Source organism: Pedobacter soli (genome assembly GCF_900101435.1).
Taxonomy (GTDB): Bacteria; Bacteroidota; Bacteroidia; order Sphingobacteriales; family Sphingobacteriaceae; genus Pedobacter; species Pedobacter soli.
This window is the reverse complement of record NZ_FMZH01000001.1, coordinates 461,372-519,042: the sequence shown is the minus strand read 5'-3', so window position 1 is coordinate 519,042 and position 57,671 is coordinate 461,372. Positions and strand designations below refer to the sequence as shown.

General features: G+C 40.7%; 51 protein-coding genes (2 of these 51 running past the window's edge). 30 read left to right on the top strand and 21 right to left on the bottom strand.

Translation table 11 applies throughout. The annotated features are described in order from the left end of the window. The 3 genes in view from BLR37_RS02110 to BLR37_RS02100 are tightly spaced (at most 31 nt apart) and all read left to right on the top strand, a layout consistent with a single transcriptional unit that may run on beyond the window. Positions 1-2,034, top strand: partial view of a glycoside hydrolase family 95 protein gene (locus BLR37_RS02110; RefSeq protein WP_090763954.1) — the 3' portion only. Its footprint begins 300 nt before the window's first position; only the last 2,034 of its 2,334 coding nucleotides appear in the window; the start codon falls outside the window, past its left edge; the stop codon is at positions 2,032-2,034. 13 nt (positions 2,035-2,047) lie between these two features. Beyond that, positions 2,048-4,081: an alpha-amylase family protein gene (locus BLR37_RS02105; protein WP_143009513.1), complete on the top strand. Its 2,034-nt coding sequence runs from the start codon at positions 2,048-2,050 to the stop codon at positions 4,079-4,081. 31 nt (positions 4,082-4,112) lie between these two features. Further along, positions 4,113-6,320: an alpha-galactosidase gene (locus BLR37_RS02100; protein ID WP_090763945.1), complete on the top strand. Its 2,208-nt coding sequence runs from the start codon at positions 4,113-4,115 to the stop codon at positions 6,318-6,320. Positions 6,321-6,466: 146 nt separating this feature from the next. Here the strand turns inward: BLR37_RS02100 and map are convergent, their stop codons facing one another. Beyond that, positions 6,467-7,267 carry a type I methionyl aminopeptidase gene (map, locus tag BLR37_RS02095; RefSeq protein WP_090764841.1) on the bottom strand — a complete coding sequence of 267 codons (801 nt, stop codon included), beginning with the start codon at positions 7,265-7,267 and terminating at the stop codon, positions 6,467-6,469. A 504-nt stretch (positions 7,268-7,771) separates the two neighbouring features. Between map and BLR37_RS02090 the strand changes: the two genes are divergently transcribed. From BLR37_RS02090 to BLR37_RS02065, 6 genes are all read left to right on the top strand, one after another. Further along, positions 7,772-9,214 carry a hypothetical protein gene (locus BLR37_RS02090; protein ID WP_143009512.1) on the top strand — a complete coding sequence of 481 codons (1,443 nt, stop codon included), beginning with the start codon at positions 7,772-7,774 and terminating at the stop codon, positions 9,212-9,214. Between the two features lie 11 nt (positions 9,215-9,225). Beyond that, entirely contained in the window at positions 9,226-10,593 is a 1,368-nt protein-coding gene (locus tag BLR37_RS02085) for a M60 family metallopeptidase (RefSeq protein ID WP_090763939.1), read from the top strand. Positions 10,594-10,648: 55 nt separating this feature from the next. After that, a complete protein-coding gene (locus BLR37_RS02080; protein ID WP_090763936.1) occupies positions 10,649-12,037 on the top strand; it encodes an alpha-L-fucosidase in 1,389 nt (462 codons plus the stop codon). Beyond that, on the top strand, positions 12,037-13,626 hold the full coding sequence (locus BLR37_RS02075) for a beta-N-acetylhexosaminidase (protein WP_090763934.1): 1,590 nt from the start codon (positions 12,037-12,039) through the stop codon (positions 13,624-13,626). Before BLR37_RS02080 ends, BLR37_RS02075 begins: the two co-directional genes overlap by 1 nt. 16 nt (positions 13,627-13,642) lie before the next feature. Further along, the gene (locus tag BLR37_RS02070) at positions 13,643-15,145 is read left to right on the top strand and encodes an alpha-L-fucosidase (RefSeq protein ID WP_090763931.1); all 1,503 of its coding nucleotides are present in this window, start codon (positions 13,643-13,645) and stop codon (positions 15,143-15,145) included. A 1,104-nt stretch (positions 15,146-16,249) separates the two neighbouring features. Next, positions 16,250-16,522 (top strand): hypothetical protein, encoded by a 273-nt coding sequence (locus BLR37_RS02065; RefSeq protein WP_143009511.1) that lies wholly within the window; start codon positions 16,250-16,252, stop codon positions 16,520-16,522. 318 nt (positions 16,523-16,840) lie between these two features. Here BLR37_RS02065 and BLR37_RS02060 read toward each other — a convergent pair whose 3' ends face one another. Next, positions 16,841-17,623, bottom strand: coding sequence for an HAD-IIA family hydrolase (locus BLR37_RS02060; RefSeq protein WP_090763924.1), 783 nt, complete (start codon positions 17,621-17,623; stop codon positions 16,841-16,843). Positions 17,624-17,827: 204 nt separating this feature from the next. Between BLR37_RS02060 and BLR37_RS02055 the strand changes: the two genes are divergently transcribed. Continuing rightward, positions 17,828-18,355, top strand: coding sequence for a hypothetical protein (locus BLR37_RS02055; RefSeq protein ID WP_090763921.1), 528 nt, complete (start codon positions 17,828-17,830; stop codon positions 18,353-18,355). A 12-nt stretch (positions 18,356-18,367) separates the two neighbouring features. Here the strand turns inward: BLR37_RS02055 and BLR37_RS02050 are convergent, their stop codons facing one another. The 3 genes from BLR37_RS02050 to BLR37_RS25200 form a co-directional block, all read right to left on the bottom strand. Continuing rightward, positions 18,368-19,096 (bottom strand): esterase family protein, encoded by a 729-nt coding sequence (locus BLR37_RS02050; protein ID WP_167356531.1) that lies wholly within the window; start codon positions 19,094-19,096, stop codon positions 18,368-18,370. A gap of 65 nt (positions 19,097-19,161) precedes the next feature. Continuing rightward, on the bottom strand, positions 19,162-19,749 hold the full coding sequence (locus tag BLR37_RS02045; RefSeq protein WP_090763918.1) for an SGNH/GDSL hydrolase family protein: 588 nt from the start codon (positions 19,747-19,749) through the stop codon (positions 19,162-19,164). Positions 19,750-20,288: 539 nt separating this feature from the next. Then, positions 20,289-20,456, bottom strand: a complete 168-nt coding sequence (locus BLR37_RS25200; RefSeq protein WP_156131359.1) for a hypothetical protein — start codon at positions 20,454-20,456, stop codon at positions 20,289-20,291. Between the two features lie 474 nt (positions 20,457-20,930). Between BLR37_RS25200 and BLR37_RS02040 the strand changes: the two genes are divergently transcribed. The 4 genes from BLR37_RS02040 to cysM all read left to right on the top strand — a co-directional run bounded on the left by BLR37_RS02040 (position 20,931) and on the right by cysM (position 27,338). Further along, on the top strand, positions 20,931-23,540 hold the full coding sequence (locus BLR37_RS02040) for a DUF7133 domain-containing protein (RefSeq protein ID WP_090763915.1): 2,610 nt from the start codon (positions 20,931-20,933) through the stop codon (positions 23,538-23,540). Positions 23,541-23,549: 9 nt separating this feature from the next. Then, a complete protein-coding gene (locus BLR37_RS02035; RefSeq protein ID WP_090763912.1) occupies positions 23,550-25,430 on the top strand; it encodes a heparinase II/III domain-containing protein in 1,881 nt (626 codons plus the stop codon). A 193-nt stretch (positions 25,431-25,623) separates the two neighbouring features. Continuing rightward, positions 25,624-26,454, top strand: coding sequence for a serine O-acetyltransferase (locus BLR37_RS02030; RefSeq protein WP_341844506.1), 831 nt, complete (start codon positions 25,624-25,626; stop codon positions 26,452-26,454). An 11-nt stretch (positions 26,455-26,465) separates the two neighbouring features. Then, a complete protein-coding gene (gene cysM / locus BLR37_RS02025; RefSeq protein ID WP_090763906.1) occupies positions 26,466-27,338 on the top strand; it encodes a cysteine synthase CysM in 873 nt (290 codons plus the stop codon). Positions 27,339-27,379: 41 nt separating this feature from the next. Here cysM and BLR37_RS02020 read toward each other — a convergent pair whose 3' ends face one another. The 3 genes from BLR37_RS02020 to BLR37_RS02010 form a co-directional block, all read right to left on the bottom strand. Then, the gene (locus tag BLR37_RS02020) at positions 27,380-27,754 is read right to left on the bottom strand and encodes a response regulator (RefSeq protein ID WP_090763904.1); all 375 of its coding nucleotides are present in this window, start codon (positions 27,752-27,754) and stop codon (positions 27,380-27,382) included. 14 nt (positions 27,755-27,768) lie between these two features. Then, positions 27,769-28,086 carry a hypothetical protein gene (locus BLR37_RS02015; RefSeq protein WP_090763902.1) on the bottom strand — a complete coding sequence of 106 codons (318 nt, stop codon included), beginning with the start codon at positions 28,084-28,086 and terminating at the stop codon, positions 27,769-27,771. A gap of 547 nt (positions 28,087-28,633) precedes the next feature. Beyond that, positions 28,634-30,220 carry a 7TM diverse intracellular signaling domain-containing protein gene (locus tag BLR37_RS02010; RefSeq protein WP_090763899.1) on the bottom strand — a complete coding sequence of 529 codons (1,587 nt, stop codon included), beginning with the start codon at positions 30,218-30,220 and terminating at the stop codon, positions 28,634-28,636. A gap of 237 nt (positions 30,221-30,457) precedes the next feature. Here BLR37_RS02010 and BLR37_RS02005 point away from each other — a divergent pair, with 237 nt between their 5' ends. Together BLR37_RS02005 and BLR37_RS02000 are read left to right on the top strand one after the other, a co-directional pair. Continuing rightward, positions 30,458-31,741 carry an ATP-binding protein gene (locus BLR37_RS02005; protein WP_090763895.1) on the top strand — a complete coding sequence of 428 codons (1,284 nt, stop codon included), beginning with the start codon at positions 30,458-30,460 and terminating at the stop codon, positions 31,739-31,741. Between the two features lie 45 nt (positions 31,742-31,786). Then, positions 31,787-32,566 carry a GDSL-type esterase/lipase family protein gene (locus BLR37_RS02000; protein WP_090763892.1) on the top strand — a complete coding sequence of 260 codons (780 nt, stop codon included), beginning with the start codon at positions 31,787-31,789 and terminating at the stop codon, positions 32,564-32,566. A 25-nt stretch (positions 32,567-32,591) separates the two neighbouring features. Here the strand turns inward: BLR37_RS02000 and BLR37_RS01995 are convergent, their stop codons facing one another. From BLR37_RS01995 to BLR37_RS01985, 3 genes are all read right to left on the bottom strand, one after another. Then, entirely contained in the window at positions 32,592-33,098 is a 507-nt protein-coding gene (locus BLR37_RS01995; protein ID WP_039470821.1) for an HAD domain-containing protein, read from the bottom strand. Then, complete coding sequence (locus BLR37_RS01990) at positions 33,082-33,489, bottom strand: hypothetical protein (protein ID WP_090763889.1); 408 nt, start codon at positions 33,487-33,489, stop codon at positions 33,082-33,084. Before BLR37_RS01990 ends, BLR37_RS01995 begins: the two co-directional genes overlap by 17 nt. Before the next feature lie 160 nt (positions 33,490-33,649). Next, entirely contained in the window at positions 33,650-33,874 is a 225-nt protein-coding gene (locus tag BLR37_RS01985; protein ID WP_039470823.1) for a helix-turn-helix domain-containing protein, read from the bottom strand. A gap of 912 nt (positions 33,875-34,786) precedes the next feature. Here BLR37_RS01985 and BLR37_RS01980 point away from each other — a divergent pair. Then, a complete protein-coding gene (locus BLR37_RS01980) occupies positions 34,787-35,005 on the top strand; it encodes a hypothetical protein (RefSeq protein WP_143009510.1) in 219 nt (72 codons plus the stop codon). Between the two features lie 208 nt (positions 35,006-35,213). Here the strand turns inward: BLR37_RS01980 and BLR37_RS01975 are convergent, their stop codons facing one another. The 4 genes from BLR37_RS01975 to BLR37_RS01960 form a co-directional block, all read right to left on the bottom strand. Then, on the bottom strand, positions 35,214-35,831 hold the full coding sequence (locus BLR37_RS01975) for a low molecular weight phosphatase family protein (RefSeq protein ID WP_090764836.1): 618 nt from the start codon (positions 35,829-35,831) through the stop codon (positions 35,214-35,216). 2 nt (positions 35,832-35,833) lie between these two features. Continuing rightward, complete coding sequence (locus BLR37_RS01970) at positions 35,834-36,298, bottom strand: DUF6428 family protein (protein ID WP_090763883.1); 465 nt, start codon at positions 36,296-36,298, stop codon at positions 35,834-35,836. A 49-nt stretch (positions 36,299-36,347) separates the two neighbouring features. Further along, positions 36,348-36,677, bottom strand: a complete 330-nt coding sequence (locus tag BLR37_RS01965) for an ArsR/SmtB family transcription factor (protein WP_090763880.1) — start codon at positions 36,675-36,677, stop codon at positions 36,348-36,350. A 216-nt stretch (positions 36,678-36,893) separates the two neighbouring features. Further along, positions 36,894-37,616 carry a hypothetical protein gene (locus tag BLR37_RS01960; RefSeq protein WP_090763874.1) on the bottom strand — a complete coding sequence of 241 codons (723 nt, stop codon included), beginning with the start codon at positions 37,614-37,616 and terminating at the stop codon, positions 36,894-36,896. Positions 37,617-37,877: 261 nt separating this feature from the next. Here BLR37_RS01960 and pxpB point away from each other — a divergent pair, with 261 nt between their 5' ends. The 5 genes from pxpB to BLR37_RS01935 are packed head-to-tail and all read left to right on the top strand — an operon-like array spanning position 37,878 to position 44,124. Continuing rightward, positions 37,878-38,615 (top strand): 5-oxoprolinase subunit PxpB, encoded by a 738-nt coding sequence (pxpB, locus tag BLR37_RS01955; RefSeq protein ID WP_090763871.1) that lies wholly within the window; start codon positions 37,878-37,880, stop codon positions 38,613-38,615. 3 nt (positions 38,616-38,618) lie between these two features. After that, positions 38,619-39,620, top strand: a complete 1,002-nt coding sequence (locus BLR37_RS01950) for a 5-oxoprolinase subunit C family protein (RefSeq protein ID WP_090763868.1) — start codon at positions 38,619-38,621, stop codon at positions 39,618-39,620. Beyond that, entirely contained in the window at positions 39,617-40,384 is a 768-nt protein-coding gene (locus BLR37_RS01945; RefSeq protein ID WP_090763866.1) for a 5-oxoprolinase subunit PxpA, read from the top strand. The genes BLR37_RS01950 and BLR37_RS01945 overlap by 4 nt, the downstream gene beginning before the upstream one ends. Continuing rightward, the gene (locus BLR37_RS01940) at positions 40,374-41,558 is read left to right on the top strand and encodes an NRAMP family divalent metal transporter (protein WP_090763864.1); all 1,185 of its coding nucleotides are present in this window, start codon (positions 40,374-40,376) and stop codon (positions 41,556-41,558) included. Before BLR37_RS01945 ends, BLR37_RS01940 begins: the two co-directional genes overlap by 11 nt. A gap of 4 nt (positions 41,559-41,562) precedes the next feature. After that, positions 41,563-44,124, top strand: a complete 2,562-nt coding sequence (locus BLR37_RS01935) for a M1 family metallopeptidase (protein WP_244154572.1) — start codon at positions 41,563-41,565, stop codon at positions 44,122-44,124. Between the two features lie 160 nt (positions 44,125-44,284). Here BLR37_RS01935 and BLR37_RS25630 read toward each other — a convergent pair whose 3' ends face one another. Continuing rightward, positions 44,285-44,419: a hypothetical protein gene (locus tag BLR37_RS25630; RefSeq protein ID WP_279615708.1), complete on the bottom strand. Its 135-nt coding sequence runs from the start codon at positions 44,417-44,419 to the stop codon at positions 44,285-44,287. Positions 44,420-44,629: 210 nt separating this feature from the next. On the opposite strand from BLR37_RS25630, the gene BLR37_RS01930 reads away from it, so the two are divergent. Genes BLR37_RS01930 through BLR37_RS01910 form a run of 5 tightly spaced genes read left to right on the top strand, consistent with a single transcriptional unit; the run spans position 44,630 to position 50,669 of the window. Beyond that, a complete protein-coding gene (locus tag BLR37_RS01930; RefSeq protein WP_090763859.1) occupies positions 44,630-46,009 on the top strand; it encodes a mercuric reductase in 1,380 nt (459 codons plus the stop codon). Positions 46,010-46,014: 5 nt separating this feature from the next. Then, positions 46,015-46,974, top strand: a complete 960-nt coding sequence (locus tag BLR37_RS01925) for an ABC transporter ATP-binding protein (RefSeq protein WP_090763856.1) — start codon at positions 46,015-46,017, stop codon at positions 46,972-46,974. Next, positions 46,967-48,538, top strand: coding sequence for an ABC transporter permease/substrate-binding protein (locus BLR37_RS01920; protein WP_090763854.1), 1,572 nt, complete (start codon positions 46,967-46,969; stop codon positions 48,536-48,538). The genes BLR37_RS01925 and BLR37_RS01920 overlap by 8 nt, the downstream gene beginning before the upstream one ends. Then, a complete protein-coding gene (gene egtB / locus BLR37_RS01915; protein WP_090763852.1) occupies positions 48,538-49,686 on the top strand; it encodes an ergothioneine biosynthesis protein EgtB in 1,149 nt (382 codons plus the stop codon). Before BLR37_RS01920 ends, egtB begins: the two co-directional genes overlap by 1 nt. Before the next feature lie 8 nt (positions 49,687-49,694). After that, positions 49,695-50,669: an L-histidine N(alpha)-methyltransferase gene (locus tag BLR37_RS01910; RefSeq protein ID WP_090763850.1), complete on the top strand. Its 975-nt coding sequence runs from the start codon at positions 49,695-49,697 to the stop codon at positions 50,667-50,669. Here BLR37_RS01910 and BLR37_RS01905 read toward each other — a convergent pair. Beyond that, on the bottom strand, positions 50,666-51,736 hold the full coding sequence (locus tag BLR37_RS01905) for an aminotransferase class V-fold PLP-dependent enzyme (protein ID WP_090763848.1): 1,071 nt from the start codon (positions 51,734-51,736) through the stop codon (positions 50,666-50,668). The two genes, BLR37_RS01910 and BLR37_RS01905, sit on opposite strands and share 4 nt — an antisense overlap. A 113-nt stretch (positions 51,737-51,849) precedes the next feature. Between BLR37_RS01905 and BLR37_RS01900 the strand changes: the two genes are divergently transcribed. Together BLR37_RS01900 and BLR37_RS01895 are read left to right on the top strand one after the other, a co-directional pair. After that, positions 51,850-52,326 carry a DinB family protein gene (locus BLR37_RS01900; protein WP_090763845.1) on the top strand — a complete coding sequence of 159 codons (477 nt, stop codon included), beginning with the start codon at positions 51,850-51,852 and terminating at the stop codon, positions 52,324-52,326. 48 nt (positions 52,327-52,374) lie between these two features. Next, entirely contained in the window at positions 52,375-52,761 is a 387-nt protein-coding gene (locus BLR37_RS01895; RefSeq protein ID WP_090763842.1) for a VOC family protein, read from the top strand. Between the two features lie 81 nt (positions 52,762-52,842). Here BLR37_RS01895 and BLR37_RS01890 read toward each other — a convergent pair whose 3' ends face one another. The 4 genes from BLR37_RS01890 to BLR37_RS01875 all read right to left on the bottom strand — a co-directional run bounded on the left by BLR37_RS01890 (position 52,843) and on the right by BLR37_RS01875 (position 56,958). Beyond that, the gene (locus tag BLR37_RS01890) at positions 52,843-54,045 is read right to left on the bottom strand and encodes an acetate/propionate family kinase (protein ID WP_090763839.1); all 1,203 of its coding nucleotides are present in this window, start codon (positions 54,043-54,045) and stop codon (positions 52,843-52,845) included. A gap of 1 nt (position 54,046) precedes the next feature. After that, a complete protein-coding gene (pta, locus tag BLR37_RS01885) occupies positions 54,047-56,134 on the bottom strand; it encodes a phosphate acetyltransferase (RefSeq protein ID WP_090763836.1) in 2,088 nt (695 codons plus the stop codon). A gap of 137 nt (positions 56,135-56,271) precedes the next feature. Continuing rightward, positions 56,272-56,649 carry a transmembrane 220 family protein gene (locus BLR37_RS01880; protein ID WP_167356530.1) on the bottom strand — a complete coding sequence of 126 codons (378 nt, stop codon included), beginning with the start codon at positions 56,647-56,649 and terminating at the stop codon, positions 56,272-56,274. A 51-nt stretch (positions 56,650-56,700) separates the two neighbouring features. Beyond that, positions 56,701-56,958 carry a DUF6965 family protein gene (locus tag BLR37_RS01875; RefSeq protein WP_244154571.1) on the bottom strand — a complete coding sequence of 86 codons (258 nt, stop codon included), beginning with the start codon at positions 56,956-56,958 and terminating at the stop codon, positions 56,701-56,703. Between the two features lie 154 nt (positions 56,959-57,112). On the opposite strand from BLR37_RS01875, the gene BLR37_RS01870 reads away from it, so the two are divergent. After that, on the top strand, positions 57,113-57,671 hold the 5' portion of the coding sequence (locus BLR37_RS01870) for a competence protein CoiA family protein (RefSeq protein WP_244154570.1). Its footprint extends 104 nt past the window's final position; 559 of the gene's 663 nt are visible here — the first part of the coding sequence; its start codon is at positions 57,113-57,115; its stop codon lies beyond the right edge, outside the window.

Sequence of the window (57,671 nt, the reverse complement as noted above, 5' to 3'; positions counted from 1 at the left end):
GCGCAGGATCTGGTAAACCGCGATTTTGTTTGCAAGGGGCCAGGTTCTGGCGGTGCTACCTGGGGGAAATATCAAACCCTCGGTAATTTACAGCTGGATTATGAGTATCCTGGAATAAAAGCCGCAAAACCCGAGGTTTACAAAAGAACTTTATCGTTGGATAGGGCTGTAGCCACAACCGAATTTACCCTCGAAGGCGTAAAATATAAAAGAGAATATTTTTGCAGTTTTAATAACGATGTGAATGTAATTCGGCTTACAGCAAGTCAGCCTGGAAAGCTGAATTGCAGGATTTCTATCAGCAGACCAGAAAAAGCAACACTGGCTACCGATGGTAAAGATCTGCTCATGTTTGGTCAGCTGGATAACGGTACCGATGGCAAAGGTATGAAATACCAGAGTCGGGTTAGCACTGCTGTTAAAGATGGCGCTGTAATTACCGAAGGCAATATCATTCAGGTAAAAAATGCTACCGAAATTTTGGTTTACGTTGCTGCAGAAACCAATTTTAAACATGTTGATTTTGAAGCTCGCATTAAAAATTCCTTGCAGCAAGCCACAAAAACAGCTTATGCGGTCGAGTTGGCTAAACATACTGCTCATTTCGGAAAACTTTTTAACCGCTTAAAAATCAATTTAGGAGAAGGTGAAGCGGCTAAATTACCTACTGACGTAAGGCTCGAACATTTCTACAAAGATTACCAAAATGATGTTTCGCTTGCCGCCCTGTTTTTTCAGTTTAGCCGTTATTTAAGCATCAGCAGTACCAGGGTAGGGCTTTTGCCTCCCAATTTGCAAGGCTTATGGGCCAATCAGATCAATACACCCTGGAATGGCGATTACCACCTGGATGTGAACGTGCAGATGAATCATTTCGGCATTGAACAGGCCAATCTTTCTGAGTTAAACCTGCCGCTGGCAGAACTGGTTCGCAGTTTAACGGTTCCGGGTGCAAAAACAGCAAAGGCCTATTACAATGCTAATGGCTGGATTGCCCATGTAATTACCAATGTATGGGGATTTACCGAACCCGGCGAGAGTGCCTCATGGGGTGCGGCAAATGCAGGTTCGGGATGGTTATGCAGTAACCTTTGGGATCACTTCGCTTTCAGTCGGGATTTAAATTACCTCAAAAGCATTTATCCAGTACTAAAAGGTTCGGCCGAATTTTATAAAAGTGCATTGGTTAAAGATCCCAAAACAGGCTGGCTGGTTACTTCGCCATCTGTTTCGCCCGAAAATACTTTTTATTTACCTAATGGAAAAACAGCCAGTATTTCGATGGGGCCTACTATTGATAACCAGATAGTACGCGAGCTTTTTAACCATGTAATTACTGCAGCCAGGTTACTTAAAACCGATGCTGCATTCATTGCTTCGTTACAGGAAAAATTAAAATCGATTCCTCCGGTTGGCATCATCAGTAAAGATGGCCGCATACAGGAATGGCTCGAAGATTATAAGGAAACCGATCAGCAGCACCGCCACATTTCGCATTTGTATGGGGTTTATCCCGCCGGATTAATTACACCGGTTACTACGCCGGCTCTGGCAGAAGCCGCAAAGAAAACTTTGGAGGTAAGGGGCGATGACGGGCCAAGCTGGTCAATTGCTTATAAACAGTTGTTCTGGGCACGCTTATTGGATGGAAACAGGGCTTTTAAACTTTTAAGGGAAATTTTAAAACCTACCATGCGTACCGATATTAACTACGGTGCCGGCGGTGGGGTTTATCCCAATATGTTATCGGCGGGGCCACCTTTCCAGATTGATGGAAATTTTGGTGCTGCGGCTGGAATTGCCGAAATGCTCATTCAAAGTCACGATGGTTTTATCGAATTACTACCCGCTATACCCGATGCCTGGAAAGCCTTTGGCGAGATTAAAGGCCTGAAAGCCCGCGGTAACTTTACGGTTGATATGAGCTGGAAAGCTGGTAAAATTATTCATTACCGTATTGCTTCGCCAAAACCACAGCAGGTAAAACTTAAAATAAACGGTATCTTGAGCACCATAACCTCAACCAAACTATAACTTAAACAGAATTATGCGTACTTTATTCAGACTCAGTACTTCTTTATTGTTATTGCTGTTGGTTGTTCTGGGGCAAGTGTCGGCTACTGTTATTCCTTATGGTAAGAACGGAAAAATAGATTATAATCTCCAAAAAGGAACATTCGATGTTTTTAACGGCAAGGTTTTATTGCTCGCTGGTGGGTTTTCGGAAGCAGCTAATCAAAACAGTAGCTTCAGTTCTAAAAACTACAGACAAATTACCTATACAAAAAATGCAATAAAAGATGCTTTTGGCCAGGGCATTAAGCATACCTTCTTATTAAAACAAAATGGCTTGCCCAACATGAGGCAAATCATTTATACCTACACCAACCGCGATTACTTTTTTATTTCGGTAAGCCTGGCGGGGAACAATCTGGAGTCCAATAAAATGGTGCCTTTAAAAGGTGTCTTGATGGATAGCCAGCTAAAAAAAGATGCCAGTAGTTTATTCGTGCCTTTTGATAACGATACCTTTATTTCGTACAATGCTGTGCCTTTAAAAGCCGGTGTGAGCAACCCAAGTGCCGAGGTTACTGCTTTATACCAGAATGCATCGCGAAAGGGCTATGTAATCGGTTCTATTGAACACAGCGACTGGAAAACCGGAATACTGACTGCGATGAATAGTCAGCAGCAAACAACTGTTGAGGCCATTTGCGGTTATACCAACGAAAGTATTACCCGCGATAAAATTGCCCACGGCTACCTGAAAGGCGATCTAATAAGCGCTGCCCGTATATTTTTTGGAAACTTTGTTGATTGGCGCTCAGGAATGGAAAGCTATGCCAAAGCCAACCGTTTGGCCGAGCCACCAATTATTTTTAAATGGAAAAACCCAACCCCGGTAGGCTGGAACAGCTGGGGAGCCATGCAGGAGAAAGTTACACTCGAAAAAGCCAATCAGGTCGTCGATTTTTTTGCCGATAGCCTCAAGGCTTTCAGGAGTGCGGGCGTGGCTTATATCGATCTCGATTCCTATTGGGATAATTTGCTCAAGGGAGGTTTAACCGGCGATTATGCCAAACTCAAAGCCTTTGCCGATCACGCCAAATCAAAAGGCTTAAAACCTGGAATATACTGGGCGCCTTTTGTTGATTGGGGTTTTGCAGGTGGGGGCAACCGTAAAGCCGAGGGTAGCGATTATACTTTTGGCGAAATGTGGACGAAAGTTGGTACTGGTTACCATGATATTGATGGCGCCAGGGCCTTAGACCCAACACATCCGGGTACCCGGCAAAGAATAGCCGCAGTAATTAACCAGTTTAAAGCATGCGGTTTCGAAATGATTAAGATCGACTTTTTAGGTCATGCTGCAATTGAATCTGATCATTTTTACGACCCTAAAATTAAAACGGGTATGCAGGCTTACCGGTCAGGGATGGAATTTCTGCTCAAACAACTCGATAACAAAATGTTGGTTTATGCAGCCATTTCGCCAAGTTTGGCTTCTGGCCGTTACGTACACATGCGCCGCATTGCCTGCGATGCCTTTAAATCGATACACGATACCGAATATACTTTAAATGGTGTGAGCAATGGTTGGTGGCAAACACATTTGTACGATTTTATCGATGCAGACCATGTGGTGTTTGGTGATCAATCAGATGCCGAAAACAGGGCTCGCTTTTTATCTGCTATTGTTACCGGCGCCTGCATTACAGGCGACGATTTTTCAAGCCAGGGTAAATGGATAAACACTGCAAAAAGGTTATTGAGCAATACCGAAATTCTTAAAATTTTAAAGGATGGAAAAGCTTTTGTCCCGGTAGAAGGTAACAGAGGCAAATCGGCTTCGCCACTCTTTGTAAAGCAGGTAGGTGAGGTGACCTATCTTGCTGCTTTTAATTACAGTGGTGCCGAACAAAATCTTAAACTTGATTTTTCACGACTCGGACTAAAAAACAGTGAAAAATATGAGGCCTTAAACCTCATCAATCAAACTGAATCTCCCTTTCAGCATAACCAGATCATTAATCTGCCCACAAAAGATGCAGTGATTTTCAAAATAACTTCAAAAAAATAACAATCTATCTATAAAACATTATTTAAACCAAATGAAAAAAACAGATCAATTTTCGAATTACTTTAAACCTGGAGCATTTGCCATTGCTTTATGTTTAGGCTTAGGCCATTTAAAGGCCCAAACCATCATTCCTATCGAGACGGCCAATAACGCCCTGGTATTACAAGCCGGATCGAACAAGGATGTAAATACCATCTTCTTCGGAAAAAAACTCGCCAACAAGCAAGAATATGCACAGGTAGCCGGGCAGTATAAACAAACATCAGATTATACCGGTCAGTTAAACTCCATTTATACTCCTTCAGGGTCACGAAACCTGGTAGAACCCGCCATTACTGTTACCCATGCCGATGGCAATAATTCGCTCGATCTAAAATACGTCGATCATACCGTAACAGCGATTGATGATAACGTGAGCTTGCTTAAAATCAGGTTGAAAGACCCGGTTTATAATTTTGAAGTAACAATGTTTTACAAGTCTTTTTATAAGCAGGATGTAATTGAGCAATGGACCGAAATTAAGCACAACGAAAAGGGAGAAGTGGTGTTACACAAATACGCTTCGGCCAACCTGCATTTAAAATCGCCGCATTTCTGGTTAAACCAGTATCATGGCGATTGGGCCAAAGAAATGCAGCCCGAACAAAGTGAAATTACCCACGGCATTAAAACATTGGATAGCAAGTTGGGAACAAGGGCTAACCTGTTTCAACCTTCTGTTTTTATGATTTCGATGGATAAACCTGCAGAAGAAAACGAAGGCAATGTTTTATATGGTGCTTTAGAATGGAGCGGTAATTTTAAAATAGATTTAGAGCTTGATTATCAGGATAATCTGCGCATTATTGCCGGAATGAACAATTATGCCTCGCCTTATAGCTTAAAACCAGGAGAAGTTTTTGCAACGCCAGCATTTTTATACACTTTTTCTGATCAGGGAAAAGGTGCAGCGAGCAGGAAATTGCAGAACTGGGCACGCAACTATAAAATATTAAATGGAAAAGGAGACAGGTTAACCCTTTTAAACAATTGGGAGGCTACCTACTTTGATTTTAACGAGCAAAAACTGGCCGAATTATTAAAAGATACTAAAAAACTGGGTGTCGATTTCTTCTTGCTGGACGACGGCTGGTTTGGAAACAAATATCCGCGGAACAGCGATAACGCCGCATTGGGCGACTGGCAAGAGAATAAGCAGAAACTGCCTAACGGGATCAGTTCTTTAATTAAGGAAGCCGACCAGGCAGGAACACGATTTGGGATCTGGATTGAACCTGAAATGGTGAGCCCGAAAAGTGAGTTGTATGAAAAACACCCCGATTGGGTAGTAAAACAACCTAACCGCCCCGAATACTATTTCAGGCAACAGTTAGAACTCGATTTATCGAACCCCAAGGTGCAGGATTTTGTTTTTGGTGTGATTGATGGACTCATGACCAAAAATCCGAAACTGGCTTATATCAAATGGGATTGTAATGCGGTAATTTACAATGCTTATTCGGCACACTTAAAAAATCAGGGGCATTTCTATATCGATTATGTGAGGGGATTGTATAGCGTATTGCAGCGCATCAGGGCTAAATATCCAACTGTACCGATGATGCTGTGCTCCGGAGGTGGCGGCAGGGTAGATTATGGTGCCTTACAATATTTTACCGAGTTCTGGCCTAGTGATAACACCGATCCCTTAGAACGGATTTTTATGCAATGGGAGTATTCTTATTTTTATCCGGCCATCAGCAGTTCCAACCATGTAACCGATTGGGGTAAACAGTCTATTAAATTCCGTACCGATGTGGCCATGATGGGTAAATTGGGTTTTGATATTGTGGTGAGTAAATTACCGCACGAAGAACTTCAGTTCTGCCAGGAAGCCATTAAAAACTACAACGAAGTGAAACAGATTATCTGGCATGGCGAACAATACCGTTTGGCCAACCCACGTAGCGGAAGTGTAGCCTCAATGTTGTATGTAAACGAGCAAAAAACAGCAGGCGTAATTTTTAACTACCTGGTTAATTACCGCTATGAGGAGGCAAGCAAATACCCGATTAAACTGAACGGCTTAGATGCTGCTAAAAAATATCAGATAAAAGAAATTAACCTTTTCCCGGGCACAAAATCATCAATTGATAGCACCAAAACCTATACAGGAGATTTCCTGATGAAAGTAGGTTTCAACCCGAATTTGAATAACAACCGAACGAGTGTGGTACTAAAATTCGAAGAAGTGAAATAGCAATAATATTTAGGAGATATATCTTAAATTAGATTGTCATCCTGAGCCTGTCGAAGGATTAACCTTAATATATTTTGAGGTGTTTCGACGGGCTCAACATGACAATTCCTATAAGAACTTCGTGATCAGCACCACTATAGTATCTCTTAATAATAAGAAGTATTCAGGTTAACATTGGCTTGCTCTGCAGCTTCAATAATCGAATAATCAGAAAGGATTAAAGCCTGGCCTTTTTTAACACAAACATCGTGTTCGAAATGAACCGAAGGTTTCCCATCGGCTGTACGGATAGCCCAGTTGTCTTTATCCAGAAATACATCTTTCGTACCCATGTTAATCATAGGTTCGATAGCCATTACCAGGTTTTCTTTTAACATGGTGCCACTGCCTTTACGACCGTAATTCGCAACCTGTGGGTCTTCGTGCATACTCTGGCCCAGGCCATGTCCAACAAGGTCTCTCACTACCCCATAACCTTGTTTTTCGTTATAGTTTTGAATGGCAAAGCCGATATCGCCCAAGCGTTTGCCCACAACGGCTTCTTTAATACCTTCGTACAACGATTCTTTAGTGGTTTTAACCAATTTTAAAACTTCAGGGCTAGCTTCACCAATTACAAAAGTGTAGGCATGATCGCCATGCCAGCCATTTTTGATGGTACCCACATCCACCGAAATGATATCGCCATCGCGTAACTCTTCTTTGCCCGGAATACCATGTACTACTACATCGTTAATCGAGGTGATAATATGTGCAGGAAAACCATTGTAGTTATAAAAAGAGGGAACAGCACCATGATCTAAAATAAACTCATTGGCCAGTTTATCTATCTCCAGTGTTTTCATACCGGCTTTTAAAACTTTAGCAACTTCTGTAAGGGTTTGGCTCACCAATAATGCACTGATCTGCATCAGCTCTACCTGTTCGTTTGTTTTATATAAAATCATGTGCGGCAAAGTTAATAATATCATTTGGTGTTGCGAACCTTCGTGTTAAAACTTTACTCCGCCCTGAAACTGGGCGTTCCGTTAACGATTCGCAGAATTTTAATTCCCATTTTAAAAGAACAGGCATTACGTTTTGCTAAGGCAGGATTATCGGATTCGGCTGCTGAAATCTGTGAAATAATGCAGAATTGATGGTTTTTCTACCTTTTTGTTTACAATTTTCATCTTTTTTAAGGCAATAATATTCCAGTTTTGATTTAACCAAATTAGCAATAAACCTAAACAGAATTATTAAACAAAACAGCAGGGCATGTATGCCATCAGCAAGTACTTGCAATAAAACATTACCAAAGAAATAGATTAGTTTGAGTTAGTACCCAGCCTTACTGCTTGTTGGTCAATGCAGGCAGTAAACCGGTTGGGATGAGGGAGCACATTTTTAAATCAAGATTAAAACTATGAATTAAAACAACTAAATAATCCATAACCTAAACCACTTAAACAATGAAAAACACCAAACAAATTTGTCTGGCCCTGCTCTTAACTGCCTCTTGTGGCATGTTGATGAGCGGATGCAAAAAAGCGCCTGTTGCAGAACCACAAACAACAACGCTGGCAAAACCAAACACATTGGCATTAGGCTCGGGAACCACTCCGCCGAGTTTTGTTACCAATACCAAAAATTTAAACATTGTAATGTTTGTGCCAACCGATAATCCGGCACTATCCGATTACAAAACCAGATTAACCGACTTAATGGTTCATTTTCAGAACTGGTTTCATACCGAAATGCAAAGGTATGGCTACGACAAGTACATGGGGCTACCTAAAATAGATTCAACCGGGTTGGTGAGATTTATTGAAATCCCAGCAGCTGGCCCGCAGGCAGATTATCCTTATTCTTCGAGTGTATCGGCAACCAAAATCCTGAACGAAATTGCAGCTTACAAAGTCACACATGCTTCAGAATTTTCAAATTCGAGCCACACACTCATTCTATTACCCAACCGTACTGATGGTGGCGACCAGCCTTTTTACGGTTACGGCCGAAACTGTTTTGCTGTTGATAATGCAAATATGTCGGTAGATAAAATTCCGAATGCCAGTTCAAACCTATTGGGCGGTATGTTACACGAATTAGGCCATGGTTTAAACTTACCGCACGACCATGCTAAATATGCTTCTGAGCAACCTACATTAGGCACTTCCTTAATGGGATCGGGCAATGTAACTTTCAGTAAAGGCCAGCCAACCTTTTTAACCGAAGTAGATGCCGCTATCTTAAACCGTAACGAAATTTTTCAAAATCCACTGCCAACTGAAACACCTTATGAAAGTGCTACCACTACCATTAATGCCAATGCAAGTTTCAACAGCACTACACAGGCCTTTAATTTAAGCGGAAGTTTTACCAGCAATAAAGAGGTAACCGATATTTTGGTTTACATGGATCCCAACGTAAATAACGAAGGAACCGGTACAAACAAAGATTATAATGCGGTAACCTGGAGGTTTGCACCCGGAACCGGAAATACCATTGCCGGAAGTATTCCGCTAAGCGAACTTTACTACAAAACCAACGAACCTTACGAGTTAAAAGCCAAACTCCTGCTAAAAAATGGAAACGTAATTACCCAAACCTATTCTTTCTCATTTTTAAACGGGGTTCCGCAAATCGGCGCTAATGGTTCGGCTAAGTTCTGCCAGAATTCAAATTACGGCGGTTATGCCATATCCTTACCAGTTGGCCAATATACAACTGCCGATTTAATTAGCCGCGGTATCAGCAATAACGATGTATCTTCTGTTAATTTGGGCTTAGGGGTGAAAGTGATTATGTACGATGGTGATAACTTTACCGGAAGCAGCATTGAGCTCACTTCTTCAAGCACTTACGTCTCGACCTTTAACGATAAGGCATCTTCTATTAAAGTAATCGCCCTCTAAACTAAACCGATATGAAAAAGATATATCCCTTAAGCTTACTTAGCTTCGCTTTTTTACTGTCGGTTACTGCTTGTAAAAAGGCAAATACGGAGGCAGATAGCCAAACATTTTCGTTAAAGAACAAGGCTATGGCCACTGGTCCCGTATCGGGCATGGTTGCACCGCTAACCCAAACCTATAGCGAAAACGTAGGTAGCCAGGCTGTGGCAAACAGGTTAATCCAGTCAAACCACAACGAAATGCTATCAACCGGTTATTATGTTGCCGCTAACGATTCTATATACGTTACTGTTGCACAAGTGAGCGGTACCCGTTTGCCGCAGTTGGTATTGGGTACGCCATTCAGAGATAACGTTAGGCCGGTGCGTACCTATTACACGCTACAAGTTGGCTTAAACAAAATTAAAGCCGATCAGTACGGCGGTATGGCCTGGGTAAAATATGTAAGCAGTGCAACTCCCGCTGCTTCGGCCAGCCTGAGTTTTGGTAAAGGTTTTAAACCTGTGCCTTATTTTAAGAAAAATGTAACCAGTCATGCCGATTGGTTAACCATGCTCGATAGCTTGAGCAATGTACCCGATGTTATTATCGAAACCGATCGTGCGCTGGTAGTTGCCCGCAGAGACGATGCCATTACCTATAAAACCGACGATCAGCAGTTGTTAAGTACCAAAATTGATCAGATTGTCGATGCAGAAGATGCTTTCAGCGGTATAGATGGTTCTACAAGCCTGCACACCAAAGGCCCGTACAAATACTTGATTACCGTTAGAGATCCCGCAAATTCAGGCGACTACATGGCTGCGGGAATCGGTATTTTCTATGTCCGTTCTTTAACCTACCGCATCCTGCAAAATACCAATGTGGGCGGTGTTTCCGGTTGGGGATTATGGCACGAAATCGGGCACATTCACCAGCAGGGGCCATGGACCTGGAGCGGCTTAACTGAAGTGACGGTTAACTTGTATTCGATGGCTGCCGAGCGCTATTTTGCGGTTACCCCATCGCGCATGAACCGCGATGGCAAATGGACCTCGGTTGATAATTATTTTGCCATTCCACAGGCCAGCCGTAATTTTAATGGCACCGTTGCCAATGCCAACGATACGCGTCTGGGCATGTTTTATCAGCTATGGTTAGCTTACGGAGATAGTTTTTACATCGCCCTGCACAAGCAAACCCGTACCGAAAATCCTTCCTTAACAACTGATGCAGCTAAAATGCGTTATTTTATGTTGAAGGCCTGTAACATCAGCGGGAAGGATTTGAGTGACTTTTTTAAGAAATGGGGGCTCCCTGTAACGCAGTCGGTTTATGATGAAATAACGGCCCTGGGATTACCGGCGCCGGCAACAGATTTGACTACATTAAGAGACTAAATTTTAATACCTTACACTCCGGGAGTATTTTCTTCCGGAGTGTAAAAAAATACGAATGAAAAAAATATACCTGTTTACCTTACTGATTGCTGGCCTGACCACAAAGCTGTTTGCGCAATCAGCACCTTTAGATCAGTTTAAAGCCGATAAGTTCGGCATGTTCCTGCATTGGGGGCTGTATGCCCAAACTGCCGGCGACTGGAAAAACCATGCGGTAAAAGGAGGTGAACATTTTATGCTGTACGAGCGTATTCCAGTAAACGAATATGCAACCATTGCCAACCAATTCAATCCGGTTAAATTCGATGCCGATGCCTGGATAAAACAGGCTAAAGATGCAGGCATGAAATATGTAGTTTTTACTGCGAAACATCATGATGGCTTTGCCATGTACAATTCGGCCAGCAGCGATTACAATATCGCAAAACGGAGCCCGTTTAAGCGCGATCCAATTGCCGAACTGGCCAAAGCCTGTAAAAAATACCAGCTCATGCTCTGTTTGTATTACTCGCTGGGCAGAGACTGGCAAGATCCTGATGTGCCAACCAACTGGCCTGTAAAAGCCGGTAGAAGTAACACCTGGGATTATCCGAACGAAGATGCCAAGGTGTTTAACCGTTATTTCGAAAGAAAGGTTAAACCTCAAATTACCGAACTCTTAAGCAATTACGGCCCTATTGGCGTGCTTTGGTTCGATACACCAGAGTTAATCAGTAAAGCCGAAAGTGCCGAACTGAAAGCACTGGTACATCAATTACAACCCAATTGTCTGGTTAATAACCGCATTGGGAATGGGCTGGGCGATTTTTCGATTTCAGAACAATCTTTAACGCCATCGTCTAAAAAAGCCTGGGAATCGTGCTTAACCATTGGCAAAAACTGGGGTTATAACCGGCAGGACAGCACCTGGAAATCGCCCGAAGTATTGGTGCGCCACCTGGTAGAAGTGGCAGCCAATGGCGGTAACCTCTTATTAAACATTGGCCCGAAGGGTGATGGTACCTTTCCCGATTGGGCTACTGCAAGATTAAAAGCAATAGGTAGCTGGATGAAAATTAATCAGGAAGCCATTTATGGTACACAGCCCTGGCTTGTGGTTAAAGAAAGTAGCACCATACCAGAAGAAAATACCAGCATTGAAGCCAGTAAAAGCGCTACCAAAGATGCTGTTTTTGACGGTACACCACAATCTGTTGCACCTGATGTATATTACACCGCGAAAGATAAACTGATTTATGTGTTTTTAAGGAGCTGGCAAACACCGCAGGTGGTATTGAAGCAAATTAATAACCAAAACACCGCTATAAAAGACATTAACCTGTTGGGCAGTAAGAAGAAAATTAAATGGAACAGTACTAACCAGGAATTGAAACTGGATTTACCTGCTGACTTTAAAGCCACAACCAATGTTCCGGTTTATGTATTAAAAATAACAACCAACTAATGAAATTACTTGTTCTGGCCCTATCGTTATTTACTGTTGCTGCATTTGCCCAGACACCCGGCAACGTTATCCCCATGCCCGATAAATATGTTAAAGGCGAAGGTACTTTCCTGTTAAACAGTAATAGTGCCGTCAGCTATAACAATAATCAGTTAAAAACAATAGCTTACTATTTTCAAAATGAGCTGTTGAGTCAAAAAGGCATTACCATACAGCAGCAAGCTAAAGGTGCGAGCATTGCACTAGTGCTGAAATCAGGTGCGAAAAATGCCGATTCGAGTGCTTACCAGCTGAGTGTAAAGCCTAACCAGGTTACCATTTCGGCCAGTCACCCTAATGGGGTTTTTTATGGTGTAATTTCACTATTGCAAATGGCGCTAACGGCTAAAAATAACCAGATTGAAGCTGCCGAAATTACTGATGCCGCTGCTTATGGCTGGCGTGGCTTAATGCTCGATGAATCGCGCCACTTTTTTGGTAAACAAAAAGTGAAATCGATTTTAAACTGGATGGCCTTTTACAAACTAAATACCTTCCACTGGCATTTAACCGATGAGCCCGGCTGGCGTTTAGAAATTAAGAAATATCCCAATCTGGCACTTATTGGCGGAATAGGCGATTATTTAAATCCCGGTTTGCCGGCTCAGTTTTATACCCAGGCCGATATTAAAGAAATTGTAGCTTATGCTGCCGAACGCTACATTAAGGTAATTCCGGAGGTAGATATGCCCGGTCATGCCACTGCTGCCAACAAAGCTTATCCCGAATATTCAGGCGGTGGATCGGCAGGTCATCCCGAATTTACTTTTAACCCCGGTTTAGAGAAAACATACAGTTACCTAACCGATATCCTGAAAGAAACCAATGTACTTTTCCCTGCCGGAATGATTCACCTCGGAGGAGATGAAGTGAGTTATGGCAATGAAAAATGGAAAAGCAATCCCGATATTTTAAAACTGCGCGAGCAGAAAAACCTTAAAAACGATATTGAAGTAGAACAATATTTCATGAAACGCATGGCCGATTCGTTGTACAACCTTCGTGCTAAAGCTATTTTTTGGGATGAAATGGTTGATGTGGATGTACCCAGGGAAAAAACAATCATTTTCTGGTGGCGGCACGATAAACCAGGTCAGCTGCGTAGTGCATTAAATAAAGGCTATCAAACCGTATTGTGCCCGCGCTTGCCGCTTTATTTCGATTTTGTTCAGGATAGTACGCATCAGTATGGTCGCAAATGGAATAAATTGTATAATCCGGTTGAGCAGGTGTACCAGTTCGATGCCCGTTCCTTTGCCAAAGATGCAAAAGAACAACCACTCATTTTAGGTATTCAGGCCGATCTTTGGACCGAAACCGTAGATGGTGATGCCCGTTTGGATTATCTGCTCTTTCCACGTATTGCCGCTTTAGCTGAAGCCGCCTGGACCAAAAACAACCGTAAAGATTTTGCCGCTTTTAGCAATAGCTTAAAGCCGCATTTAACACTTTACGGTCAGGCAGGTTTGTACTATTACAATCCTTTAAAGCCCTTACAAAACCCCGAATTACCTGTAAAAAGGAAGAAACCCTTAAATTATAAAGATTAAACACACAAAAATATACATGAAGAATACGTTAAGATGCGCATTAATTGCTGTTGCAGCAGTGGCTGGTATAAGCCAGGCAAACGCACAGTGGACAGGCCCCAAAAAGAAACGCGATACCCTGATTGAAGTAAAGTATGGTTCGCTTACCCCACGTAACCGTACCGATGCGGATATGCAGGCTTTTCGCAGTTATGGTTTAGGGCAGTTTATCCACTGGGGTATTTATTCTATTGCTGGTAACGAATGGAATGGCGTAAGTGCGAGAGATGGGGCAGCAGCTTCAGAATGGATTCGCTCCTGGGGTGGCCCAACTGCGCCTAAAGACTGGACCAAAACTTACGATAATTTATACAAACAATTCAATCCTAAAAACTTTGATGCCAAACGCTGGGCTAAACAGGCTAAAGAAATGGGAGCGAAGTATGTAATTTTTACTACCAAGCACCATGATGGTTTTGCCCTTTGGCCAACCAAATATTCAGATTATAATGTTTCGGCTTCGCCTTATAAAAAAGATATTGTAAAGCAGATTGTAGACGCTTATACTGCCGAAGGTATAGATGTTTATCTGTACTTTTCGATTTTAGAATGGAACAATCCGAACTATATGGGTAAGGCTCCTCAAACAGACGAAGAAAAGGCCCGGTTTGATAAATTTCTGCAATATACCCGCAATCAGTTGTTAGAACTGGAAAGCAATTATCCAAAAATTAAAGGCTTCTGGTTCGATGGTACCTGGGATGCATCATGGAAGAGTGCTTATCAGTTTACCTATAACTTAGAAAAAGAACTTCGCGAAAAACACCCGGGTTTAATTATCGGTTCCCGTTTCCGCAACGATGAACATGGTTCGCGCCATTTCGATTCGAACGGCGTTATTTTGGGCGATTATGAGCAGGGATGGGAACGTAAGCTTCCTGCCGAATTTGAATGGTTAAACGGCAACGATTGGGATGCAGTAATGACCATTCCACCAAATGGCTGGGGTTATATGAAAGATTGGTCGGGCATTTACACCAAAACTACCGACGATTTGCTCGATATGTTAATGCATTCGGTATCCATGAACGGTAATTTCGTATTAAACTTTGGTCCTGATGGTAACGGAAATATGCACCCCGAAGAAGACAAAATAGCCGCAGAAATAGGTAAATGGGTAAAACAAAATGCCGAGGCTGTTTATGGGGTACGCCACGCCGCTTTAACGCCTTCAAAACTGGGTTATTTTACCCAAAAGGAAGATCAGCTATATCTAACTGTTTTCAATAAACCTGTTAATGGTATTGTGCGTATTGCTGTGCCTAAAAATGCTACACAGGTTCCGGGCAGTGCAGGGCTCTTAGTTGGTGGAAAAAGTTTAACCTTAAAGCAATCAGATATGGGTATCGACCTGGATAAGAATACTTATTATGATGTACTTCTTCCAAAAGATTTTCAACCCAGCCAGGCATTTGTACTCAAGATGAAGCTGGTTGCGCCAAAAGCTAAAACAACGAAATTAATGGATGCCAAAATGTAATTGGTCATCTTCTTTTGACATGCTCAGTGAGCTGAAAACTTAATTAATGTAATTTAAATGGAGACAAAGTGGTAATATAATTTGGTTTATTAGGATATCCAATACAATTACCTGATACTGCTTAGTACGTAGGATTGGTGATCTAATGTGCAACAGTATAAACATTTTGATTAGTTAGTTAATAATTGCGTAGCGATGGATGTTGCTGCGCAATCTTTTTTTATAGCCTGTTGTTCTTGTTTGCAACGAGGATAACGGAGCACTGTGATGGTATCGCCATGCATTACAAATGCATATTTCCTTCATTCTCGTGCAAACGAGGACGATTAAAAGGAAACCTAAGCTTGCTGTTTAAATGTTTTATATGCCGGTGGTTGACCAACTGTCATTATTGTCCTCGTTTGCAACGAGGATAGACGAGATAAGCGATTGCATCGCTATGTATTTAATACACTTTTATCGCGCCCTCCTTATTCCAAAGGAATCACTTTGTGACAACCGAGACGATTAAAGCAAAATAGCGAAACCTAAGCTTGCTGTTTAAATGTTTTATATGCTGATGACTGACCAATTGTCAGATGCAGGCTAGCAATTCGATCTGTACACTGACCAATTGTCTGTATACATGCTGCAATTGACTTTGGTGCGGCCGCAAACAACAGTGGAAGCCAAACATAGCGTACTAAAGGGTTTGCATTTGATACTGGTACGCTCGCAAACAATACTGGAAGCTAAACATAGCGTACTAATGGGTTTACAATTGATGCTGTTGAGCTCGCAAACGAGCATAGAAGGCAAACATAGTCTACTGGTGGGCTAACACATGACCCGCACTTACCATTGTCCTGGTTTGTAACGAGGATAGATGAGATTAGCGATTGCATTACTATATTAAAATGCAACTATTGATTTGTGATGTTATTAATATTCAATTAAAACTGGTAGCCTCCTTTTAACAATTTCGTAATCCTAATTAATTAAACCGGTAATAACAGCTTTTCATCTTTGTATTACATTTCTGAAAGTAGAAGCATTAACAATTCAACGGGCAGTTGTTTGGCCGTATAAGCAAGCTTTCCGGAGAGATAAATTAAGCGAAATATTATGAGACTGATTTCCTGTGCCGCTTTGTTAATGGTTATCCCGGCAGTAGCCTTACTGATGAAAGCAGAAGACTTTACCGCTACTAAACCGACTAATACAGATGCACCTCAGCTTAAAAATAACAGCAAAGAATTAAATGTAGTGCACTTATCTGCAACACAGGCAACAGTAAAAGATGATGCCCCGAAAGATGCAGCGTTCAAAACCGATTGCAGTCCAGGCTTTGATGGAAGTAGCTATTTCACAAACATTCCTTTGTTAACCAAACCATAACTATTTGTTCATTGGTGCAATAGTCATTAGTTCATTAGTGAAAATATTGGTAAACCGTTTGGTAATTGAAGATTGATTATTGAACATTGGTTATTAGTTCACTGGTTAATAGTTGATAGTTAATGGCAAATCACTTCCATTGCTTTTCACCCGGATCCTATCTTTCTGCTTGCAAAAATCCTGTCTGATAATTGGTCTTTGATTATTGGTAATTGCACATTGGTCGTTAATCAAACAATTCCTTCAGCTAAACTAAATCAACTGAAGGAATTATTTAAGGCCTCAACTCTCAACTCTCAACTCCCAACTCAGAACTAGCTATTTACTTTCCCACCAGTTGAGGGGAAACTGAATCTCATCAACCGAACTGGCAATCATATCGGGTTTAAAAGCATAATGTCCTAAGGTATCTTTGGTTGATATGCCCGAAAGCACCAGAATCGTTTTATAACCCATTTGCACGCCACCCTGGATATCCGTTTCCATGGTATCGCCAATCACAGTAGTTTCGCTGGTTTCAAGGCCTAAAAATTTACGTGCCGAACGCATCATCACCGGGCTTGGTTTACCCGTAACAAAAGCCTTCCTGCCGGTAGCCTCTTCAATCATGGCGGTAGTTGCAGCAATGCCTAAATTATTCCAGCCTGGTTTTTTAGGCGATGGGTCGCGGTTGGTGGTAATAAATTTAGCTCCTGCTAGAATCATATCTACTGCACGTTGTACCATTTCGAGTGTGAAATTTCTTCCTTCACCCAAAACCACAAACTCCGGATCGGTATTAACCAGTGTAATACCATGATCGTGTAAACTGCTCAATAAACCACCTTCGCCCAACACATAAGCTGTACCGTTAGGGCTTTGGTCAGAAAGAAATTTACCGGTAGCCATTGCGCTGGTGTATACATGGCTTTCCTCAACCTTTATGCCCAATCCTTTCAGTTTGCGTACTACTTCAAGTTGGGTGCGCTGGCTGTTGTTGGTCATAAATGCAAAGGGAATATCTTCATCAATTAAATGTTTAATAAATTTATCTGCACCAAATATCAATGCCTCCCCGCTGTAAATCACCCCGTCCATATCTATCAATAAGCCTTGTTTCATGTTTTTTCGTCGATTTAATGTTTAGCTGCAAACATAATATTTTCTTGTTCAATCCAGGTTAAGAGAATGTGTTTCGAAGCCTTTATTTTAGATTTAAACATTATGCTGTTGCAGGGTAAGCCAGGTTAATTTATTTAACATAAACTTAATATAACTGTTGTAGCGGATAGCCTGGTGCATACGTCTAGGTAAGAAAACAAAATCATGAAAAACGCTTTCAAAACAACAGCTTTTATTTTGTTGGTGTTAAGCACTTTAACAGCATGCAAAAAGAAAACCGATACACCACTGGATTTTACCATTGATGAGCAAAATTTAACCGAATGCCCGCAGGGGGCGAGTTGCAGTTTTATGTATGCCGATAATGCAGCGATGAGTGGTAATAATTTAACTTTAACCAAAGGGCAATACCGTATATTTTGGGTAAGGAGCCAGGGCGATGGCCGTACTTATTGGCTTTACATGCAGGCACCAATGCAAGGTGATCGGTTTTTGTTAACGGACGAGGATGTTAAAGCGGGTAAGGTGAAGTATGTTTCTTATTGCCCTGCCTGCTTCGGTATTGAGTTTAAAGCATTAAAAGGAACCGTTAAAGGGGTTAGGGTGGCCAAAACAAATGCTTCTCCGGAGAAATGGCTCATAGAAGCCAATATCGGAATTGGTGCGGCAGGCGCAACAGAACCTGCATCAACTATTGCCATTAAACAGTATTATTTTTCGGCGACAGAGTAAAGTTAACCTGTTTTAAATGTACATCGGCGCCATTTTGCGCCAGTAATGGGGGCGGTGTGCATTGCTTTCCCAGGTATGAAACTGATTCGGGATGCCTTTTTCCCATAGTAAACTGCTCAGGTGCTGATTGCCACTTAAAAACGGATCGGTTTCACCAACAGCGAGAATAATTTCCATATTTCTTACTGCCGTTAACAAGCGGTCGTCGTTAAGGTTTGCAATGTACTGCGCCGGCATATTAAAATACACTTCGTCATTATGGAACCCGCTGAGCAAATCTTTAAAGTCGCCTATGTTGTCTGTTAAATCGTATCTGCCGCTAATACCGACAGCTTTTTTAAACAACCAGGGGTATTTCATGGCCAGATTAATGGCGTGGTAAGCCCCCATACTGCAACCTGCAGTTTCTACATAGCCACTGTTGTTTTGTTGCCCGATAAAGGGCATTACTTCATCTAAAATATACTTTTCGTATTGCAGGTGACGGTCTATGCGTACCGATGGGAATACACCGTCGTTATAAAAGCTTTCGCCATCAATACTATCTAAACAAAATACCTGAATTTCGCCATTTTCGATCTGTTGACTTAAGGAGCCGATAATCCCCCAGTTTTCGTAATCATAAAACCTGGCCATCCGGGTGGGGAAAAAGATTACTGCCCTTCCGCTGTGGCCAAAAAACAAAAGTTCCATATCTCTTTGTAAGCTATGGCTGAACCATTTATGGTATTCCCTTTTCATTAATTTAAATCTTTGAGGGAAAAATAGGGCTTCGATATTATCAGGATATTAATTAATGGTAATGATTAACCTAATTTCTCCTTCACGGCTTCTGTCCACAAGCGGTAGCCCGCTTCGCTCAGGTGGAGGCCATCATGGTCGTAAAATACCGGATCGGGATTACCTTCTTTCGTGAGCATCTTTTTAAAAACATCAATAAATTTCCAGTTTCCGTTATGCTTAATAATTTCGCTTTCAATCAGGTTATTGGTGTATCTGAACTGATCGGCCATATGCCAGCGGGTTAAACTGGGTTTTAACGAAATAAAATAACAGGGCAGATCATTAAACCGGCTATTCGCTTTGGCCATCAGTTGCTGAAAAAAGATAAAAATTTCCTCTGGGTGCCGGCCATCTCCGAGGTCATTATCGCCGGCATAAACAACCAGTGCCTTTGGCCGGTAATTGGTCATGATCCTTTCGAAAAACCAGACACATGCTGCTAAAGTAGAGCCGCCAAAGCCCAGGTTAGTTACCTTGCTGGTCGGAAAATCATCTTCAAGGCTATGCCATAAACGTATGGACGAACTGCCATAAAATACAATACCAGGATGTTCCCGATCCAGCCAGTGCGTTTTTTCTAATTGCTTAACCTCTTCTTCGTACCAGTACATAGCGCTAAAGATAAAAAGATATGCAATCCGAAGAACTGCCGGTTAGGTTAAGTTTATGTAAACAGGTTATTTGTTTACTGGTTCACTGGTCATTTGTTCATTGGTACTGCCCATAGCCTAAATCTTGAGCACAATCAAATCTTGGTTGTTGATGGTTAATGGCGGTATGCCCCGTTTGATAATTGGTGATTGGAAACTGATTATTAGTTGTTTACCGTGGTCATAACTAAATCCTGATAGTAGCGAAGCATTTGAGCGTATAAAAGCAAAAGGCTTAGGAAAGTTAAACCGTTAACCCAAACCTCTTTGCTAATTGGTTATTGAGTATTGGTAATTGAACATTGAGTATTGGATATTGCTAATTGGTTATTGCTAATTGCTAATTGGTTATTGCTAATTGGTTATTGCTAATTGGTTACTGCTAATTGGTTATTGCTAATTGGTTATTGGTTATTGAACATTGATGATTTCCAAATAAAAAAGCATAACCCTTCCTACCCACCTCTGCTGATTGGGAAACAACTTAATAAGCATACAGACTACTCGCTGTAGTTTCTCTTGTTTGCATACACGTGGTACCAGATGTACAGTAACCAGATTAATATTACGGTGCTATAAACCAATTCGGGATCAAAAGTAGCATCCGTTGTTAATAAAGCAATTGAAGAGATCAGGGCAGTCAGGAAAATATAAAAGATATTTTTCATAACGTACTGATTTAATGAATTTTGTATGGTAAATTTAATAAAAAATCTTCAATTGATCAAGTAATTATCTTTTTTATTTGTATTTAAATCACTTTCAGGTGTTTTTTACTGGATTTTGAAATGTAAATCAGTTGAATTGCTGTTTTACGATGATTATATTGTGTTGTTTGTGTGATTTTTATGTTAATTTTTAATTAACCCTGATAAATTAAGTGTGTATCTGAATATTTCTGCTCGTCTATAATGCTTTATTGTTTTTGATTTTGCTGTCCTCGTGTTTAGAATTGTTTAACATAAAGTAGCCTAGAAAGCAATAATTTCTGATTTTTTTTATGAGAATGATTATAATAAGTGCTGTTTAGCGTGAGTAATTCAAAGAAAAGTTAATTATAACAAAATTTTGGCAAGAGTTAATTTGTATTTTTTGTAAGTTTACCCGACACTAACCAAAAAAAACAATAACAAACACACACAATGATCAAATTCTCTTTAAGTTTAATTTACTTATCTATTATTTTCCTGGGTTTTAAAAACCTTTTTAGTGAACCCGAGAAACCCCGTTTAGCCCCTCCTGGATTAACCATTACTAATTTTGCAGGACCAGATATTACCCCAAGCCCGGCATGTTTGGCCGTTGCACCAACCGGCGAAGTATTTGTTGGGGTAGATATGATCGGCTCTTTGGGTAAAGATGCCGGCAAAGGCCGTATTCTTAAACTCGTTGATAAAAATAACGACGGTAAAATGGATGGCCATACCGATTTTGCCGATGTAGATAATCCACGCGGTATCATTGTTCAGGGCGACCAGGTATTTGTATTGCATACCACTTTCTCTAAAGAAACCGGTAAGGCTACAGGTATGAATTTGGTTGTTTTTGAAGATAAAGATGGCGATGGTAAAGCCGATGGACCTGAAAAACCATTAATCGAGCACATCAGCAATGAAAAATACATTCGCGAACGTGGTACCGACCATGCTACCAACGGCATTAGAATGGGTATCGATGGCTGGATTTATATCTCAGTAGGCGATTTCGGCTTCCACGATGCAATAGACCGTTCAGGCAAGAAAATGACTATGCTTGGTGGTGGTATCGTACGTGTACGTCCTGATGGAACCGAAATGGAAGTATTTACACATGGTACACGTAACGTATACGATGTAGCTATCGATCCTTATATGAACGTATTTACCCGCGAAAATACCAATGATGGTGGCGGATGGAATGTGCGTTTTTCACATCATATTCAATCAGGCGAATACGGTTACCCGGTTTTATTCCAGAATTTTACCGACGAAATTATTCCTGCCCTTGCAGATTTAGGTGGTGGCTCGGGTACTGGTGCATTATTTATGAATGAACCAAACTGGCCTACACAATACAATAATGTGCCTATGATGGCTGATTGGGGAAGAAGTATGTTATACATCCACAGGGTTACTGCTGATGGACCAACTTTTACCCAAAAGGACGAAGAGTTTATCAAACTTCCGCAAATTACCGATTTAGATGTAGATGGATCTGGAAGACTTTACCTTTCGGCATGGGATGGAGCAGGTTACTCGGGTAGTCCGGATAAAGGTTATATTGTTCGTGTGGTACCAACCGATTGGAGCTATAAGGTATTCCCTGATGTAAAAAAGTTATCGGTTAAAAAACTAACAGATTTACTTAAATCAAACAGTTCGGTAGGCCGTCTTGCAGCTTCACAGGAATTGGTTGCCCGCAATAATAAACAAGCCACTGAGGTTGCTTTAAAAATTGCTGCTGATCAGGCTTTACCACTTGATGTTCGCGTTGCGGGGATTTACACTTACGCACAGTTAGCCAAAGAAAACGGTACTACAGAGCTGGTAGCATTAACAAAAGATAATGCAGTAAAAGAATTTGCTTTAAAAGCATTAACCGACCGTAAAATTTACCTGGCCAATGTGCCAATTGAGCCATTTTTACAAGGTCTTCAGGATGCTTCTCCACGTGTACATGCCGTTTCTATTATTGGTTTAAACCGTTTGGGTAAAGTAGATGAAGCTGCAAAAGTGCTTTTAGCTACTAAGGTTCCTGCATCATTTACCGCACCTGCAAAAGGCGTAGAAGGGCCTCACGCCACGCCTAATTCAGCTATCATTTTACCTCACCTGGCAGTTAGGGCTTTAGTATCGTTACAAGCAACAGATGCGATGGTAGCTGCTATTAAAACCGAAAATGCCGATCTGGCTTTATGGGCATTACGTTATATGCACAATGCAAAAGCCGTAAACGGATTAATCGATAATTATAAAACAGCTCAGGATGAAAAACTGAAAAAACAGATTTTAATTACTTTGGCGCGTTTATATAAGGAAGAAATTGCCTACGATGCGAGCTGGTGGTGGGGAACACGTCCTGATTCGCATGGCCCGTATTTTAAAGCGGTTACCTGGTCAGAATCGCCGGTAATTGAGAAATTTTTAAAAGAAGAAGCGCTTAAACAAGGTGCAAACGGAAAACAGTTTTTTGTTGATTTAAATGAGCGTAACCGCATGGACATTGCTGAATTTGCCGTAGAGGAAAAAGTTGCAGCAGTTGAAGAGCCTAAAATTGATTTGGAAAAAATTAAAAATCAAAAAGGACAGGTAGGTAAATCATCAATTGAAGATGTATTGCTTGCCATTAATAAATTACAGGGTAACCCTGTTAAAGGAAGAACCATTTTTAACAATCAGGGCTGTATTGCTTGCCACAGTTTAAATAAAACCGATAAAATGAAAGGTCCTTTTATGGGCCAAATTGGTTCAATTATGAACCGTGAGCAAATTGCCGAGTCGATTTTGAAACCAAATGCTTCTATTTCACAAGGATTTGCTTCTGTAATGATTACTGCAAAAGGCGATAAAACCTATATGGGCTTTGTTCAGGAAGAAACTGCTGCCAAAGTTGTATTGCGTAATATTGCTGGTGAGGTTTTTACCATCAAAGCAGGCGATATTCTTTCACGTAAAGAGTTGGAAACCTCGATGATGCCTGAAGGTTTGGCCAATTCGTTATCGTACGAGGAATTAGCCTCACTGGTTACTTTCCTTTCTGAACAGAAAAAATAAACGCACTGAATGAAGAAACGATCATTCAAAACAGGTTTTTGCTTTGTAGCCATGCTCTTTTATTGGAGCATGGCTATCGGGCAAAACAATAGTATCGACTCTACATTTAAAATCCCCGTTCATCCGCGCCTGCTCATCTCAGCCGAACTCGAAAAGCAAATTACACAGGAAATTAACCGCGATGCCGGTTTAATGAAAATCCACCAGGCTGTAATTACCGGAGCAGATAAAATGCTTAAACTACCCAGGTTAGAGCGGGTTATGACTGGGAAAAGACTACTCGATGTATCGCGCGACGCACTTAAAAGAATTTATTACCTCTCTTATAGCTACCGGCTAACCCACGACAAAAAATACCTGCAAAGTGCAACACAGCAAATGCTTGCTGTTTCGGCATTTACAGACTGGAACCCCTCACATTTTCTTGATGTTGGAGAAATGACTATGGCGATGGCCATTGGCTATGATTGGCTATACAATGATTTGGAGCCCGAAACACGGCGTACAATTGCACAAGCCATTCTGGAAAAGGGTATAAGACCTTCAATGGATAAGCGCTACAATAACTGGCTCAATATTACCAATAACTGGAACCAGGTGTGTAATTCGGGGATTACTTTTGGAGCCATTGCCACTTTTGATGAACACCCTGCACTTTCAGCCCAACTGGTAAACCGGGCTATTAAAAGTGTGGTATTGCCCATGAAACAATACGCACCCGATGGGGCTTATCCCGAAGGTTATGCTTACTGGGAATATGGCACTTCTTTTAATGTGATGCTAATCAGTGTCTTGGAAAGTGTGTTTAAGCAGGATTTTGGTTTAAGTAAAGCGCCTGGCTTTCTGCAAACGGCGGCATACATGGTTAATATGACCGGGCCTTCTGGTAAACCTTTTAATTATTCAGATAGCAGGGCCGTAGCAGAATTCAATCCCGCACTTTTTTGGTTTGCCTCGAAGTCAAAGTCACCCTCATTGCTCTGGGTAAGTAAAACACAACTCCTTAACCCTAAATTATTAAACAACCGTTTATTGCCATCGGCTATTTTATGGGCGAAAGATATCTCTTTAAATAATGTTCAGGCACCTCAGCAAAATTTTTGGCTAGGTAACGGACCTACTCCGGTAGCGCTAATGCGAAGCTCATGGACCGACCCTTTAGCTACATTTGTGGGTTTCAAAGGAGGTTCTCCGGCTACCAGTCATGCCCATATGGATGTAGGTTCGTTTGTGATAGAATCGAATGGGGTACGATGGGCTATGGATTTGGGCATGCAGGAATATGAATCATTAGAATCGAAAGGAATTGATTTATGGAACAGCAAACAAGATGCACAGCGCTGGAAAATATTCCGTTACAATAACCTGGCACACAATACGCTCACTGTTGACAGCGCTTTTCAACTGGTAAATGGAAAAGGAGTATTTGTCAGCAGCTCCGGCCAAAGTAATTTTATGAATGCCGTGGTTGATATGCAGACGCTCTACGCCAATAAGCTAAATAAAGCAGTAAGAGGGGTAGCCATAATTAATAAAAAGACGGTACTGATCCGCGATGAAGTGGAAACCAGTGGGCAAAACGTAACTTTACGCTGGTCGATGGTTACGCCTGCTGTAGTAAAAGTATTAAATGCAAATACTATCGAACTAACCAGTGAGGGTAAAAAATGCTATTTGCATATAGAAACCGAAGGCAAGATTAATATAAAGCAATGGTCTACAACTCCGCTTACCAGTTACGATGCTGCAAACCCGGGAACTGTTATTGTAGGTTTTACGGTTGATATACCTGCCAACAGCAGCAAAGCGATATCGGTTTTTTTAACTTCTGAAAAACTCAAGACAGGAGGAACCAAAACCATTTCACTGGCCAAATGGCCAAAAAGCTAATTATTCTGTCTTCACTCATAAATTCTTGTAAATCGAAATACTTATTCAAGTTAGTTGGGGTGGGCTTCAATTGCCTTAATGTTATTTACACGCAATTTTTATGATAATAATTGCGCTTTAAGTTTAGGATTAAAAAAACAAAACTTACATTTAACGATTAAATCTATATAGTTAATCAACAAAACAAATTTTAGTGGGGCAAACAATAATGATGGAGGACCATTTTTTTGAGCATATTTTTAAAAATCCCCTAGAACAGCCAAACATTCCACCAAACGAAGTCATCTCGAATTGGGCAGAAAAGCTGATTAAGGTCATTTTTTCCGAAAACGCAGGGGAGGAGTTCGCTGATATTTCGGCACTGAAACAATATGTGTCAGGCCTGGAGCTCGAGCTTTTTATGATTATCTCGGCAAGTTGTAAACTGAAAAACAGCGCATGCAAAAATGTAGCCGGTGAGTTTTTTGCCGGACTACCTGAGTTATACCGCATCCTTAACACCGATATTTCTGCCATTTATGAGGGCGATCCGGCTGCGCAAAGCAGGTTTGAAGTGATCAGAACGTATCCTGGCTTTTATGCCATTTGTTTTTACCGCATTGCGCATCTTTTGTATAATTTTGGCATTCCACTCGTTCCACGCATACTTACCGAGCATGCACATTCAAAAACCGGCATCGATATTCATCCGGCGGCCAGCATAGGAGAATATTTCTACATCGATCATGGAACAGGTATTGTAATTGGCGAAACCAGTATCATCGGGCGTTATGTAAAATTTTATCAGGGTGTAACCCTCGGTGCTTTGAGCGTTAAAAAGGTTCTGGCAGGGAGTAAAAGGCATCCAACAGTAGAAGATCGTGTAGTTATTTATTCGGGAGCAACTATTTTAGGCGGCGATACCGTTATCGGGCACGATAGTATAGTAGGCGGGAATGTTTGGCTTACTGAAAGCATTGAGCCATTTTCTACCGCTTATCATTCGCCAATAATTACCATCAGAAACCATAAAGAAACAAGTTAAAACAGCATAATATGGCAGGAATAATCGATCTCATTGGTAACACCCCAATGGCCGAACTCCAAAAACTTAATATTAACCCTGCAGTAAGGGTATTTGCCAAACTGGAAGGCAATAATCCAGGAGGGAGTGTAAAAGACAGGGCCTCATTAAACATGATCAGAAGCGCAATAGAACGCGGACAGGTAACTCCGGAAACCAAACTGGTAGAGGCTACCAGCGGAAATACGGGCATTGCACTGGCCATGATAGCAAGCTTATATGGTTTAGAGATAGAACTGGTAATGCCCGCCAATTCGACAAGGGAACGTAAAGTAACCATGGAGGCATTTGGAGCTAAAGTAACGCTGCTGGAGAGTATAGAAGAGTGCCGCGATTACGCAGAAGCGAAAGGAGTTACGCCCGGACACTTCTTATTAAACCAGTTTGCCAATCCGGATAATTATATGGCGCATTATAAAGCCACCGGCCCTGAAATCTGGCGCGATACCGAAGGTCAGATTACCCATTTTGTAAGTTCGATGGGTACTACAGGTACCATTATGGGCTGTTCGAGATATTTTAAAGAGAAAAACAGCAATATTCAGATTGTAGGTTGTCAGCCAACTGAAGGATCATCCATCCCGGGCATCAGGCGCTGGCCGGAAGAATATTTACCTAAAATATTCGAGCCAGAAAGGGTAGACCGTGTAATAGACATTGCGCAGGCAGAAGCTACTGAAATGTCGCGTAGAATGGCTAAAGAAGAAGGGCTTTTTGCAGGCATGAGCTCAGGTGGAGCCTGTGCAGCAGCATTAAAACTGGCATCAGAGCTAGAATCAGGAACAATTGTTTTTATTGCCTGCGACAGGGGAGACCGTTATCTGAGCAGCGACCTTTTTGGATAATACACAGATTACTATCGAAAGTCGGCCAGGGTTAAAGTATTTTAATCCTGGCCGACTTTTTTTGTGAGCAGCATTTTTACCCGGTTTACCATAGCGATCATTTCGAAGGGTTTTTCGATATAATCATCCCAATGGACAGCAAAATGTGAAGTGTTGATGAAATTCATCTGCGACGACATTAGCAGGATAGGGATATGCGCATGAACAGATAGTTTTAATTCGGTGCAAATAGAACGCCCATCTGTTAATCCGAGCAAAGCATCAACTAAAATAATATCAGGCTTAAAATCCGATACCAGTGTGTGTAAATTTTGTGGAGCTGAAAGCGCCAACACTTCATATCCTTCAAACTCGAAAATCATTTTAATTGCATCAAGCGTTGCCGGGTAGTTTTCTAAGATGATGATTTTTGGCATTTAAGGGATATATTTTAGGGATAACGGAGGTTACCGGTCTTTCGTTTTTCTATCAGCAGATCAATTAATTTAGAATCGGAGCGGGTTAAGCTATCAAGAGAACTGCGCAAACTTTGATTTACAAGACTTAAATTGGTAAACATGAGGCGCAGTTTCTCGTTCTCATCTCGCAGTTCCATCAGTTCATTGGCAATAATTCCAAAATCCCTTATCCAGGTATCAAAACATTCTTTATTAATATCTAACTCAGCATAGATGATTTCTGGTTCTTTTCCATTATAAAATTCTTGTATGCTTTCAATAATTTTAGCGGGTGTGGCACTTGGTTTCATAGTTTAGTTTACTTGCTGGCTTCCGGAAGGCTGGACCGTCCCCTGTCCAGGCCCACCAAAGCGCAGCATCTGTTTTAAAATCTTTATTAAGCAGATTGGGACAAAGAAATAACGCATTTAAAAGTTATCAAAATTATTATCTACTCACTCTTACGCGGTATTTTTAACGTGCTGTTTTTCAGTTATATAAAATGGATATCTTAATGGGGTTTCATCTGTGGATATGGTTTTGACTTGATTAGCGTTTATTTAATAAACCATGCCGGTAGTCGTGTAACAAATCATCCCGGATAAGACCGTTGCTACCGACATGGTAAAAGTTGGGTACTTTCAGACATAAACAAGGGTTTGTTTGGTCATAAACAGCATCGCGCCGCCAGTACGCCATTTGAATTTATACAAAGAAGATGCGGCAGGTGCATTTTTAAGCTACTCATTTCTACGCACGGTATATTAAGTTGTTGTTGTTTAGCGATTTAATGAAAGTTCGCAGTCTGTGTAACATGGCAATGATGTTGGTTCGCCTGCTAATACTTTTGTATGTTATTTAGGACGTTCTGGCCAAATCAAGCATCCAGCTTTGCAGATTTGCATCGGCATCGATACCTAATTTCTTACGTACACGGTATTTACGGCTTTCTACAGCCCGGACACTCAGTCGGCAGGCACGGGCAATTTCTTTGGTGTCGAAACACAAACGGATGTAAGCGCAAAGTTCCAGTTCGGCTACCAGTAGCTGCGGCGAAAGACGTAATAATTCCTGTATAAAAGCGGCCTCGCTTTCACGGAACCTCTCCATAAATGCCGGATCTCTGGTTTGTGCAAGGCTAGTTAGTTCTTTAAGTGATAAATGGACAACAGGAGCCAGTTTTTTTTCGTCGAGCTGTTTTTTATAACCTTCCATTTGTTCTTGCAAAAGAATTTGCTGCCGGCGAAAGTGTGCGTTGTGGCGCGAAAGGAGTCGTAATCTTTGTCCGAAAAGCCCTAAACTGATTAATATACCTTCAATTATTGCCGCAAAAGTAAGCAGGTTAAACGCATAAGACTGAAAGGGGATGATTGCCATCAGGCTGAGCACAAGATAAATAGAAACCAATGCTACAGGAATCCAGCCCAGTACATAAAAACTAATAAACGGGGCGGTTTTGGCATAACCGCGAATTACAATAACTTTTATACTGCTAAATAAAAACAGTAGGGAGGTAATCAGAAACAGCAGTTGCGTAAGCGCATTGGTAATGCTTCTGGCATCCCATAGCGAGCAGATTAAAACCAGTCCCCAGGCGATGTTGAGTATCTTAAAAACCTGATATAGAAAAGGAAGTTGCCTTTTTAACTTTAAAAAGTAGCTGTTAAATAGAATGGTGCAGATGTACCCCAGGGCAATAAAAAAATGGGCATGTAAAAAAATAAACCTTGCTACGGGCAGACCAAGCATTAAACCATAGCCCTGCAGGTAGCAAACCATCGTAATAAAAAATAACAATATTACGCGCGCCATGTACAGGGCAAAAAGCTTGCTCCTGGTCATTACAAACATAAACAAGTGAAAAATGAGGATCATGAGTGCTATGCCCATGTAGATAAGCTGAGCGCTATAATCTTTGGTTAGGGCGCGGTTTAATACAGGCTCGGTAATTAATTTTAAGGGTACCAGCAAGGTATTCATGGTTTGCATCCTGATGTAAATTTCGCTTACCGGCGTTTGGGTATGTTGTAATGGAAAGATATATCCGGTACCCAGTACTGCATCATTCTGTTTTAAACCAAGCATACCAGAGTGCACATGTTGCACATTACCCAAAGTATCACGGTAAAATAAACAAAGCGTATCAATACTGGCGTAATCAATAAACAGGTAGGGCGTAGTTTCAGGTTTTCGGCTAAAACGTAATTTCATCCACCATACATGACCATCGGTTCCGCCATTAAAAACAGGCGATTTTCCTGCAGTAAATTTTTTGCGGTTAAATTTTTCTACCGTTTCGAAAGGGGTTTTCCCCGTAGTATCGCACCAATAATAGGCCGATTTCCCTAAATTGATGAAGTTTTGCCCCTCAACCTGTACAACCGGTTGTGCGTTACATAGGGCGCTTACTGTACAGAAAGCAACAACAATAAATATGGCCCTCATTAATTAAACCATTGCAAAACACTCGGGATGATCTGTTACAGGGGAGAAATTATAGCTTTATAATAAAAAATCCAAATTTTATCTGAAAAAAGAATAATACCGTTAAGCTGAGGTGAATTTACGCGGATATCCGGCACATAACTGATTCGTCCAAAATTGCATCATGTGTAAAACTTAAGCCTTAAAATTATTCATCAGGTTGAATTTAATTTTATATTTGCTAATTAATTTAGTATTATGTCGGTAAGTGTTAACATTACCTCAAAAGGTATTCAGAAAGTATTAAAAAACTATAATGAGAAACAAGCCATTGCGGAGTACATCTGGAATGGTTTTGATGCAAATGCCGATACCATCCGAATAGATTATGTGGCTAACGCACTTGGTCATTTAGAAAGTCTGGATATTGCCGATAACGGCTACGGCATAAATTTCGATCGTTTGCAAAAGAAATTCGATCCGTTTTTTGAGTCGGAAAAAGCCATACAGATTATTGCCCCAAAGCATACTTCTAAAATGCATGGACGTAATGGTGTGGGCAGGCTTACCTTTTTTACTTTCGCCCACAATGCTACCTGGCGCACTACCTACAAGGCCGAAAATGGATTCAGGCATGGTGAAATATACATCAGTACCGGAGGGTTGAATAGCTATAGTCATGATTTTACTGCAGCTCCAAGCCCAAATGCCCAAACAGGCACCGTAGTTTCTTTTGCTAATCTGCGCATTGGGCAGCAAGAGCTTGAAGAAACCGTACTGCCTTTTCTGATTAACGAGTTTTGCTGGTTTATTGAGCTGAACAAGCATAAAAACTATTCGGTTATTGTAAATGGTAAAGCGCTTAATTTTAGCGATAACATTAAAAGCCTGGAAGAGTTTAATGTTTTTTATCCCGATACTGCCGTAAATTTTAAGATTAAATATGTGCATTGGAAAGATAACCTGCACCGTGAATTGTCTAAATACTATTTTCTGGCAGGTGGAGAGGAAATTTATAAAGATTACACCACGCTCAATAAAAAAAGCGACGATTATTTCCACAGCATTTATATTGACAGTGACTTTTTTAGAGATTTTGATTTTAAGAGTTTCGAAAATGAAGGACAGGTGGCCATATTCGGTGCTGCAAAGTCATCGGCCGAATATCGTTTTCTGATCAAAGAACTTACCGAATACCTGAAGAGTAAACGTAAACCTTTTTTAAAAGAATATGCCAACCGTTTAATTGATGCTTACGAGCAGGAAGATATATTCCCAACTTATCCAACAGAAAGGGAAAAACAGGAGCGGAAACCTGAATTGATTAATTTGATTAAAGCCATTTATGAAGCTGAACCGAAATTATTTGGTGGCTTAAACACCGGCCAAAAAAGAACATTGGTGCGGTTAATGGATTTATTATTGGCATCCAATCAGCGCGATCTGGTTTTTGACCTTTTTAATGGGATGATTGAACTGGAAGCCGAGGAAAAAGATGAACTTTTAAGCATCATAAAAAAAATGGAACCCTACGGAAATTAATTGGTTAATTTATTGTAGGTTAGCCGAAATGAACCACAACCAAATATGAAGAAAATACTGGTATGCTTAGCTTTATTATTAATTAGTACATCGTTTTTATTTGCGCAGAACGAAAAGCGTAACCTGAATATTGTTTTCATTGGTAACAGTATAACCCAGGGCGTACAATTGGCTAATTCGGTAGAAGCTCCGCCGGCTAATGCCGTTGCTGATCTACTTAAACAAAAAGGAATAGGCGAGGTTCATTTCAGCAACCAGGGGCACAGTGGCTACACTACTTTAGATTTTTTGCCTGGAACACGCACTTTTACCCAAATAGAAGAGGCGGCTAACGCCTTTACCGATAAGAAAGCCTTACTTATCTTTTCTGTTAAACTGGGTACCAATGATAGTGCTATACAAGGACCACATGGTTCGCCGGTATCTGCCGATCGTTATATTGAAAATGTAAAAATAATTGTAGACAAATTATTGGCCGGTTTCCCTAACGCTATAGTGATATTGCAGCATCCGATATGGTATAGTCCAAACACCTATAATGGCTCCAAATATCTGCAGGAGGGTTTAACTCGTTTACAAAGTTATATTCCAAAAATTGATAGTTTGGTTAAAAGCTACGAGCAAAGCCAACCTAAACATGTTTTTGTGGGTGATAAAAAGGCATTTGCTTATTTTAAGAAACACCATTTAACTGAGCTGATCCCTGAGAAAGGGCAGGCGGGTACTTTTTATCTGCATCCGAACAAAACAGGCGCAGCATCACTAGGCCGTTTCTGGGCTGATGCTATTGGTAAAATTGTAAGGAAGCATTTTTTGGTTAAATAAAATTAAGAGATTACAAAAGTTTTAATTATTGGACTTTGTAATCTCTTTCTTTAAAAATATTCTTTTTTAATCTCCTTTGAAGGACATTTTTCAGATCATTAACATCATTTAAACCCGTATAAGAATTGGTTAATACCAATCTGTCTTTTAAGTGCCTGGGTAGGTCATTTAACGATTTGTCATCGTCAATTATGACAATCTTGCTAGAGTCAATTTTATTGGAATTTATCCAGTCAAGTATTTCGGTTTTCCGATTACTTTTAGGGTCAAATGATAATTTATCGCTATTTAATATCGAGAGAAATTTAAAATCCATTCCTCTCTTTTCAAATATTTCTTTCCACTTATCTTCATTATATCTATATCTATGTGATGTAGAAAGGATTACTTCGTCTATTGTTTTGTATATAACTGAGTTAAGGATGTCAACTGCTATAGTGTTGAATTTATAAAATCCATCTTCTTCCAATTCCACTTTTTTATGCGGATTAGCATGCACCATTACACCGTCTATATCAAGGAAAAAAATCATTCTTATTTTCTTTATTATAACTTTCTATGAAATCTTTGTCTTTTATAAATTTTCGTTTATCATAAAGATATTCATCCCAATCTTTTGTTTCATCTATTTCAACCTCTTTATACAATACAACTTCATCACACAGAGAGCTGGTCCAAATTATATATTCAATTTCAATCCCAGCTAATAAATAAGTTATATATCTATGGTTGCCATCAATTACTATGCCTTTATCATTACAAATTTTTATTCCACCTAAATTTTTATATCCCATTTTAACGCGCCTATACATCCTTTTTATAATAGCAAAACAAAGTTTCTTTTGAGATGTATTATAGCGAGTTGGGGTAATATTTATAAAATCTTTTAGAACATCAGCAGTAAGTTCTTCAAATTCTTCCAAGCGTTATAGTTAATTTACGACTAACAAAGATATGAAAAATAACTGTAGTAACTGTATTGGTTGTCAGTTGGTTGAGTGTGATTTTAGATTACGCGATTAGGCCATTTCTGGGCTGATGCCATTGGTAAAATTGTGAGGAATAACTTTTGGGCAGGTTAACCTAAAAGTCAAGCAAATCTTTAGGATGGATATCTAACCCTTTGGCCAGCTCGATAATGGTAGTAAGCTGTACATCAAATTTGCCGTTTTCAATTTTAGAAATATTGCTGTCGTCAATTTCGCAATTCCGGGCCATTGCACGTAAGCTCAAGCCTTTACTGGTTCTGATTTTCTTCAAATTGAAACCGAAATTATTCTGAATGCTTGAGCCTTCTTTCTTGATCATTGAGGTTAAATAGTTAAGGGCTCAAAGTCTCCAACTTATTTAAATTTTTTGCGGTTATATGTTACCGTATTTTAATTTGTTTTATTATATTTGGTTTAGTAGCAGGTTATTAATCATGACAGGTTCACGGTCATTTTTACCCTTAATTACCTATACATCATATGAGACAGGAACCAAATGTATTTTATTATATATTTACCCTTTTTAAGGGAGTTTCCTCTGTTCTGTACTTACTCAAAAATCATCCCTTATCCCATGTTGCTATCCCACAGAAATGCCCTTTTAACTGGTTGTATGCATTAAAACCTAAAAATCCTGTTTAGTTCATACCCACACCCTGTAGCAACAGTTCAATTACTTGGTTAAGGTTATAATTGGTAAAGCTGTTGCCTATGGTGTTTTTTCCACAGATTTTCGATTACAATAAAAAGGTTTAACCGCTTCCATAGATCAGGGATGTTTTATTGGTTTGCGGATGACGATTTCTGCTGCTTTTACAAGTGGCGGGATGGGATCGTTTGGCCTAAAGTTAAAACTATTTTCAACTAAACAACATGCGGAAAAATGTATTTTTTAACGTACTGACATTACTATACCTAAAAGAAAGAAAATTTATGGCACCTTCCTTTCAACAGGAACGCTATGTGTGCCATTGCACCAGTCAGCAAAAATCAGACATAGGCTTAAGCTTCTTATCAGCTTTGGCAAAAAGCGAAATGATCCTTGAGCATTTAAAGCGGAAGAGTCTGCTAAGAATCGAAACACCATAAAATCTATCCTATGAGGATTACCTGACAGATTTGTAGTTACCCATTTCAATAAACTAATTGCTTACGCTGGCAATGGCGCAAGTTTCTGACTGAACGATATATGTGGATAAATATCCATCGACCATGGGTAAATGTCCATCGTTTGAACTTAGCTAAAGGTGTAATAACTTTCAATAAGATTATTAGTGTTTTGAATAAGGAAGGTATCGATTATAACAAAGCGGGTGTTGTTTTTAATGAAGCGGGTTCAGTTTTTAATGAAGCGGGTACGGTTTTTAATGAAGCGGGTATAGTTTTTAATAAAGCAGGTACGGTCTTTAACAAAGCGGGCTTGGTCTTTAATAAGATGGTATGGCTTTAATAAAACCAGTATAGTTTTAAATAATATTACATGGATGGATTTTAGTATTTCGGGATAGCTTTTAATTTAAAAATATATTGATCATTGCTGATAAACCAATCCTGAGACTTTGATTCATTTCAGGAACCAACAAAAGACATATTTAAGAATAAAAGCTTTCGCAAATCATATCTAAATGGTTAAATATCTATCTATAAACTTAAGAATGCTATTTATGATTCTCAATCATTGAGAACACATAGAACATTTCAGATGCAATTTGCAAGCTTCGTGTGTTGTAGATTAGGGTTTGTTTAGATGTGTTATCTGAAACTTTTGGATCTTCATAAGTTATAGGTATACGCTTATCTGCCCCTGCTACAAATGGGCAACCTAAATCCGCTTGTGAACAAGTGATTACAGCAGCAAATTCTGAAGATGGATTAAATAGGTGGTCGTGGACTTTAGAGAAGCCAATAATAGGCATTGAGCTGTCGGAATATTTGATGATGTAAATAGGGTTATCTGTATTTAGCAACTTATCTATTTTAAAGCCAGTATTAATTAGAGTGGCAACAACTTTTGGAAATAAAGCTGTTGCCTCTGTACCACCTGAGTAACAGAAAACCCTTGGTATGTTGTAGTAGGTAGCGGCAATTTGAGCCCATATTTGTGAGAAGTGGCTACGTCTTGAATTATGAGTACAAATGAAATTTATATTTACATCCATATTCGCAGACACTTTAGATTGCACATATTCAACTAGTTCATTTAGAGTTTTCTTACGTTCGTTGCTAATCGGAAGAACAATAAGCTTACTAATATTATGCTTGATTTCTCGATACATGACTAACAGCAGCCTGAATTTGGTGAACATTCTGACTTGCCCCGTAAATTTAAGCTCAAGTTCTGTTTAACATTCGGAACTCCGCAAGCATCTCTCGCCAAGCAAGCAGTAGTTTTTGATGTAAGTATGAATTGCTTTCCGTTAAAACCCAAACCATATCTACCAATAGTTAGATTCTGATACTCAACTTCAACCTCCAGGTCTTCCAATGCCAATAATTCTTCAGACAATTTGATGATGGAAAGTAACTTTGCTGGTTTTAATCTATGTTCATAATCGTTAGCATCCCAGAGCTGAAAATTAACAACGGTTTCATTTCGCATAGTTCCTCCACAATCAATGAAGCGTCTATTAACTAAACCTACTTCTGTTACATGGAAATTTTCTGGCACATATTTGCCATTCTCCAATTGAAACTCGACGTTATCTAATTTCGTCAAATTTTCTTTTACTTGTGATAGTTTCATATATTTTATTGTTATATTGCAATATTACGATTGAATTAAGCAAAAAAACTTAGCAACAATTTATTTTTCTAACATCATCAATGAAGAAATCGTTCAATAAGCTTTTGATATTATTCCAAACAACTTCATCTATGCAGTAGCAAATGCTAGTTCCTTCTATACTTCCTTTTATAACACCAATTCCTTTGAGTTCTTTTAGATGCTGTGATATAGTAGCTTGAGCAAGGCCTAGTTCTTCTACTAGATCATTGCAGATACAAGCTTTTAGTTTGATAATGTGTTGAAGGATAGCTATTCGCGCAGGATGTGCTAAAGCTTTCAAAATCGTGGATAATTCGTTTTGCTCCTGTGTAAATATGTCGCTTTTAGTAAGTCCCATGCTTAATTGTTTTATTGCAATATTACGATATATGTTTTGTTGAAAAAAAATACATTCTCGAAACTACAAATACATGACAAAACATGTTGTTATGTATCATAACTACAAATTATTTAAACGTTTTTTCAAGCTAAGATGGAAATTTGGATATGAAAAAAACAGGCTATCCATTACAGATAGCCTATCGTTCAAATAGGGGGGCATGAGCCCAATACCTTACATTTTTAGCCTTTTAAACGGGATGCCAAGGATATGTTTTTTTTCAGGGTGATCATTCTTTAAAGATGCTTTTATATAAGTTTTCACACCTTGTACGGTATCTATTAAGTTATTTTGGGAATTATAAAAGATATTAAATCTGTTTCTGCGCGCATCATCAATATCCGGTTTTATTAAGGCAACATTATTAACGCTGCTTTGCATCTTTTCGAGTTGGGTTTGAAGTGAAGCAATACTAATATCTTCTTCTGCAGGTTTATAGATCTGACTAGTGCTCAATACATCAATATATTGCTTTAGATGCTCAATTCTATTGTCGTAAGATGTTTTTGCTTGTGATGGAAGTTTTGTTCCATCAGCAGCTGCATTGGATGAAGTAGACTTTTTAACTACTCCTCTTAATTTATCAGCCAAAGTTTTTGCTGTATTAAGCTCAGAAGGATTGTCTGTTGCAACTTTTACATAATTATAACTTCTGGTAATTAGCTTATTAAGCTGCTTAAAGATAAGTTCCTGATCATCTACAGCTTTGCTGTAAACGGGAGATACTTTGCTTAAGATTCGATTAGTTTCCTCTACTTCTTTTGAGAGCTTTTCTAAAGCTTCAATTTTAAAATGATCTTTTGGTGGTTGGTAAGCAGGCCCTAAGGTTTTTAAACGAATAATCAAATCATTTAAATTTGCTGCATTTTTGGCGTAACCGCTTTCGGTACCAGGCATAACTATTCTACTTTAAATTAAACAATACAGTAATTAAAATAGGGATGGGTACTTAGCAGGTCTAGCTATGTAATATTACGAATTAACTTTGATAAATAAAATAATTCATCAGATTATTTATGTGGTTAGTTCACAAATTGTAGATCAACATCAATTTCAACTTGCTATTTCAATATTATATAATCATTTTTATGGTTACACTTGGTTTGCACAAGAGTTTATGAAGCTTATTTATTCTAAAAATGGTTTGGCGTAGTTAATATGAGCGAGCAGCAGGGAGACATTGTGTCTGGTTATTCCATTTCTATTTATGCTTTGAGCGAAAAAGCCCTTACTGTAGTTTTTGGTAACAGCATAAGCGAGCGCCTGTGGCGCCAGGTAAGCAGTTTTAACCAGCTTTTAAAACAACATCCTTTTCCGGGTTTAATAACCACCGTACCTGCATACAGTACCTTAACCGTGTTTTTCGATCTTTTGCAGGTTGCACAGTCCGATTTGCCGGGTAAAACCTGCTACGAAAAGGTATCGGGTTATTTAAAACAACTGAGCCATAGCGCGCCCGGTTTGGCTGTGCAGGCGGGCAAGCATGTGGTTATTCCGGTATGTTATGGAGGCGATTTTGGTCCGGATATTTTAACCGTGGCGCAAAACAACGACCTTAGCCAGGCAGAGGTAATTGCCCTGCACAGCAGCGCCGTTTACAGCGTTTACATGATGGGCTTTGTACCCGGTTTTGCCTACATGGGCGGTATGCCAAAAAGTTTATCAACACCCAGAAAAGAAGTACCGCAGGCTGCCATACCCGCAGGCTCGGTGGGTATAGCCGGTTTGCAAACCGGTATTTACCCCATAGCCATACCCGGTGGCTGGCAAATTATTGGCAGAACGCCTTTGCAAATGTTTAACGCAGCGCGCCAAAACCCTGCACTTTTACAAGGTGGCGATACGGTTACGTTTAAAGCTATTACTATCGACGAATTTAATGCTTACCCTGTTTAAAAAATGGAGATAAGCATCATTAAAGCCGGCCTGCTTACTACAGTGCAAGATTGCGGAAGGTACCAGCACCTGGCCGAGGCCATACCCGTTTCGGGCGCAATGGACCAGCTGGCGCACCGTCTGGCCAATAAAGCAGTGGGCAATGACGATGATTTGGCCACGCTCGAGTTTACCTATGCCAATGCTTCTTTTAAAGCGCTTAGCCCTATTTTAATTGCTTACTCTGGCGATGGTGCATTACTTACGTATAATGGCGAAGTAATGCCTGCCGAAAAACCTTTGTTTTTTGCAGCAGGGGCAGCGCTTACTTTTATCCATAATCCAATCGGTGTGCGTACCTATCTGGCTGTAGCCGGTGGCTGGGAAGTGCCCGAAGTATTGGGCAGCAAAAGCACTTATCTGCCGGTTAAATTTGGTGGTTTCGAAGGCCGTAAACTGGCAGCGGGCGATGTATTGCGCAGCAGCGAAGCTATCAGTACCGTGGCTGCGGCCATTATGCAGCAGCTCAGCAGCAAGGCTTTAATTTATCCGAACTGGCGCATCTCGCGCGAAAGTTTGTTGCCGCTTAACCGCAAAACCATCAGGGTGGTGCTGGCTAATGAGTTTAGCTGGTTTGATGCCAGTTCGATTATTGCCTTTTTAACCAAACCTTACCAAATTGCTTTAAGGAGCGATAGGATGGGCTATCACTTATCGGGCAAAGCCATGGTGCGCAAAACCAAAAAAGAATTGCTCAGCACCGCTGTAACACCTGGCATTATACAGGTAACCGGAAATGGCGATCTGGTAATATTGATGGCCGATTGTCAAACTACCGGAGGTTATCCGCGTATTGCGCATGTTGCCGCTGTAGATTTGCCTTTATGTGCGCAATTAAAACCCGGAGATGAAATTAGTTTTACTGAAATTTCGAGTGATGAAGCAGAAGAACTGTATCTTCAACAGGAGCATGATTTGTTGTTGATTACCAATGCTATAAATATTAAGTATACCAATACCATATGAAAAAAATAGATCTGAATTGCGATATGGGCGAAGCATTTGGAAATTACCCCATGCCCAACGATGCTGAATTGATGGATTACATCTCGTCGGCCAATATTGCCTGCGGTTTTCATGCCGGCGATGCTGCCGTAATGCAGCAAACTGTAGCCCTGGCCATCCAAAAAGGGGTAGCCATAGGGGCTCATCCGGGTTTGCCTGATTTGCAGGGCTTTGGGCGTAGGGAAATGAAGATTTCGCCACAGGAAGCCTACCAGCTTACTTTATACCAGATTGGTGCTTTGCATGCTTTTGTAAAGGCAGCTGGGGCGCATTTAAATCACATAAAAGCGCATGGGGCACTGTATAATATGGCCGCTAAAGATGCTGCCCTGGCTAAAGCTATTGTACAGGCTGTGTATGATTTCGACCCGAAATTGATTTTGTATGCACTTTCGGGGAGTGAAATGATTACCGAAGCCAAAAATATGGGCCTGGCAACGGCATCTGAAGTATTTGCCGACCGCAGTTATCAGGATAATGGTTCGTTAACACCCCGTACGGAGCCCGGCGCATTAATTACCGATGAAGAGGCTGCATTAAAACAGGTTGTTGGCTTTGCATTAAAGCAAGAAGTGCAAAGTATTAGCGGTAAAACCATTGCTGTTGATGCCGAAACCATTTGCATACATGGCGATGGGGCACATGCTGTAGCTTTTGCAAAGCGCATTGCAGAAAAGTTAAAATCGGAAGGGATTTTGGTTAAAGCACCTCAAAATGAAAAATAAATACAATTGGAGTGTGCTGCTGGGGGCAGCTTTTTTAATGGCATCGTCGGCTATTGGCCCCGGATTTTTAACACAAACGGCGGTTTTTACGCAACAGTTGGGCGCCAGTTTTGCTTTTGTAATCCTGCTTTCCATTGTACTCGATGCCATTGCCCAGCTCAATATCTGGCGCATTATCGCTGTTGCTGATAAGCCTGCACAAGATATTGCCAACAAAGTATTCCCGGGATTGGGGTATTTTATCTCCTTTCTGGTTTTTTTAGGAGGCTTAGCCTTTAATATCGGTAACATTGCGGGCGCCGGCTTGGGCTTAAACGTGCTATTTGGTATAAGTGTGGGGCAGGGCGCTATAATTAGTGCCATAATGGCCATTGGTATTTTTATTTATCGCGAAGCGGGTAAAGCCATGGATCTTTTTGCCAAATGCATGGGACTGATTAAAATCCTGCTGGCCCTGTTTATTGCCTACACCAGTTCGCCGCCTCTGGCCGAAGCCGCTTTAAGGTCGGTTAACCCTACGCAGTTTAGTTTTACCGCAGTTTTAACCATTGTAGGTGGCACAGTAGGCGGTTACATCACCTTTTCGGGTGCGCACCGTTTATTAGATGCCCGCCAAACGGGTATAGCCAATCTGGGTGCTGTAAATAAGGGTGCTTTAAGTGCAATAGGCCTGGCATCGGTAATGCGCTTGTTGCTGTTTATAGCTGCTTTAGGTGTGGTGAGTAAAGGTTTTACTTTAGATGCAGGAAATCCGGCAGCCTCGGTATTTAAACTGGCCAGTGGCGAAATCGGTTACAAGATATTTGGTGTGGTGATATGGGCTGCGGGCATTTCATCAGTTGTGGGATCGGCTTACACCTCTATCTCTTTTATCAAAAGTTTTCACCCTTTGATTCTTAAATTTAACCGCGCCATTATCATTGGCTTTATTACCGTTAGCTGTGTTATTTTTATCCTCATTGGTAAGCCGGTAAAAGTATTGCTAACTGTGGGTGCTATAAATGGCTTTATTTTGCCTATAGCGCTGGGTGTAATGCTCGTTGCTGCCTACCGGAATAAGATTATTGCCGGCTATAAACAACCGCTATGGCTTACCCTTACCGGATGGGCCGTGGTGCTTACCATGGTTTGGATGAGCTACGGCACTATATTGCAAATGATTAACGGAGAATAAGTTCATGATGAAGATTAACCCTAAATATTTTTTTACTTTTTTAATACTCAGTCAGGCAGCTTTTGCACAACAAAAGAACCAGACTGTTCCGGTTCAACCCGGTGTATCGCTGGCACTGGCCACGCACAGAAGCGCAACCATTAGCAACATTCAATACCAGGTTCATTTTAGTATTCCTGATGAACTAAATACTCCAATTCAGTCGACAGAAAATATTGATTTTAAATTGAATAAGGCAGGAGAGGTGCAGATCGACTTTAAGCAAGATGCCAGTCATTTAAAAGGGCTTAAAGTGAATGGAAAGGCTGTAGCCCTTAACTTTAAGAACGAACATATTGTTATTTCGGCGGCTAATTTAAAAACGGGTAATAACCGTATTGCCATTGATTTTATTGCCGGTAACGAATCGTTAAACCGGAATAAGGATTTTCTGTATGCACTTTTTGTACCTGATCATGCGCGTACTGTTTTTCCCTGCTTCGATCAACCCGACTTAAAAGCTAACTTTTTACTTTCGTTAACTGTTCCAACAGATTGGAAAGTAATGGCTAATGCAAGTAAAAAAGATTCGGTGCTGAACGGAAACGCAATTACCTATCACTTTAATAACTCTGATAAATTGCCAACTTACCTGTTTTCATTTACAGCCGGAAAATATACCTATCTGAGCAGGAAAGTAAAAAACCGCAACATGGAGTTTTTGCACCGTGAAACAGATTCTGCCAAAATTAAACTCAGTGTCGATTCGGTGTTTATCGGGCATAGCGATGCACTCGACTTTTTAGAAGACTGGACGGCGATTAAATATCCTTTTCAAAAAATAGGTTTTGCAGCCATTCCCGATTTTCAGTTTGGTGGTATGGAGCATCCGGGTGAGGTGCAATACAAATCGTCGGCCTTGTTTTTAGATCAGGGTGCTACTAAAGATCAGTTTATTTCGCGTTCAAATCTCATCTCGCACGAAACGGCACACATGTGGTTTGGCGATTTGGTTACCATGAAATGGTTTAACGATGTTTGGATGAAAGAGGTGTTTGCCAATTTTATGGCCGATAAGGTTACGGAAAAGTTAATGGGCAAAAGCACCTTCGATTTAAAGTTTCTGCAAGACCATTACCCGGCAGCCTACGGGGTAGACCGTACATTGGGTGCTAACCCCATCCGTCAGCAGCTGGATAACCTGCAGGAAGCAGGCTCGATGTATGGCAATATCATTTACCATAAAGCACCGGTTATGATGCGTCAGCTGGAACAATTAATGGGCAAAACAGCATTTCAGCAGGGCATACGCGAATACCTTAAACGTTATGCCTATAAAAACGCTACCTGGAACGATTTGATTGTCATTTTAAGCAAATACACCAAAAGCGATCTGTACAGCTGGAACAAAGTTTGGGTAAACCAGCCCGGCAGACCTATATTTAATTACGAAATTAAGTACGATGGCGATAAAATAAGCAGTTTAATACTGACACAAAAAAGTGAAAATGGTGCGCCGCGCGTATGGCCACAGGCTTTTACGCTAAAACTGGTATATGCCAACAGCAGCAAAATTTTAAACATAAATGCTGTAAATGCCAGTACGGTTATTAGCGAGGCCAAAGGTTTAGAAAAACCCAGCTATATATTGTTTAATGCCGATGGTGCAGGCTATGGCCTTTTTCCTATTGATATGGTGATGATGGAGCATCTGGCCATAAGCAATCCGCTTGAGCGGGCATCGGCTTATATCAATGCGTACGAAAACATGCTGGCTGGCAACAGCTTTAAGCCTAAACAATTGCTCAATTTCTACATGAAAGGCTTGGCCACCGAAAAAAATGAAATGAACTTAAGGTTAATTGCCGGCTACCTGACCAATATTTATTGGACCTTTCTTAAACCGGAAACACGGATGGAGCTGCATAAAGATCTTGAAAACGCCATTTGGACAGCGATGCAGCAGCAAGAGCAGCAAAACCATAAAAAGATTTTATTTAATGCCTATCAGAACGTTTACATTGGGGGCGAAGCAGGAGAAAGACTTTATCAGATTTGGTTTAAGCAATCGGCACCTGAAGGAGTTAAACTGCAGGAAGACGATTATAGTAGCCTGGCGCTAACCCTGGCACTTAAAACAGATACAGCCAATAACATTTTAAAAACCCAATTATCGCGCACCAGTAATGCCGACCGTAAAAACAGGTTAATGTACCTGATGCCTGCACTCTCGTTAAATGTTGCGGAAAGAGATCAGTTTGCTGAAAGCTTAAAAATGCGTAAGAACCGCCAGAAAGAAGCCTGGACGACAACTGCACTGGCTTATCTGCATCATCCGTTAAGGCAACAGACCTCCATAAAATACCTGAAACAAAGTTTGGAGCTGTTAGAGGAGATACAGCAAACCGGCGATATATTTTTTCCGCAATCGTGGTTGGCTGCAATATTTTCTAGCTACAACAGTAACGAAGCATACCAGGTTGTACAGGATTTTTTGAAATCGCATCCTAACTATAATGCCAAGTTAAAAGACAAGATTTTGCAAACTACCGATAACCTGAGGAGGGCACAGCAGATCGTAAACTAAAATGATTTAGCGAAGTAAAATGTTGCTTATTTGTTACATTGTTTTTTAATCAGAATTTCTACTTTTGTCGCGAGAGCGTTAATTTAGATGGAAAGGGGTGAACATTAATTTGTTTCGCCCTTTTCTTTTTTTAAGCTGCTCCGGGAAATAGTCACCAATTTTAGTTGAAATCGTCGGTTTCGGCATTCAACCCTTCCAGCAAGGTTTTTAATAAAGTTTCTCTTTTATCATTAATGGATGCATCATCCTGAACGTGAACGGTAAGATCTGTGTTTTCTGTAGCTTGAGTATACATAAGGATAGTTTTGTTAATGTCTGTTTATTTAACGCTCATTTTCCGGTATAGTTTGTAACTTTTTTATTCGATGAAATATTTTATCTGCTTAACCCGCTGTTAAAGAAGATTTAATTTAAAACGAGCAAACTTTGATCGCTTATTTCGGTTATATTTAATCAAAGCAAATAGGCGGTTATAAACAACCTTTTTACCTTAAGCAACAAAACAATGCAACATTACGATGCCATTATTATTGGCGCCGGGCAAGCAGGGGTTCCTTTAGCTAAAAAACTGGCTGAAGCAGGAAAGAAAACGGCGCTGATTGAAAAAAGATATGTAGGCGGTACCTGTATTAACGACGGTTGTACCCCAACAAAAGCCATGGTGGCCTCTGCACGGGCAGTGTATCAGGCCAAAAATGCCCCGGCGCTCGGTGTTGAAACCGGCAAAATCCAAGTAGATTTCAAAAAGATAATCCAACGTAAAGATGATATTGTCAACAGTTTCCGGTCTTCTTCAGAAAAAGGCATCAGTAAAACCAAAGGCCTTAAACTGATTTTCGGCACGGCGAAGTTTAGTGGTAAGAAAGAAATCACGGTTTCACTCACCGATGGCGGAACAGATACTTTAACGGCTGACTGGATTTTTATCAATACTGGTGCAAAAACGGCGCTTCCGGAGATTGAAGGGCTGCAGGACGTAAATTATCTTACCTCTACCACCATTTTAGAACTGGATAAATTGCCCGAAGAACTGATTATTATTGGTGGAAATTATATTGGTCTGGAGTTTGGTCAAATGTTCAGCCGGTTTGGATCTAAAGTAACCATACTCGAAAAGTCGGCCAGTATCCTGGCTAAAGAAGATAGTGATGTCGCTGCAGCATTAACCGGAATTTTAGAGGCTGAAGATATCGGGATTTTAACCGATGTAAGCATCAATAAGGTCGTACAACATCAAAATCAAATCAAGGTATCCATAACCACTGGAAAAAATAAAAAAGTTGTTAGCGGAAGCCATTTACTCGTTGCCGCAGGACGGATTCCGCAAACCGCTGATATAGACCTCGAAAATTGCGGCGTAGAAATCGATGATCATGGGCATATTCTGGTCAATGAAAAACTGGAGACAAACGTAAGTGGCATTTATGCCCTTGGCGATGTAAAAGGCGGCCCATCCTTTACCCATATTGCTTACAACGATTATACCATTGTGTACCGTAACCTGATAGCAGGAACTAAATACTCCATTGCAGAAAGGCCGGTGCCTTATTGCATGTTTACCGATCCACAACTTGGGCGGATTGGCCTTTCAGAAAAGGAGGCTAAGGAGAAAAAGTTAAATTATAAGACAGCTGTATTGCCCATGGAATACGTTGCCCGTGGAATTGAAACCGGCGATACCCGTGGGCTGATTAAAGCCGTAGTAGATGTGGATAGCAAAAAGATACTGGGGGCTGCGGTGCTGGCCAGTGAAGGCGGCGAAATCATGTCGATTTTGCAGCTGGCAATGGAAGGTGGCATCACTTACGATAGGATCAGGTATTGTGTATTTGCGCATCCTACCTATGCTGAATCGCTAAATAACCTGTTCATGAAAATTGATTGAGGGCTATGATCGAACTAAAAGCGGTAAGTAAAAAGTTTAACCATACCCATGCGGTTAACGAGGTTTCGTTTAAAGTAAACGAAGCCGAAACCCTGGTATTATTGGGAACAAGTGGCTGCGGTAAAACCACTACTTTAAAGATGATCAATCGTTTAATCACACCCGATGCCGGCGAAATTTATATAGGAGGCGAAGCCATTGCCAGGCAGGATGGAGATGCACTCCGCAAAAAAATAGGTTATGTAATGCAACATATCGGGCTTTTTCCGCATTATACCATTGCCGAAAATATTGCTGTAGTACCCAAATTGTTAAAATGGCCCAAAGCTAAAATTGAAGAGCGCGTTCACGGATTGATGGAAAAACTACATTTACCAGCAAATACACTAAATATGTTGCCTAACCAGCTAAGTGGAGGACAACAACAACGTGTTGGTTTGGCCAGGGCTTTAGTTGCCGATCCGGCGGTACTGTTAATGGATGAACCTTTTGGGGCACTAGATAATGTAACCCGCACCAGTATTCAGCAAGAATTTAAAGCGTTAGACGAATTGAAACGGAAAACCATTGTGATGGTTACCCATGATGTTCAGGAGGCTTTTGAACTGGCCGATCGCATTTGTTTAATGGATAAAGGCAAGGTGGTACAATTGGGCACGCCAAAAGAACTGCTGTATCAGCCTGTAAACGATTTTGCAAGGAAATTTTTAGCCGGTCAGCAATTAACACTCGAGTTTAAAATAACCAAATTGAGCGATATCTGGTCTTTCCTGCCCAATGCCGCTGCTGCTGAAGAAAAATCGGAGGTGGCAGATGTAAGTGTTTGGGAAGCAATGGAGTTATTAAGATCAACAGGAAAGAATAGACTGCTGGCGGTAGATGAACACGGGAAGATAAAAGCACTCAGTTTTGATCAGTTAACTAAAGGATTTAACCAATATCAAAACCTGCAGGCACATGGGTGAGCAACAGCAAACTTTATGGCAGTTTATGAGTGGGCAGTCTGACAAACTGTTTACCCAAACCTTACAGCATGTTGGTTTAACTTTTATTTCCTTATTGCTTGCCATAGCTGTAGGATTGCCCCTAGGGATATTAATTGCCCGGAAAAGAAAATTGTCTGGTCTGGTATTGGGCATTGCCGGTGTACTGCAAACTATTCCAAGTATTGCTTTGTTGGGGTTTATGATCCCTGTTTTGGGTATTGGTGCTAAACCGGCCATTGTAGCGCTGCTCATTTATGCGTTATTGCCCATTATCAGAAATACCTATACCGGAATTACCGGGATTGATGAATATGTAAAAGAAGCTGCTAAAGCCATGGGAATGAGTGCCAGTCAAATTCTTTTTAAGGTAGAGCTACCTTTAGCCATGCCGGTTATCCTGGCGGGTATCCGTACCGCAACAGTTATTAATGTTGGTGTAGCCACCCTGGCTTCTTTTATTGCGGCGGGCGGACTTGGTGAGTTCATTTTTGGTGGTATATCATTAAACAATACCAATATGATTCTGGCAGGCGCTATCCCTGCAGCGTTACTGGCAATTATTTTAGATCTGCTACTGTCTGTTATTCAAAAAATGGATTTTAAAAGGCTACGCAAGGCAGTTTACATTTTGCCTGTGCTGATTTTGATACTCGGAGGCTTTTATATCTTGCCTTCGGCTTATGGCTCGAGTCTTACAGCCGGTTTTACACCAGAATTTATGGGCCGGCAGGATGGAGATCTGGGTTTGAAATCGGCCTATGGTTTAAAAATCCACACCATTGTAATCAGCGATGCGGTGATGTACAAGGCTGCCTTTTCTAAAGAACTCGATGTAATTAGCGGCTACTCAACCGATGGACGCCTGAAAGCTTTCGACCTGCGCATTTTAAAAGATGATAAAGGCATTTTTCCACCTTATTATGCTGCACCCATTGTGCGGGAGTCAGCATTACAGCAATTTCCACAACTGGAGGCTACATTAAACCTACTGGCCAACAAAATTACCGATTCGGTAATGACTGATTTAAATTACCGTACCGATTACCTTCATCAATCGCCTGAGCGGGTGGCTAAAGATTTTTTGATCAGCCATGGGCTGTACAAAGCCTCCCGAAACGGAAACCGGGGCACAGTTCGGATCGGATCTAAAATTTTTGGCGAACAATACATTCTAGCCGAAATGTACAGCATGCTAATCAAAGGCAATACCGATTACAACGTATCAACCAAAAGCGGGCTTGGCGGAACAAAAATCTGTTTTGATGCTTTAACGAACGATCAGATCGACCTTTATCCCGAATACACTGGTACAGGTTTATTGGTACTCCTGCAGCCCGATCAGCAAATTGCTAAAGCAATGGCACACGATAAAGACAAAACATATCAGTATGTATACGGAGAATTTAAAAAGAAATTCAACATTAGATGGCTTAAACCCATTGGCTTTAATAATTCGTATGCTTTAATGATGCGGGATAAACAATCGAAAGCACTGAATATTAATACGATTACCGACCTTAAAAAATATTTAGATCAAAACTAATGGCATTTACAGAAGAATATTTACAGATCAGGAAATACACCGAAAAAATTTGTGAGCCGCTGCAAACTGAAGATTACGTGGTACAACCTGTAGCAGATGTAAGCCCACCAAAGTGGCATTTAGGCCATACCACCTGGTTCTTTGAAACCTTTATATTGATGCCATTTTCGCTTAATTATCAGGTGTATAACACCGAATATAATTATGTTTTTAACAGCTACTATGAAACGGTGGGTAACCGGGTTATCCGTACTGACAGGGGCAATTTAAGCCGGCCAGGCGTACATGAAATTTACCAGTACCGGGCCTATATAGATGAGGCCATGGTGAAGCTCTTAGCTTCGCCTTTAACTTCGGCGGTTAAGGAATTGCTCAGGCTCGGTTTTAACCACGAGCAACAACATCAGGAATTATTGCTTACCGATATCAAGTACATTTTAGGTAACAATCCGCTTTTTCCGGTGTATGCCGATAAAACAGAAGTTTTAAATGAAGCAATACCGCAGGCAGATTTTATAAGCATTGCGGCAGGAATTTATGAGGTGGGGCATACCGGAGAAGGCTTTTGTTTTGATAACGAACTAAGCCGGCATCAGGTTTACCTTCAGGCTTATGAAATTTGCAGCCAACTGGTAAGCAATGGCGGTTTTATGGAATTTATCGAAGCAGGAGGTTATAGTAATTTTAATTACTGGCATGCAGAAGGATGGGATTGGGTGAAAAATAACCACATTACCAGCCCCATGTACTGGCACCAGATAGAAGGTAAGTGGTTTAACTATACTTTAAAAGGTTTGCAGCCTGTAAATGTTGATGCTCCTGTTAGTCACATCAGTTACTACGAAGCCTATGCTTTTGCAAGCTGGAAAGGAATGCGCCTGCCTACTGAATTTGAGTGGGAAATAGCTGCCAGAAGCTTTAACTGGGGCGAAAGATGGGAGTGGACCGAAAGTGCGTATTTACCTTATCCGGGCTTTAGTAAGGCGCCAGGAGCCATTGGCGAGTACAATGGTAAGTTTATGGTTAACCAAAAAGTACTCCGTGGTGCATCAATCGCAACACCACCAAATCACTCGCGCATTACGTACCGAAATTTTTTTCACCCGCATTTAAGATGGCAATACACAGGCATTCGTCTGGTTAAATAAAAATATATATGAGCACAGCTACTATCGAAAACGCAACAGACAGTAAATTACAGTTCCTGCACGATACCCTAAATGGCTTGCAGGCTAATCAGAAAAGGTTAGATTCCAAGTACTTTTATGATGCCATCGGCGACCGAATTTTTCAGCAGATTATGCAAATGGAGGAGTATTATTTAACGGCGGCTGAAATGGAAATTATGCAACATCAGTCTGCTGATATAGCACAGGCAATATTGGCTGAAGGTTCTCCTTTTGATTTAATAGAACTCGGTGCCGGCGATGCAACAAAATCTATTCACCTGTTAAGATCGTTATTAAATACCAAGGCTACATTTAGCTACTGTCCGGTTGATATTTCTGAACATGTAATTGCCGATTTGCAACAAAATTTGCCTCTTCAATTACCTGGATTGGATGTAAAAGGCTTAAACGGCGATTATTTTGATATGCTGAAACAGGCTACTGAACTTTCCGGTCGCAGAAAGGTAGTGCTGTTTATGGGCGCAAATATCGGTAACATGACCATTGCCGATGCCGAACAGTTTTGTAAAACGTTGAAAAGTTTGCTGGCGCCCGGAGATTTACTTATCATCGGCTTTGATCTGAAAAAAAATCCAAAACAGATTTTAGCTGCCTATAATGATAAAGCAGGAATAACAAGCGCATTTAACCTAAACCTTCTACGACGGATTAACAGCGAGCTGGATGCCAATTTCGATGCCCGTTGTTTTGAGCATTACGCCAGTTACGATCCGGAAACCGGCTCCTGTAAAAGCTACCTCATCAGTTTAACAAAACAGCTGGTAACAATTGGGCAAACGGCTATTCCATTTGCCGAAAATGAGTACATCATGATGGAGATCTCGCAAAAGTATGCACTAAGCGATATCGACAGGTTGGCCAAATTTTCTGGATTCGAGCTACATCAGCGTTTTTTCGATCAGCACCGGTATTTTGTTGATGCAATCTTTAAAGTAGCCTAAGGCTGGTCTAAAATGGCCAGCAGCAGGTCTAATTCGGCTTCGGTATTGTAAAAATGAAACGAAATCCGGGTTCCTGCTCCGCGGGGTGAGCAAATAATTTTAGCGGCCTGTAACTGTGCAACTTTTTTTTCGCCAAGGGGCATGCTGATAATTGTCGACTGGTATTTCCGATCCATTAACCAATCGGCAACCAGGTTACGGCGGTGCAGCGCTAATCTGGCCTTGTTTGATAATGCCTGTACTTTTTGCTCAATGGTATCAAAACCCAAAGCTTCCAGCTGAATCAGGCTTTGATATAATGTACCGAAATTTAAAGTATCTAAATGGCCCGGTTCAAAATATAACGAAAGGTGATCTCTACCTTGTAAAAAAGGCGCAGTAGGTAAATCAGCAAGTTTATTTTTTTGATAAAGATGCTCTTTTAACGCATCAGAAAAAAAGGCATAACCATTTCCATAACCGCCCAAAAGCCATTTATAACCACTGCCAAGCAAAGCATCCAATCCCGATTTTTCAAAATCAAAGACAGTAGTTCCGGTAAATTGAGTGCCATCGCCAATAATTAGCAGCTGCGGATAGCGGCTTTTTAATTGTTGTATCCATGCTTCATCCATCCGAAAACCACTGATGTATTGCACCATGCTAAAAGCCAGTACAGTAGGCTTGAATTTTTCAATGGCCTGAATCAGGTGGTCAGCAAGGTCGGCATCAACTTTAACAATTTGATATTCGAAACCCATGCTGATTACGGGGTAACTAACTGAAGGATATTCCTCCTCAAGCAACAAAAAACGGTGACTTTTATCCAGTCCGTTTAAAAGTGCATTAAAACCCACCGAAAAATTAGACACTAAATAAGTATTTGCAGCTTTCGCACCAAAACAGCTAGCCAGCTTATTTCTAAGTTGGTCAATTACCTGTGCGTTTTCCATCCTGAAAATGCTGCCACCGGCAATAAAAGCTTCATCGTGTGCCTTTCTCCAGGCAGCAAGCTCAGTTGAGAGTAAACCGGAATTGGCGGTGTTTAAGTAAGTACAGGTTTCGAGGATCGGAAAAGATAGCTTCATACCCAAAAATAACAGAATTAGCGGGGAAAGAGATAAAATGTCTCCCGAAAATGAAGATTATACAAACCTATGAGAATTTTACTTGTTAAACCTTTGGGCTTTAATTCATAGATATGGAAAATAATACATCGGTTTTAGTCGCTGAACTTAAAAAACTACTGAATGGCGGTTCTGCACATGTAGGCCTTAAAGCCGCTGTTGCAGATTTACCTTTTAAACTCCTGGGCGAAAAACCCGCTGGTTTGCCTTATAGCATTTGGCAATTGGTCGATCACATTAGAATTGCCCAATGGGATATGCTGGAATTTAGTCGTGACGCTACACATCAATCGCCAAAATGGCCCGACGAATACTGGCCAAAAGCACTTGCCCCTCAAGATGAACAAACCTGGATTGCTGCTTTAGCGCAGATTGAAAGCGATAAAGAAGCTTTTATTCAGCTTTTAGAGTCTGCCGATTTATATGCGGAGATTGAGCATGGCGATGGGCAGAGCATTTTGCGGGAGGCCTTACAAATTGCCGATCACAACGCTTATCATATTGCCGAAATTGTAGTGATACGCCGTTTACTAGGTGCCTGGAAAAGTTAATTGAACAAAAGAAGCGCTCGTTAATGTTTGAACTTAAATAATACAGTTATGTTAAAAAATAGAGAAGTATTCAGCTCGTTTTCTGTAAATGATATACAGGAAGCTAAAGATTTTTACCAGGGCACACTCGGTATCGAAGTAAAAGACAGTCCGATGGGAGTGATCGAGTTACAGATTTCAGGCTCAAATAACGTGCTTATATATCCCAAACCTAATCATATTCCGGCAACGTTTACAGTTTTAAACTTTCCTGTCGATAATATTGATGACACGGCCGATGAACTGATTGCTAAAGGGGTGAAATTTGAGCTTTATCACACTGAACACATCAAAACAGACGAAAAAGGGATTTCCCGCGATAATGGTGGGCCAAATATCGCCTGGTTCAGAGATCCTGCAGGTAATATTCTATCGATTCTGGAAACCACAGACTAAGGTATACCTGAATGACTGATTTTTGAATGAAAATCGGACTATAGGATATTCCATTATTCAAAAATCAGTCATTGCTTAAAACTACGCAACAGTTAACAAATCGAAACACTGGTGCGCAATTTCATACTCTTCGTTGGTAGGGATTACCAATATTTTTACTTTTGAATCTGCATTGCTAATTTCCTTTAATTCGCCTGCATAAGCCTTGTTTGCTGCTGCATTGAGTGTAATGCCTAAATACTCAAGGCCGGAGCAAACTGCTTCACGCATCTGACTATCGTTTTCTCCTACACCGGCCGTAAATACCACGGCATCTATACCGTTCAGAACGGCAGCGTAGGCACCTATAAATTTTTTAATGCGGTAAGCGTATAACTGGAGGGCTAAAATAGCAGCATGATTACCTTCATCGGCCATTTTTCTGATATCGCGCATGTCACTCGAGCCACCTACGCCCAAAAGCCCCGATTGTTTGTTCAATAAAGTACTTAACTGCTCTAGTGTATAACCCGAATGCTCCATCAGGTGGAAAATAACCGATGGGTCTATATCGCCCGATCGGGTGCCCATCATTAACCCACTTAGCGGGCCAAAACCCATGCTGGTATCAACCGATTTGCCATTGCTGATTGCGGTAATGCTACAGCCATTACCTAAATGCACACTGATAATTTTGCTATCTTTTTTATTTAACCATTTTATGGCCTGTTCGCTTACATATTTATGACTGGTGCCATGAAAACCATATACCCTGATGCTATCTTCTTTGTAATACCACTCAGGTATGGCATAGCGGTAAGCCTGCTCAGGTATAGTTTGGTGAAAGGCCGTGTCAAAAACGGCTATCTGTTTAGCTTTAGTAAAGGTTCTCTCAGCTACTTCTATACATTTGTAATTTACAGGGTTATGTAATGGAGCAAGCGAAAAGAGTTTTTTAATCTGTTGTTTTACTTCATCTGTAATTAAAGTTGGTCCGGCAAAATGTTCGCCGCCATGTACCACACGGTGTCCAACTGCTGCAATATCATCGGGACTTGCAATTACCGCAAATTCACCTTCGCTAAGCAAAGTCAGTACCTGTTTTAAGCCTTCTCCGTGACTGGCAATAAATGCAGCTAGTTCGATGCTATGCTTATTGCCATGGGTATAAACGTTATGTTTGATAAAAGAGCCTTCAATGCCAATGCGTTCTACCAAGCCACTGCAAACCGGGGCTTTTTCAGGCATTTTAAAGAGCTGGTATTTTAAAGAACTGCTTCCTGAGTTAATAACTAAAATATTCATATTAAAGATCCTGGCATTGAATTGCTGTAATTACAACAGTGTTAAAAATATCATCTACCGTGCAGCCACGGCTTAAATCGTTTATAGGCTTATTTAAACCCTGTAACATTGGCCCAATAGCCAAAGCGCCGGTTTCTCGTTGCACGGCCTTATAGGTATTGTTGCCGGTATTTAAATCGGGGAAAATAAGTACACTGGCCCGGCCGGCCACTTCCGATCCCGGTAGTTTTTGCTGACCTACTAAAGGATCAACTGCGGCATCATATTGGATAGGGCCTTCTATTTTTAATTCAGGGTACCTGGCTCTTACAATTGCAGTAGCTTCTCTCACACGTTCTACATCTTCACCTTCGCCTGATGTACCCGACGAGTAAGAAAGCATGGCAATACGGGGCTCAATGCCAAATTTAGCACTGCTCTCGGCTGATGAGATGGCAATTTCGGCAAGCTGTTGTGCCGTAGGATTAGGATTAACCGCGCAATCGCCAAATATGGCTACGCGCTCGGGCAGGCACATAAAGAAAATGGATGAAACCACCGATACGCCCGGTTTGGTTTTAACAAACTGCAGTGCAGGCCTGATGGTGTGCTGAGTGGTGTGTATTGCACCTGATACCATCCCGTCGGCATCGCCCTTGTAAACCATCATGGTGCCGAAATAGGAGACATCAGTCATCATATCTCTGGCCATTTCGAGATTTACATTTTTGGCTTTACGCAACTCGTGAAGCGTTTCTACGTAATTATTGTATTGAGCCGAATGGATGGGATTGTAGATTTTTAAGATATTGATATCCAGATTGATACCAAGCCTTTTAATGCTGTTTCCGATTTCAACCGGATCGCCTAACAGCGTAATGTCTACAATATCCTGTGCAATTAGTTTTTCTACGGCTTTTAAAATCCTTTCGTCGTTTCCTTCAGGCAGTACAATGTGTTTTTTGTCGCGTTTGGCCCATTTCACCAGCTGGTATTGGAACATGTGCGGCGTAATGCCCTGGTAAGAGAAAGCAATAATTTTATTATCGAGTGCTTTGCTATCTACGTATTTCTCAAAAAGCTCAATGGCCAGTGCAATTTTCTTTTTGTTGGCTATGGTAATTTTAGAATGGATACCGCCAATAGTGGTGGTAGTTTCGAAAGTTCCTTTTTGTACCGAAACGATTGGGATAATGGTTTGCAAACCTTCTATCAACTTAATAATAGGCTCATCGGGCAAGCTGCCTGCAGTTAGTACAATACCGGCAATTTTTGGGTAACTGGCCGATAAATTGGCTTGTAAAGCGCCAATAATGATATCGCCGCGGTCGCCAGGGGTAACAATAAGCACATTTTCTTTAACATGCCTTAAAAAGTTGGGCAACATCATGGCGCCGGTTACAAAATTATCAACCTGATTGTCGAGCAGTTCCGTACCGAAAAGTATTTCGCCGCCCAATGCCAGCGTAATTTCTTTCATAGTTGGGCTCTGTAATCCGGTTTCAGTGGGGATTACCGCGATAAGCAATTCAGAAGGTAGCTGGTTGGTTAGCGCCTGTTTGATGCGTTCTGCCTCTTCGGGGTTGACCATATTGGCCACCACGCCCAATACCTGTACATCCCTCAATAAAAAGTTGCGGTAAATGTTAATGGCACTTTTAAAAAGCTGACTGGCGGTTTTGTTTTTGCCCGATACAACAATAAGTACTGGCGCGCCTAGATTTTTAGCCATCAAAGCATTTGATTCGAATTCAAAAGCCATGCCTTCACCTAAAAAATCGCTACCCTCAATTACAGTAAAATCATAATTGTCTTCGAGCTTTTTGTATTTACTGATGATGGTATTGATGATCGTTCCGCTATCTTCTGATTGATGCAGCATTTCCTGCCGCGTAAAAGCAAAAGCATCTTCGTAGTTAACAGGCAACGAAAAGTAATCGAGCATGGCCTCTACATGTTCGTCTCTAACATTGGGGTCGTCCTGGGCGATAATGGGTTTAAAATAACCTACTTTCTGGGTTTTTGCCAAAAGCATATTGATCATGCCGAAAGCAATTACCGATTTTCCGGTGTAAGGTTCGGCTGAGGCAATGAAAATGTTTTTCGTCATAAGGGATATCAGGGTATAGGTATAACCAATTAGCCCCAATATAGTTGGAAATATTTGTTTTAAAAACTGATGCTCGTCAAGTTTTAAGATCTGCCCTGAATAATTTTAAATTTTACTTTATGCAGTTAATAATTCTTTTAGGAAATACGCTTGCTTCTGGTTGTAAAATAATCGATTGCAAGCACAACAATCAGGATGAGCAAGCCCCCAAATTCGCGGGTTTCTTCTATCCAGGGTTTGGTGGCCTTCATACTCATGGCTATATTTTCTGCGGCGTGGTCATTATACCAGTTGAGTACGCCATATTTATCAAAAAACAGATATACCGCATAAATACTGTAGGCTAAAATTCCACCTAAGTAAGCTTTCTGGTAATATTTTCCGCGGAAATACATCCAGCATAACCAAGCGCCAAAAAGATAAATCGGCATCCATACATAAGGATCAGGATCATTGTACTGAAGGCCTGCAGAAACAATAAAAAGGAAGCAGAATAAGAGATTAAAAGCTTTCAATGTGAATTTATTATATACTAAAATACATCGTTTTATTTAGAAATGGCAACATTAAGCATTCGATTCGATAAGCAATTTTAAAAGCTTTAGTCTGTGTATTAGTGGGGCATTTACTTTAGCATCAGGATTTAACCTTAACGGAAGAAAATGGCTTTCCAGAAAATGTTTATAATTGGTAATAATGGTAGCCTCGTTAAGGTAGATAGGAACTTGTTGAGGTGCTGCATTGGCAAAAAAATCTTCTAACTGTTTTAATTCTTCCAGGGTCATGCACAAAGTTACCATTATACCGCTGGTACTTAAAAACAAGTTTTACATTAAGTGTTATATGGCTCTGCCTCAATGTAAATAATTTCCATTTGCTGCAACATCAACACCAGGAAGTTTTGATTATATTTTAAGTGCTAATATTTTTAGTTTAAATTTGCGTGTTCCTGCTTAATCAACTTGCAGGCATTAGCTGATGAAGAAAGATATTCCCCTTCCTGAACCTGTTCAGGATGTTTCTGCATTTAAAAATGAATTTTATAGAAAAGAAACGGCCTGGCACCGCGATTGGAAACTGGCTTTTCCGTCATCTTTCAGGGAAATTGCCTTTTTCGATAAAGCCAATAACAACCTGCATCGTGCCGATATTTTTACGCCGGCAGGGTATACCATCGAATTTCAAAATTCCCCAATTTCTCTTGCTGAACTAAACAGCCGCGAGGCCTTTTATCCAAACCTGATTTGGGTATTAAACGGGAAGAAATTTAAAGGCTTTAGGGTGCTAAAACATCTTCCTGATGTAGATGACCCTAAATTAAAGGACTATGAGTTTTGCCATAGCGACCACCTTTCGATGGTGCGGAAGGCAGAGGTTAAAATGGGGAATTTTTTGCCCAAACCGTTGAATTTTTACCACAATGAGTTGAAGCACATAAAATTTACTTCTAACCTCTATTCTTTTTGCTGGAAACAGCCCCATAGCGTATGGTATAGTGCTACCGCAAAGATTATTGTCGATTTAGGTGGCCATTTTC

Coding starts and splice junctions, on each gene's coding strand:
- BLR37_RS02105 (WP_143009513.1), top strand. CDS start 2,048: ATGCGTACTTTATTCAGACTCAGTACTTCTTTATTGTTATTGCTGTTG.
- BLR37_RS02100 (WP_090763945.1), top strand. CDS start 4,113: ATGAAAAAAACAGATCAATTTTCGAATTACTTTAAACCTGGAGCATTT.
- map (WP_090764841.1), bottom strand. CDS start 7,267: ATGATTTTATATAAAACAAACGAACAGGTAGAGCTGATGCAGATCAGT.
- BLR37_RS02090 (WP_143009512.1), top strand. CDS start 7,772: ATGAAAAACACCAAACAAATTTGTCTGGCCCTGCTCTTAACTGCCTCT.
- BLR37_RS02085 (WP_090763939.1), top strand. CDS start 9,226: ATGAAAAAGATATATCCCTTAAGCTTACTTAGCTTCGCTTTTTTACTG.
- BLR37_RS02080 (WP_090763936.1), top strand. CDS start 10,649: ATGAAAAAAATATACCTGTTTACCTTACTGATTGCTGGCCTGACCACA.
- BLR37_RS02075 (WP_090763934.1), top strand. CDS start 12,037: ATGAAATTACTTGTTCTGGCCCTATCGTTATTTACTGTTGCTGCATTT.
- BLR37_RS02070 (WP_090763931.1), top strand. CDS start 13,643: ATGAAGAATACGTTAAGATGCGCATTAATTGCTGTTGCAGCAGTGGCT.
- BLR37_RS02065 (WP_143009511.1), top strand. CDS start 16,250: ATGAGACTGATTTCCTGTGCCGCTTTGTTAATGGTTATCCCGGCAGTA.
- BLR37_RS02060 (WP_090763924.1), bottom strand. CDS start 17,623: ATGAAACAAGGCTTATTGATAGATATGGACGGGGTGATTTACAGCGGG.
- BLR37_RS02055 (WP_090763921.1), top strand. CDS start 17,828: ATGAAAAACGCTTTCAAAACAACAGCTTTTATTTTGTTGGTGTTAAGC.
- BLR37_RS02050 (WP_167356531.1), bottom strand. CDS start 19,096: ATGAAAAGGGAATACCATAAATGGTTCAGCCATAGCTTACAAAGAGAT.
- BLR37_RS02045 (WP_090763918.1), bottom strand. CDS start 19,749: ATGTACTGGTACGAAGAAGAGGTTAAGCAATTAGAAAAAACGCACTGG.
- BLR37_RS25200 (WP_156131359.1), bottom strand. CDS start 20,456: ATGAAAAATATCTTTTATATTTTCCTGACTGCCCTGATCTCTTCAATT.
- BLR37_RS02040 (WP_090763915.1), top strand. CDS start 20,931: ATGATCAAATTCTCTTTAAGTTTAATTTACTTATCTATTATTTTCCTG.
- BLR37_RS02035 (WP_090763912.1), top strand. CDS start 23,550: ATGAAGAAACGATCATTCAAAACAGGTTTTTGCTTTGTAGCCATGCTC.
- cysM (WP_090763906.1), top strand. CDS start 26,466: ATGGCAGGAATAATCGATCTCATTGGTAACACCCCAATGGCCGAACTC.
- BLR37_RS02020 (WP_090763904.1), bottom strand. CDS start 27,754: ATGCCAAAAATCATCATCTTAGAAAACTACCCGGCAACGCTTGATGCA.
- BLR37_RS02015 (WP_090763902.1), bottom strand. CDS start 28,086: ATGAAACCAAGTGCCACACCCGCTAAAATTATTGAAAGCATACAAGAA.
- BLR37_RS02010 (WP_090763899.1), bottom strand. CDS start 30,220: ATGAGGGCCATATTTATTGTTGTTGCTTTCTGTACAGTAAGCGCCCTA.
- BLR37_RS02005 (WP_090763895.1), top strand. CDS start 30,458: ATGTCGGTAAGTGTTAACATTACCTCAAAAGGTATTCAGAAAGTATTA.
- BLR37_RS02000 (WP_090763892.1), top strand. CDS start 31,787: ATGAAGAAAATACTGGTATGCTTAGCTTTATTATTAATTAGTACATCG.
- BLR37_RS01995 (WP_039470821.1), bottom strand. CDS start 33,098: ATGATTTTTTTCCTTGATATAGACGGTGTAATGGTGCATGCTAATCCG.
- BLR37_RS01985 (WP_039470823.1), bottom strand. CDS start 33,874: ATGATCAAGAAAGAAGGCTCAAGCATTCAGAATAATTTCGGTTTCAAT.
- BLR37_RS01975 (WP_090764836.1), bottom strand. CDS start 35,831: ATGTATCGAGAAATCAAGCATAATATTAGTAAGCTTATTGTTCTTCCG.
- BLR37_RS01970 (WP_090763883.1), bottom strand. CDS start 36,298: ATGAAACTATCACAAGTAAAAGAAAATTTGACGAAATTAGATAACGTC.
- BLR37_RS01965 (WP_090763880.1), bottom strand. CDS start 36,677: ATGGGACTTACTAAAAGCGACATATTTACACAGGAGCAAAACGAATTA.
- BLR37_RS01960 (WP_090763874.1), bottom strand. CDS start 37,616: ATGCCTGGTACCGAAAGCGGTTACGCCAAAAATGCAGCAAATTTAAAT.
- pxpB (WP_090763871.1), top strand. CDS start 37,878: ATGAGCGAGCAGCAGGGAGACATTGTGTCTGGTTATTCCATTTCTATT.
- BLR37_RS01950 (WP_090763868.1), top strand. CDS start 38,619: ATGGAGATAAGCATCATTAAAGCCGGCCTGCTTACTACAGTGCAAGAT.
- BLR37_RS01945 (WP_090763866.1), top strand. CDS start 39,617: ATGAAAAAAATAGATCTGAATTGCGATATGGGCGAAGCATTTGGAAAT.
- BLR37_RS01940 (WP_090763864.1), top strand. CDS start 40,374: ATGAAAAATAAATACAATTGGAGTGTGCTGCTGGGGGCAGCTTTTTTA.
- BLR37_RS01935 (WP_244154572.1), top strand. CDS start 41,563: ATGATGAAGATTAACCCTAAATATTTTTTTACTTTTTTAATACTCAGT.
- BLR37_RS25630 (WP_279615708.1), bottom strand. CDS start 44,419: ATGTATACTCAAGCTACAGAAAACACAGATCTTACCGTTCACGTTCAG.
- BLR37_RS01930 (WP_090763859.1), top strand. CDS start 44,630: ATGCAACATTACGATGCCATTATTATTGGCGCCGGGCAAGCAGGGGTT.
- BLR37_RS01925 (WP_090763856.1), top strand. CDS start 46,015: ATGATCGAACTAAAAGCGGTAAGTAAAAAGTTTAACCATACCCATGCG.
- BLR37_RS01920 (WP_090763854.1), top strand. CDS start 46,967: ATGGGTGAGCAACAGCAAACTTTATGGCAGTTTATGAGTGGGCAGTCT.
- egtB (WP_090763852.1), top strand. CDS start 48,538: ATGGCATTTACAGAAGAATATTTACAGATCAGGAAATACACCGAAAAA.
- BLR37_RS01910 (WP_090763850.1), top strand. CDS start 49,695: ATGAGCACAGCTACTATCGAAAACGCAACAGACAGTAAATTACAGTTC.
- BLR37_RS01905 (WP_090763848.1), bottom strand. CDS start 51,736: ATGAAGCTATCTTTTCCGATCCTCGAAACCTGTACTTACTTAAACACC.
- BLR37_RS01900 (WP_090763845.1), top strand. CDS start 51,850: ATGGAAAATAATACATCGGTTTTAGTCGCTGAACTTAAAAAACTACTG.
- BLR37_RS01895 (WP_090763842.1), top strand. CDS start 52,375: ATGTTAAAAAATAGAGAAGTATTCAGCTCGTTTTCTGTAAATGATATA.
- BLR37_RS01890 (WP_090763839.1), bottom strand. CDS start 54,045: ATGAATATTTTAGTTATTAACTCAGGAAGCAGTTCTTTAAAATACCAG.
- pta (WP_090763836.1), bottom strand. CDS start 56,134: ATGACGAAAAACATTTTCATTGCCTCAGCCGAACCTTACACCGGAAAA.